Here is a 57,671-nt window from a genome sequence, read left to right on the forward strand (position 1 = left end):
CGTTGGTTTGGTTTATTGCAAAGCACGGCCGGTCTGATGACAGCAGTGTGTCAGGAGACTCTGAATGTTATTGAAGATTTTCTGAAATCTGGGTGATCAGATTTTTGACCGTTGTTTTCAAAGACTCCGGTTCCAGTATGGATGCATTAGGTGCGATCATCAGAAACCATCTCGCAAAACCTTCCAGTGAAGGGCTGAGAAAAGACATTTCAATGAATTCGCCTTTATCGATTTCCGACACGAAACCGTAGTAGGTACGTTGCTCGCGGATGTACCTGGTAACCCGCTTGTCTATTTTGATACGAACCAGCCGCATGTTTTCACCTTCCCAGGTATCCGTCATAAACTCTTTTAGTGGCGCATGCTTTTGTTTGAAAGGTTCATTGGTGAGCTCACAGTGCAGGATGCGGTCGGACCGGAAATTGCGGTAATCATTTCTCAAATGGCAGAAAGCGACGGTATACCAGTAATTATTTTCGTGGTAAACGCCCACGGGTTCGATGATCCTTTCCATCGGATCATTTGCATTCATGGCCGTGTAGTTGATCTTCGCGATCTTTTTTTCGGAAATGCTTTTAAGCAAAACATCGAGCGTATTATTGGCGGATTTGTGAAAAAGCCTGTTACTATGCCTGATCTCAATATGGTTTTCCAGGTTTTCCACCATCGACTTTTCCGTACTTCGCAGCACTGCTTTGATTTTGAACATGGCTGACTGGTACTGTGTCTGCGTGGAAAAATCTGTAAATTTTTCCATCAGTTTTTCAGCGGTGATGAAAGTACGTGCCTCTTCCTTGGTGAACATCACGGGAGGCAGGCGGTAGCCGTCCATGATGGAATAGCCCACACCTGCCTCCCCAATGATAGGCACACCTGCTTCCGCGAGGGAATTGATGTCCCGGTATACGGTCCGCAGGCTGATTTCGAAGCGTTCCGCCAGATCCTGGGCTTTTACAATTTTGCGGGATTGCAACTGGATCAGGATGGCAGTGATGCGGTCGAAACGGTTCATGTTTTGCAGGAAAGAGTCCGCTGCAAAAATAAACTTAAAGAACGGGTTCTCTCAAATTAAATGCCTCCGAAATCAATTGAAAAGACCTTACGCGGTTTTCAGCACTATCGGCCATCGTTGAAATGACGATTTCATCGACTTCGAACTCGTTTGAGAGCTTTGTAAGCTGTTCTTTTACAGCATCCTGGGTGCCTGAAATGATTCTTCCGCTGTTGTAACGGATACGCTCCAGCTCGCCGACAGTGAAGCGATAATTCCGGACGGTTTCGGCATCCGGGAAAGGCCCAAATTTCCCTTTTTCAAATTCTACCAGGATATAATCCATCATTTTCCGCATTTCCGCAGCTTTTTCCTCTGTTTCGCCGCATAGCACGAATATGGATAGCATCGCGCGTGGTCGGGAGAACTGGTCGGAAGGCCGGAAATTTTTGCGGTAGGTTTCCACGACATCCGGACGCACGAAACCATTGATGAATTTGGCCACAGCGAGGCCCATGCCAAATCGGGCGGCTATGTTGCTGCTTCCGCCGCTGGAACTGAGTATCCATTGGGCGGGGATAGTAGGCGATTGAGGTGTGGCGTAAATAAATCCTCGTTCAGTGCCTGCTGTGTCACGAAAAAAGTGCTGCAGGTGCTCCAGCTGACGGAGATAACTGCTTTCGCTAAAATCATTAGACGGATTCAGCAGGGATGATGTAATGCGGTCGGTACCTGGCGCACGGCCCATTCCAAGGTCAATCCGCCCGGGGAAAAGGGTCTCCAGCATACGGAAATTCTCAGCTACCTTCAGGGCACTATGATTTGGCAGCATAATTCCGCCGGAACCTATCCTGATATGCTTGGTTGCGTCTGCCAGCTTGACCATCAGGACCTCAGGGGTCGAGCCCGCAATGAAAGTAGAATTGTGATGCTCGGAGACCCAAAATCTGCTATAACCGAGTTCCTCCGCCAATTTAGCGGTCCTAATCGTTTCCTGGATGGCCTCCCGAACCGTGGAGCCCTGCCTTACAATCGATTGGTCCAATATGCCTAGCTTGATGTTGCTCATTGATCTGAATGCATGTTTAAACGGTAACAACCGGCAGACAGAATGTATTCACTTTCATTTGCAAAAAGCGCTTTCCCCTGGGATAGTCGCAGGGTTATTGGTGAGAAACAGCAGTAGGGGAGGGGAATTACAATTGCTCTTTGGGTGACCTTCGCCAATAGGTTGACCGACCGAATAACGGGATACCGATATAGCTTCTGATTTCCAGGAGTTTATCGCGTAATTTTAAAACGCAATTGTAAGTCTTGCCGCTTTTGCGGTCATACATTTTGCCGTTGTCCCAGCTATTTTCATCATATACGAAATCATGTAGGATGTTAACATGCATCAGGTTGCGGCCGCGCAATTTCTCGTTCGTATTTTGAACATCCTTTTTCGATGTAATACCGTCTGCCTCAAACATATCCTCTGACCATATCAGCTTGCCAAAATACTCGTTGCCTACTTTGTAAATCTCAATTTTGTTATCTCTTTCTTCACTTGTCCATTCACCTAAAATTTCGTCAGCAGGCATGTTTTGCGCATTGCAGCGGGGAATAATAAAAGTAAAAAGTATGGTGAAAATAATTTTATACATTCGGTGTATGGTAGGAATTGATTGTTTTTTGGATTCTTGTGTCTCGGAAATGTTCAAATTGAAAATCTGTTCCTAAAATCAGCAAAATAAATATCTGATCATAAAAAACGCCTTATTTGTATGTAAGTCAAGTATTTTAACAGTGAAATTTAATCTAACAACGTTAAATTTTAAATTTAACGTTGTTAGATTGATTTGAGTAAGGGTGTTCACTATGATAAGTACTAAAATGATTTTCAATGAAAGCTACAATATACAATTTCTTATCAGAGAAGAAAACAGAATTATTCCAAGAACGGCGCATATTCCTTGTTATTGGTATTTCAATCACTTAATCCATTCTATTCAAAAGGCCGATTCAGATATGCTCATTTTTCGATCTATGGCTAATTTAATAGTTAAATTAAGATTATTTTGCGCTGCCTGAATTTCGTTACCAGCCCTAATTGTGAATAGTACCCCCCCGATTCCGAAAAATGAAATGGAAAGACTGGTCAGCCTTTCCGAATTAGATATCGATTACTCCGAGCATCAGGAAGCTTTTAAGCACCTCGCCAAGCTGGCAGCCAAGGTGACGGGCACCCAGATTTCCCAGGTCAATCTGATTGACTCGCTTACCCAGTGGACCATTGCCAGTTATGGGCTGGATACGGAGCAGATGCTCCGGGAGGACACAGTCTGTCAGTATACAATCATGGAAAGTGATCACTTCGAAGTCACGGACCTTCGTGACGATGAGCGTTTTCGAAACAAAGAATACGTGACTGGCGTGCCAAAGGTGCGTTATTATTATGGAATCCCGCTTAGAACCAATAGTGGCCTGAACATCGGCGCATTGTGTGTACTGGACCAGGAGCGTGTGGTACTGGATCCTGAAAAAGTTGAGTTGATGAAGATCATTGCTGACGAAATTGTGAGCAGGCTTAAAACACATCACATCATGCAAAAGCTCAGATCGCGGCTAATGGAGGAAAGGCAGACTCAGAAAAAGCTTGCACATGATATCAGGGGACCTTTGGGAGGAATTATCGGCCTGGCGCAAATCATCCGCGACCAGGGGGAGAACAATCAGATGGACGAGGTGCTGGAATTCGTCAACTTGATCCATAAGAGCGGAAAATCGATACTTGATCTCGCTGAGGAAATACTGGGGTCGCATAAGGGGGATAGGAGCAATCCTGAATTACCTGCGCAAGGGAGTGGTTTTAACCTTGAAATTTTTAAGGACAAACTGGAAAGGCTGTATGGACCGCAAGCATTGAACAAGCGAATTGATTTTCAGGTACATGTGAGCGAGCAAACGGATAAAATCAGCTTTTCCAGGAACAAGCTGCTGCAGGTTACGGGCAACCTCATTTCCAACGCGATGAAGTTTACCCCGGAAAATGGGCATGTAACCGTCGATCTCGACCTGTTATTGAGGCCCGAAGGGCCAAATCTCAGAATTGCGGTACAAGACAGCGGTGTTGGAATGAATGAGGCAGCTATTAACGCGATTTTGTCCGGAACAGCAGCGTCCACAGATGGGACCGGAGGGGAATATGGCTATGGCTTTGGCCTGGCACTGGTAAAACATCTTGTAACCAATCTGAACGGCAAAATGGCTATTACCTCTGAGCCTGGGAAAGGCGCGAAATTTGAGATAGATTTGCCCCAGCAAATTCATTAGAAAATCTGAAATATTGAAACTTTATAGAGGGCTTGTAGCAGCCACAGTTGAGGCGCTTCAGCATATTTTCCTCAAAAACCGGCAAGCCGACCGGGTGGTGGAACAAATTCTGAAATCCAATAAAAAGTGGGGGGCCAGGGACAGGGCTTTTATTGCCGAAAATACCTATGAAATGGTAAGGTGGTGGAGGCTGGCCAAGTTTACTGCCGAAATAGGTAAAGCTTCGGAAACGGCTGACTTTTGGCGTTTAGTAGGCGTTTGGCAGATTATTAAACCAGTGCTGTTACATGCTGGTGCAGGTGAGGCGCTCCCAGATTGGCCAGAATTTGATGGTATTGACCGCAAGAGAACACTCGAGAGATACCAGGAATCTACGGTTACTAGAAAGATTGCCCAATCCATCCCTGACTGGCTGGACGAAACGGGTGAGAAGGAACTGGGAACAAATTGGGATGAGGAATTAAAGGCATTGAACCTCCCCGCGCCGGTCGTGCTGCGGGTTAACACCTTAAAAAGTAACCTCGAAGAGGTGAAATCGATCCTGGGCGCTGAAAACGTGTATGAGATTCCGCGGCTGGCTGATACGCTGGTTTTGAGAAAAAGACAGAACCTGCAAAATTCAGAAGCGTTTAAAGCAGGTCTTTTTGAAATTCAGGACGCTGGGTCTCAATTAATTGCTCCTTATCTGGATTTAAAGCCCGGAATGAGTGTCATCGATGCCTGCGCGGGAGCGGGCGGGAAGACGCTGCATATCGCTGCATTGCTGCAAAACAGCGGAAGTATCCTGGCTATGGACATTGAAGAACCAAAGCTGACAGAACTCAAGAAGCGGGCGCAAAGAAATGGTGTAACCAATCTTGAAACGATGCTGATCGAGTCGGATGAACAAATTAGGGGCCTGGGGGAAACTGCCGATAGGCTTCTCTTAGATGTTCCTTGCTCCGGATTGGGCGTATTGCGGCGAAATCCGGATTCGAAATGGAAGTTGAAACCAGAGTTTCTTGAAAATATAAAACAGGTACAATGGAAAATCCTGACGTCTTATTCAGGTATGGTCAAAAAAGGAGGGAAAATGGTGTATGCCACTTGCAGCATTCTCCCTTCGGAATCTGAGGACCAGGTTAAAAGATTTATCAAAACACGCAAAAAAGAATGGTATCTGGTTTCTGAACGCCGAACTTCCGTGGCCAAAGAGGGATTTGACGGTTTTTACATGGCTTTACTGGAGCGCAGACATTGAAGAGCTGTATATTGAAAAATACCAGACCCAGGAGATCAATACCATTTGAAGTGGAATGCGGAACCATAAGTAATGAAGGCCTTTGCCATCAAACGTACCTTTTTGGTAATCAAGATTTCGCATAGCGGCGTAAATATTGGCAGGAAGCAAAAGCATGAAGAATACAATCAGGAAGATTCCTGTGACGAACCTGTAAGTGGGGAGAAGCAGCGCGCCACCGGCCAGTACCTCCATAAAGCCCGTAATTGTAACCAGACCCTTCTTGAAGGGGACAAATGGAGGAATCATCATTGCCATGCCATTTGGAAATTTGAAATGCCCAAAGGCTGTGAACAATAGCATAAGGCACATGGCCAGGTTCCCGCTGAATTGATAATCCCAAGTTCCGGATATCAGCCAGCTAACGCCCAGGCTTCCCAAAAACGAAACAAAAAGTACAATTGGAACGGCCATGATTCAGCGGGATTGGTTTTTCGCGGATTTTTGATCGCTTAAATTACAAAAGGATATACCCAACAGCAATGCAGGGCATGGTTTTTTCCGTTTTGTTCCCGTATCAAACTTTCAGAAAATGGAATTCCGCGTTATTGATTTTTTCGGTGATATCGTAAGTGAAATGCCTGATAAGCAACCTCCTGCACCAAGTTACCCAGAGCCCGGACAAACTGCCCCTCTAAATCCCAACCCCGCTGTTCCGGGTACGGATGCGCCTGAAGTAAATACAGGGTCCAGAATGGACGAGGATATCCCTGCTGAGGACATACAGGAGGAAGTTGGCGAAATAGAGTCTGGAAATCCCTGATAGATTATTCTGCTTCTACCAGCTTTTTAATCTCAATCAGGATCGGGTTCCAGCCTTCGCCGTTGTTATAGGAATCCTGATATCTTTGCGCTCCGTTGGCCACGGTGCTGTAATCGCCCTGTGAAACGTTCAGAATGGTTTGATTTCCCTCTGGAATCAGCTCATAAGTCACGCGCAGATAGTTTTCAGAAGTATCGTCGATGTTTGAATTGGGATCGATCGTGGTGTAGATCAACCACTTTTCAGGGTCTATTTCCACGATCTCACCTTTCACGAAAACCATTTCCTGGCCCTCGTAAAAGCCTTTCCAAAGTAACTCGCTGCCCGGTTTCCAGTCGGAAACCGTTTCGCAACCAAACATGTATTTCTTGGTTTGTTCGGGGTTTACCAACGCATCCCAGACTTTACCGACGGGCGCATGGATGGTAATACTATTCCTGATCATAAGAGGCTCAGCCATTGTTTTGAAGTGTTTTAGATTTGAACGATCGGTTTCGAGACAATATTAACCTGATGCGGCCCTATGATGATTGCGTTTTACGGATTATTTCTAACTGAATAGGGTGTGATCCCAAATTTCTTTTTGAACGCATTGTTGAAATGCTGAGGTGTGGCATATCCCAACTGCAATGCAATTTCTGCAGCTGTATGTTGCGTATCGAGAAGGTATTGGCGTGCCAGTATCAGACGCTGATCCGTCAGATAGCCGAAAACTGTGGTATTGAAGGTTTCTTTAAAGCCTTTTTTGAGTTTGTACTCGTTGAGGCCTACCTCCCGCGAGATTTCGGAAAGGTTAGGCGGGCAGTGCACCCTTTCATTGATCAGGTCTCTGACGGCGATCAGTTTTTCTTTATCGGCCTTCGTTTTTATAAAGGTGTCTTTTTTGCTGTCGGCGTATCCGCAACGATCTGCGCAGAGCACCAATAGTTCAATGCTTTTGGATAAAAGAAAAAGCTTTTTGAGGTCCTCTGAAAATTTGCAATGGATGATTTGGCTGAGTGTCTGTTGCATCGGCGAATCGATGGCTCCCCAATTGGGCGACAGCATAGCGCTTTTACCGTCAATGACCTGTTGACAAAATCTCTTCAGTGAATCACTGGCGTTTTGTGTAAACTGGATAAACAATTCCTTCTGAAACTGTATCCCAAAGGTTTCGAGCTGCAATGTTTTGTTGTGAACCACCATATCGAAATCTGGCGAATACATGATGTTGTGATGTCCCCCGACAAGATCATATGAGGCATTTAGCTGCTTATAAGAGAACATATAGTCGCCCTTCATGCCAAAATGCATCCTGACCACATCATTACTGCTGCTGGCAGCAAAACTGGTCAACTCGCTGAATTTAGACACGCTATGTCCCATACGAATGCCATCGATCTGCCACACAATTCCGGTCATCCTGCCGTTGCCAAATTCCCGCGAGATCTTTTCTTCCATAGCTGCTCTCACTGTTTTTTTTCGGATCCAAGCCAAAGTAATGTATTGGCTACCAACTTATTCTGTGTTTCATTGTCAAAGGTGAAGGACAGTTCTTTGTTGGTTTTGTTGTCATAGTCGATGTCATTGTGCCCCATATTCATGTAAACCATCTTGTATTTTTTATTAGTCCATACTACGGGATAATAACCGCTGTGCCAGATCTCATGATGTTTCGGGCCATTTCCAAGCGGAAAACTGGACGGGTCTATGGAGAGCAGTATCTCGATATCGGGATTTGTCGTCAGGTCTTTTTCCCAGCGGTACCATTCATTGGGTGCAGTTTTAAACGTCGCGGGCAGGTTTTGGGTGACCGGATTATTTTTAGCCTCCACTTTTAAAATCGCCGGAGTAGGGTGCCAGGTGTTGCTTTTATACTGCCCCGAACCCAGAAATTGATCATGGTACCAGTCCCAGTTCTGAGGATAGGCGGAGGGCGTCAGTGCGAAGGCAGCAAAGTGAAAGCCCAGCCAGGCGCCCCCATTTTCCATATACTTTTGAAATGCCTCCCGCTGCTCTGGCTTCTCTGGCCTTGTATCCAGAAATAATACGACCTGGTATTTAGAAAGAAAGTCCCTGTTAAGATTTTCCCAATTGCTGGTCGAATCATAGGTGAACCCATATTTTTTACCCATTTCAGGAAATCGCTTGTGTGCTTCGCCGACAAAACTGATATGGGCGCGGTCACTTTTGCCTGTAAAAAAAGCAATCACGTGAAACTGAGGCGTTTTCTGAGCTAAAGACAGACTATTGAAAACTAACGCGGCAAGGAATGACAAGAACAACTTCTTCATGGTGATACGGATTTCGGAATATTACAGAATGCCGGATTTTAGGTCCGGATGGCAATAAGAGGGGAATATTTGTTTTAAAACTACAAAAACCACTTTATTTGTCGTCATGAATATCTCTATTACCCCTATGAATTATTTGCTTATTGCCCAGCAGACCGGTATTACTGAGAAGCAAGTCAGAAATACCATTCAATTGTTTGAAGAAGGTGCTACGCTTCCATTCATTTCGCGTTACCGTAAAGAGGCAACTGGCGGGTTGGACGAAGTGCAGATAGGTGCAATCAAAGAAACTTGGCAGAGGCAGCTGGAAGTCGAAAAAAGAAGGGAAGCCATCTTGAAAAGTATCGAGGACCAGGGTAAGCTGACACCTGAATTGAAAAAGAAAATTGAAGGGGTATTTTCCTTGACGGAGCTGGAAGATATTTATTTACCTTATAAACAAAAGCGGAAAACACGCGCCAGTATCGCCATCGAAAAAGGCCTGGAACCACTCGCGCAGCTGATCTTTGCCGGACGTGAAACAGACCCGGAGGGAAGGGCTTCGGCTTATCTGACAGACCAGGTGGGCACTGTAGCGGAAGCCTTGCAGGGGGCGAGGGACATCATTGCAGAATGGATCAATGAGAACCAGGATGCCCGCAGCCGTATTCGTAACACATTTCAGCGTGGCGCGATTATCACAGCGAAAGTTAAAAAAAAGAAGGAGGAAGAAGCGAGCAAGTACCGGGACTATTTTGATTTTTCCGAACCTCTTTCGAGAATTCCCTCGCACCGTTTGCTGGCCATAAGGCGCGGCGAAGAGGAGGGATTTTTGAGTGTGGATATTTCGCCTGACGAAGACCAGGCACTGGAAGCGCTGGACAGGCTATTCCTCAAAGGCACGCCGGGTTGTAAAGACCAGATGGAAGAGGCCATTGGCGATGCCTATAAGCGATTGCTGAAACCTTCCATTGAAACCGAATTTTCGAATCTCTCTAAAGAAAAGGCGGACATTGCTGCCATCCAGGTGTTCACTGAAAACCTTCGGCAGTTGTTACTGGCATCGCCTTTGGGGCAGAAGAATGTGCTTGCGATTGACCCAGGATACCGTACCGGTTGCAAGGTTGTGGTGCTCGACAGTCAGGGAAACTTGCTATCCGACCATGTTATTTACCCTTTCGATAAAGCCAACGAAGCACAAGCGAGGATATCTGACTTGATCAGGAAGTTCAGGATAGAAGCAGTAGCAGTGGGAAACGGAACCGCTGGCAGAGAAACTGAGGATTTCGTAAAAAAGGTTTTGGAAACTTTGGGGGGATCGGCAAGCATCGGTTTGTTTATGGTGAGTGAGCAAGGCGCATCCATTTACTCGGCTTCCGATGTGGCGCGTGAAGAGTTTCCTGATAAGGATGTGACCGTACGCGGATCGGTTTCTATTGGGCGCCGCCTGATGGATCCGCTTGCGGAACTGGTTAAGATCGACCCGAAATCCATTGGTGTTGGGCAATACCAGCACGATGTGGACCAGAATTCATTGCGAAATGCTTTGGATACAGTCGTAGAAAGCTGCGTAAATTCCGTAGGCGTAAACCTCAACACGGCGAGCAAGCACTTATTACGCTATGTTTCAGGCCTTGGTCCCGCGTTGGCGCAAAATATCGTGGATTTCAGGGCCAAAAACGGCAACTTCAAAACCCGTCAGCAATTATTGAAAGTTCCGCGGCTGGGTTCCAAGGCTTTTGAGCAGGCAGCCGGTTTCCTCCGTATCGAAAATGGATCTAATCCTTTGGATAACAGTGCAGTACACCCTGAGAGATATGATTTGGTCGAAAAAATGGCGAAAGACACCGGCGCCGGTATCAAAGATCTGATGCAAAAACCGGAGCTGAGAAAATTGATCAGACCAGAAAAGTATATTTCCGAAACAGTCGGCCTGCCTACATTGAAGGATATTCTGGCTGAACTCGAAAAGCCATCACGAGATCCGCGTGCTGAAATGAAAAGATTTGAATTCGATAGTTCCGTGAGGAAGCCTGAGGATCTCAAAGTGGGAATGGTGCTACCAGGATTAGTAACGAACATTACCGCATTTGGAGCATTTGTAGATATTGGTGTAAAACAAGACGGACTGGTGCATGTATCTCAGCTGGCCGACAAGTTTGTCAAAGACCCCAATGAAGTGGTAAAGCTTCAGCAGCAAGTTCAGGTAAGGGTAACGGAAGTGGATCTCACAAGAAAAAGAATTGCTTTAAGCATGAAATTGTAATTTGTGCCCGACCCCAGCAATATTGAATTCAATAAGCAATGCCTGGTATACTCACGTCGTCAGCCCGAACTTGGCGACGTGAGCGCTGTCAAGTTCGGGGAAGTCGTAGGCGTTGCTCCGTATGCGCGGAAATGGTGGATTGAAGCGGATGCACCTGACCGCCAAATTGACGGCATAGATATTTGTTAGCGTGTTAGAATGACATCATAACACATGCTTTGCATCTTCTTCCAAGATACTTTTAATGTTCCTTCCCACCTTCATCCAGTTTTCCTCGGCTTTCACAACGTCTTCGTCTGTTTCCAGGTTGTCCTGTGTAATGATGAGAGTCGTTTCGTGATCATATTCAGAAACGTGGTAGGTGACGTGTACATAATTATCTTCAAAATCCTCGCTACCGGACAGCGGGCTCCAGAAACTGAATCCTAGGACACGTTCAGGGATGATTTCCAGGATCGTCCCCTTGTCCTGATAAGGCTTCCCTTCCCATTCTCCCGTAAAGGTGATTGGGCTCCCGATTTCCCAATCAGAGCTGACGACCGCGCCGTGCATATATTTTTTAACAATTTCGGGATCTATCAGGGCTTTCCAAACATCAGATGCACTTGCGTGAATAGATATTGTTGTCGTTGCAATTTGTTTTCGGTTCATGATTTTAAGAATTAGTCTGTAAGAAAAAACAAGAAAATCATGCCAGTCTGGCTACTTTGAAACGTTTGGCGCGGATATTTAATGCATGGTTCAAACGATCTTCTTTCATGCAGGAATTATATTTTACACAACAACTTCCGATTTCCCTTGGTGAAGCTTGGGACTTCTTTTCGAACCCCGCCAATCTCAAAGAGATTACACCTCCGCACATGGATTTCGTAGTCACTTCCGCTCATCACGGCGACGAGATGTATGCCGGGCAAATCATTACTTATATCGTAAAACCTGTTTTGGGCATACCATTGCGTTGGTGCACGGAAATTACACAGGTTGTCGACGGAAAATATTTTGTGGATGAACAGCGGTTTGGCCCGTATGCTTTCTGGCACCATCAGCACCGGTTTACAGAAAGAAACGGGGGCACGCTAATGGAAGACATTCTCCACTACAAGGTACCCGGCTGGTTTATTGGGGACTTGGTTGATGCGTTATTCGTACGACACGAGGTGGAACGAATCTTTGATTACAGGAAAAAGATATTAGCCGAGCGATTTCCGCATTAAAATCTCTGCTGCACCAGGCAGGCGGAATCACTCTTCATATACAAAATTCTCGAATGCGCACAGACCAAATAATGCTTCTACAGGGTGATTTGTTAAGTTAACTATTTGATAATCAATTGATACTTACTGTATTTTCAATATTATCAATATTTTGTGACTTTATTAATGTATTATACTTTTAATATTTTTATTAATTTCTAAATTATTAAAAGTTTTATACTTATGCTATATATCAATCATATCAGAAGTATAAAATGCGAGGTAATAAACATAAGGCTTATATAAATACATTCTTTTTATAAGCCTTATGTTTATTTAACTTTTAATACTTATTAGAAGTTAAACACACATTGATTGATATTCACCTTTTCAATAGTATAATTAATATGCCGCGGTGAATTGTTGACGAACGTGGTTTGCCTGTTCGATTTCGTCTACAATAGCAACTGCTGCGTCTTCAACACCAATGATGCTTCTTCCTGCCTCATTGAAAACGGGATTATTGAGGGCTGTTCTGTACTGGCCTGTCCTGTGGCCCGATGTACCAGGATGCATTTCAATGGCTGGGCTAAAAAACGTCCAGTCCAGTTCTTCATCCTGTTTCAGGATTTTGAGATAATCGCGTGAAGCGCCTGCTCCCCCTTTGTATTCTTCGGGAAAAGAGGGGGTGTCGATCAGCTGTAAGCCGGGCGCTACTTCCAGGCTTCCTGCGCCGCCTACAACCAGGATTCTTTTTACCCCTGCTTGCTTCACGCCTTGCTCAATCGCCTTCGCGCCTTCCATGAATTCGTTATAGATATTTGGATTGGTCCAGCCGGGGTTATATGCACTAATAACCGCGTCATGCCCGGCTACCGCGCGCGCAACTTCGGCAGTATCCAGTACGTTTGCGGATAATGGTGTTACCAAACCGCTTTCCGAAGATATTTTTTCGATGCTGCGGGCAATGGCTGTCACCTGATGGCCGCGAGAAACGAGTTCCCGGAGTAGCGCAGTACCTACAAATCCTGTTGCGCCAATTAATGCTATTTTCATTTTCGTAATGGTTGATGGATAAAGAATTGTTCTTATAAGGATTAGTAAGGTTATGCTTACTTGGTTTGGTTTGAGTGTCAGCAAAGTTGTAGTGATTTTTATCCAGAGTGGCTGGGTTTGCTGGATATATTTTTAATTGGCTGACTATAAGTTTATTGAGGACACATTAGTAATATACTTTTTATACTTACTTTATTATTTTAATATAAAAAGTATTGATATTATAAAATGATAATTAAATGTTTAATGTATAAAAAGTATTATATTTTTAATATTAATAAAAAGGGTTATTAGTATTAGACTATTTGTTAGTTTTAAAAGACTGCTGGTAGCTTGAAAGTAGTTGCAGGCGTGTACTTTTCTTATCAATGAAAAAGCTCATAAAGTATTGAATGTATGCAACATTCAATACTTTATGAATGGAGGTTGAAATTGATCCTTTTAATATGAGGAATACTATTTGAGAACCGTTAAGCCCCCTTTGTAGGACCGTTTTGTGTACTGGATCACGTAGTAATAATAGCCTCCGGAAATGTTACTGGGGCACCAGTCATTGGGACGGATCTTAGAATAATAGATTTGTTTGCCCCACCTGTTGAAGATCGTGATGTCTTTGAATCTGTCATCGCATTGGTCCTGCGGCAATTCCTGAAACACAAAACAATCATTTTTGCCATCACCGTTTGGAGTGATAACATTGGGAAATTCCGGGAACGGTTGTTGGCCGTTGTCCTTCACAGTTACCTTGACCGTGGTGGTGTCGCTCGCTGATGCACAACTTTTGTCCTGCGTTACAAAATCAATCAAAAACGTGCGCTCGGCTTCCCCATCCAGCATGGCACATTCCGGATTCCAGGAATAGGGCGAGGTAACCGATCTGACGCCGGATTTATTTTCGAAGATCATTCCAACATCGCCAAGACTAAACCCACGGCCGGAGGCAGTGAGTGAAATGGTGTTGGTATCGGGATCAGTCGCAAGTACGTCGAACGTAATAGGGGTGGGGCTTCCGATCGAGTAAGTTACTTCAGGAAGCGCCAGGGAAGTTTCAACAGTGGGTGGATTGTTGGGGGACTGGTCGACAATAAAATAGACGGGCTTGGAAGCGGGCAATGGATTTCCTTCGCAACGCATGTCCTCCACCTTAAAGTCAACCGTCAAGGTATCTCCTTTTTTGGCATTGCATGGAGGCGTCCATGTGAAGTTCTGTTGAACGGCCGCGTTACCGCTGGCCGTGGCGAAACCCATGCCCATATCGGTCATATTGAAATCCCTTCCGCGCCCCGACAGTGTGAGGTTGTCCTTATCGACGTCTTTTCCATAAACAATAAAAGTAACCGGAACACCCGCGCTCACGTGCACGTAATCGCCAGGCAGAGATGTGGAGATAATGGGCGCGGTATTGCCACTGTTTTCGCGCCTGATGTAGATATTTAACGTGTCCGTCAGTGGAATCGGGCAGCTTTCATCCTCGGCGACCAGCTGGATACGAATCGGCCGGTTATCGTAGGTTACAAAGCACTCGTCCAGACAGATCTCGAATTTCATCGTATCGTTTGCGATCGTGGTGCGGAATTCGGCAGGGAGAATGGCAAAATAATTTTTGGAATTATTGACTGCCCTGCCAGTGACCTTAACCAACTGGTTGATGGTGGGGTCGGTAACGATTACCTCAAAGCAATTGGGATCATCTTTTTTTAGTGTGATAATTTCATTTTCAGTGTAATAACTGGTTTTTCCTTTGGGTTTGAAGAGTAATTGAGGCGGTTCGCTTTTAGGGCAGTCTACTACTTTTAATTGAAAATCTCGCGTAAGGGAGCCTATTCTCACGCCATTCCGGTATTCGTCAACCTGCACGGCGAATACGTACAACCCAACGTTCCCCGGGGTGACCGAGAGCATTCCGGTGGAACGGTTCACTCTGAGTGGCTGCGGGCCTGGTATCACATTGTCAATAGAGATACCGTCAATCCACTCCAGCCTGGGATAGCTGGATGAGCCACGGCCGGGAATGCTTGGATTGTTCTTATCGGAGAAACCCTGCATCGGAGTAATCAGGGTGTACGTGAGGCTATCACCATCCGCATCGGTGCCTCCAAAATCGAAGAAGAACGGAGAGTTGACACAGGCATAATCTCCTTTAATGGCTGGAAAAACGGGAGAAGAGTTCTTGAAATTCGCATTGTTTTTGATGAGAGGCGGAAATTCAAGGTAAAAGAGACTGCCAGCGTCCCCCGGGGCTTTTATATTCGTAATAGTACCGTTCCGACAGCAACGGTCCCACACCATATAGTAGCCTTGGGAGTCGTCGAAACTGGCAACGTCGAGCCTGACGGAAGCGCTATAAGTGATCATGTAGGTCTGCAACGTCGATATTCCGCAAGAAGGATTTGCATAGGTGACCGATTTTCGTTCTATTTTTGGAGCTTCAAGCCAACCAATCGCGGCATTGTCCCGCTTTCTGAATACGTAAATGTTGACAGTAGGGTCTTCGGCGCCCGGATTACCATTGAGGGCGTCGAAATACATGGTGAGGCCAATGTTGTAATTATAAACGCTGTTGGGGTTTTCGGTGATGAAGAGCTGTCCGCCAACGATGTGTGTGGCTTGGGCTTGGCAGATCGTAAACAGCATCAAAACAAAGCAGATGAACCGTTTTTTCATGGGTTATGGAAGCGGTAAAAATAATCCGATAGGATATTGGAGTTAGTAAATTAAAAAGGAAATATGCCTAAGAATAACAAATACGAATACGTTGAAATTACCGATTTTGCGGCAGAAGGCAAATGTATTTTTAAATCGGAAGACGGCGTGATTTTCGTCGAGGGAAACGTAGCTCCTGGTGACATCGTTGACCTGCAGGTGGTAAAAACCAAGAAGAAACTGATGGAAGCGATTGTTACCAAAACCCATTCCCTATCCAGCTTACGTACTGACCCTTATTGCTTGCATCATACGGTTTGTGGCGGGTGCAAATGGCAGCACGTCGCTTACGAGCATCAGCTGAGATTCAAGAGGCAGCAGGTGATTGATCATTTTGAGAGAATAGGAAAGATCAGAAATGTTGAGATTAACCAGATTTTAGCTGCTCCCAGGACGGAATATTACCGCAATAAGTTGGAATTTACGTTTTCCAATTGGCGGTGGCTGACAAAGGAGCAAATGGATTCGGGGCAGCAATTTTCCAAGAATGCGCTTGGCTTTCATGTTCCAAAGCGCTTTGATAAGATTTTCACGGTGGACCACTGTCATTTGCAACCGGATCCATCCAATACCATCCGGAATTCGCTGCATCATTTCGGCGATCTAAAAGGTATACCGCACTATGACGTGAGGTTTAACGTCGGGGTTTTGAGGAACCTTGTAGTGCGTACTGCCAATACAGGGGACGTAATGGTGATCGTGCAATTCGGAGCACAGCATGACGAAGCCATTGGAGAGGTTATGGAATACCTGCACCATACCCACAAAGAGATAACATCATTGAATTATATCGTCAATCTGAAAGGAAACGATTCCTACCAGGACCAGGAGGTGATCAATTATGCTGGAGATGCATTCATTCGGGAGACGATGGAAGACCTGACTTTTCTGGTAGGGCCGAAATCATTTTACCAGACCAATTCGGAACAAGCGTATCAACTTTTCAGCGTAACCAGGGAATTCGCCGGGTTGACGGGAAATGAATCAGTATATGACCTTTATACGGGAACGGGCACCATTGCTAATTTCGTTGCGAGGCGCGCCAGAAACGTTGTGGGCGTGGAATATGTGGAAGCTGCGGTACAGGATGCGCGCAGAAACTCAGAACTCAATGGCATTACGAACACTTCCTTTTTCGCCGGGGATATGCGGAACATCATGAACGGAAATTTCCTGAAAACACATGGCCGGCCCGACGTGATCATCACGGACCCTCCCCGCGCAGGGATGGATCTGCCGGTTGTGGAGACAATCCTGAAAGCGTCGCCTGAGAGAATTGTATATGTGAGCTGCAATACAGCCACGCAGGCGCGCGATCTTGCTTTGATGTCGGAACATTACGAGGTGACAAGGGTGCAGCCGGTAGATATGTTTCCGAACACACACCATGTTGAAAATGTGGCGTTGCTGGTTAGGAAGCCTATCTTTGGAAACTCCTAAATTTCCTGGAATGGGCTTTGTAAGATGTAAAGTTTCCTTTGGGGGATCTAGGGGTTCAGCATCAAAACGGCGGTTCGCTGTCGGGGCCTTTGTAGTCGAAGCTGCTCAAATCATTGGCGCGACTTCTCAATGTGCCGCCGCCGGGGTTGGGTTTACTTTGGCTTTCGAAAGAAGATATCGGATTGGTCGAGGTGGGTATCGGACGATCGACGGAGAACGGGGCGGGAGTGAAGCCAGAATCGAGATCCATAAATTTTGTATACTTTCCGATAAACCTTAATTGTACGGTATCCAGCGAGCCCGCACGGTTTTTGGCTACAATAACTTCGCCGATGCCTGCTACGGAATTGCCGGCTTCGTCTTCAGTAATGCCATAATATTCGGGACGATAAAGGAAAAGAACCATATCTGCATCCTGCTCAATAGACCCGGATTCCCTCAAATCTGAGAGCTGTGGCCTTTTTTCACCGCCCCTTGTTTCCACAGCACGACTAAGCTGGGAAAGTGCGATAACGGGTACGTCCAGCTCTTTCGCCAGGTTTTTGAGTGACCGGGAGATCATGGCAATCTCCTGTTCACGGTTTCCTGCGCCTTTTCCACCGGTATCTCCGGTCATCAGCTGGAGATAGTCGATAACGATCATCTGAATGTCGTGCTGTGCTTTCAGACGACGGCATTTGGCCCGCAATTCAAGAATAGAGAGAGCCGGGGTATCGTCTATAAATATGGGCGCATTGGTGAGCCTGTGGATACGATGGTGCAACTGTTCCCATTCGTGCGGAGCAAGGCTTCCTTTTCTTATTTTTTCGCTGTCAATTTCGGCTTCGGCGGAAATCAGACGATTCACGAGCTGTACCGAAGACATTTCAAGCGAAAAGATCGCGACTGGCATATTGAAATCTACCGCGGCATTACGGAGAGAGGAAACCACGAATGCGGTTTTACCCATACCGGGCCTTGCAGCGAGGATCATCAACTCTGTCTTCTGCCAGCCAGAGGTCAGCCTGTCCAATGCGCTGAAACCTGAAGGGACGCCAGTCAACCCATCCTTATTATTCTTTTTGAGATCAAGTTCTGCGAGGGCCTGGCGCATGAGTGCGCCCATATCAGAATAGTTTTTCTTGATATTCGATTCAGAGATCTCAAAAAGCGCCTGTTCGGTTTTATCCAAAAGCCTGAAAACATCTGTAGTATCCTCAAATGCTTCACGCTGGATCTCAGAGGAAATCTTGATCAGCTCTCTTTTGATGAAAGCCTGAGACAGGATACGGGCATGGAATTCGATGTTTGCCGCGGAGTTGACTTTGCTGGTCAATTCCATGATGTAGGTTGCCCCGCCGATCAGTTCCAGTTCTCCGGTACTGCGCAGTTTGGAGGTGACAGTGAGCATGTCAATGGGCTCCGAATCAGCGAAAAGTGTGATGATGGCCGTGTATATCCGGACATGCGCTTCCTTGTAAAAAGTATCAGGCCGGAGAATGTCCGCCACCGCGGTAAGGGCATCCTTTTCAATCATTAAAGCACCCAGAACAGCCTCCTCAAGGTCGATGGCCTGAGGGGGTAACTTGCTGAATGACTGCTCGATAGCAGGTGTTCTGGTGCCGTAAGGCTTCTTGAAATTGTTGCCAGATTTTGATCCTGTCCTTGAGGAGTAATTAGGTGCCTTTTCGTTTTCCATGTTATTACAAAGTTAAGCACTGGGCGGCTTCGAGGAAAGGAAGACAGGGCTTATGAAGGCAATAAATTTTTTTGAAAAATAAGGCTGTGAGTTGTAAGTCTGATAATGAAACAGTTGATTGGAGGACGCTTATTTTTCACCGATAGATTTGGCGGTATTATTGTAAAATCTAAATCCATGTTTTATATATGTTCGTTATTATTACTAAATTTTAGAACAAATAGACAAACACTAAAACTTTCATTCATTTGCTGGAAAAAATCATCACACTCGAGGACGTATCAATGGTTGATTTTTTGGGTATTCACAATTCGAATATTAAAGAGGTCGCCGCCGCTTTCCCGGAAAGCAAAATCATTTCACGCGGTAACGAGATCCGCATCCAGGGGACTGCACCCGAAATCATCCGCATCACAGACATCATGGATTCACTTCTGGCACACTACCAGAGGTATGGTAAGATAACCAACGACAATGTGAAGGGTTATCTGAATGGCTTGGCCAAAACCTCGGTCGCCAATGGCGAGAGTGACGACGACGTCATTTTGTATGGCAATAAGGGACTGGTAGTGAAGGCGAAGACTACGAATCAGAAACTTTTAGTTGAGCAAGCCTCGAAATATGACCTTGTGTTTGCCGTCGGACCGGCAGGAACAGGAAAGACCTATACCGCCGTGGCGATCGCCGTCAGGGCATTGAAAAATAAAGAAGTACGAAAGATTATTATCACACGACCCGCGGTGGAGGCAGGAGAGAACCTCGGCTTTTTACCGGGCGATTTAAAGGAAAAAATAGATCCGTATTTGCGTCCGATCTATGACGCGCTGGATGATATGATTGCGCCGGAAAAGCTTAAATTGTATCTGGAGACCCGGGTTATTGAGATTGCACCCCTGGCCTATATGCGGGGAAGGACACTCAATAATGCATTTATCTTGCTGGATGAAGCCCAGAATACGACTCCCATGCAAATGAAAATGTTCCTGACCAGGATGGGGCCGAGCTCCAAGGCGATTATTACCGGTGACAAGTCTCAGATTGACTTACCCAAAAATTTAAGATCGGGTTTGATTGACTCGCTGCACGTATTGAAAGGTATTAAGGGGATTAGTTTTGTGGAGCTGGATGGGTCTGACGTGGTAAGGCACCGTTTGGTGCGGGACATATTGGCAGCATATGAAAAATCTGAACAGTAGGGTTTTACTGATATTGGCTCTGGCCCTAAGCGTGGCAATGCTTGCAAAAGCACAGGATCCTGATGCGCTGTTGATTCGTTGCGCGGAGCAGCAGCGTGATTCGGTACGGCTTTTGAAAAATCCAGCCCTGCTCAGCCACCGGTTGAAAACGGAGAATGCCATCAGGGAATATATTCAGCAAAACCGTTCCAACTTGCGGACATCTGCCGGTGAAGTAGTCACCATTCCGGTTGTAGTACATGTGGTACATGACAAAAAAGATGGTGCCATAGGGGGGGCGGGCAATCCCAATATCGCAGATGCACAGATCCAAAGCCAGATTGATGTCCTGAATGAAGATTATGGCAACACATCCGGCTACAAGGGGTTTTATACTGATTCACTTGCCGTGGATACCGGGATCAGGTTCAAACTGGTTACAGTTGTGCGTACTTACGACGCTACCACCCAGTTTAGTCCTGTTGTGGACGCGGAAAAACTGGCAACTATCGCTCCGGCATGGTTTACAAATCGTTACCTCAACATATGGGTTTGCAGACTGACAGACCGTTATCTCGGAACTTCCCAATTTCCCGTGGTCACCGAGATCACGAGTCGGACAACAGGGCTGGCAACCACTGAAGACGAAGAGAAAGATGCTTTGACCGATGGGGTTATAATAGATTATCGTTATTTTGGAAGAGATGCGGAAGTTATCACAACCAAGATTTACAATTTAGGGAGGACTACCACCCACGAAGTTGGTCATTGGCTTGGCCTGATCCATATTTGGGGAGACCGTACTTGTGGCACGGATTACTGTGACGACACCCCTACGGCCAATACAAAGAACGAAACGACGGATATTTCCTGCACGCCCGTTTTCTCTGATTGCAAGGGAGTCAGGTCCCGGAATATGATCGAGAATTATATGGACTATTCGCCTGACCTTTGCATGAGCATATTCACCAATGACCAGAAAGAACGGATGCACGCCGTGCTGGCATTAAGTCCGCGCAGGGCCAAACTTGTCGAATTTTCGAAGATTACCCGCGATGACTTGTTGGTGGAGGTTTATCCTAATCCGGTTCGCGGGACTCTTTTTTCTAATGTTTTTACTCCCAATTTCGAAATATTTACGGTCAGCGTTTTTAACCAACGCGGACAGAAAGTTACCGAAGATGCGATTAACCGCACCTCACTCGACGTTAAGAATTTCCCAAGCGGCTTATACTACTACAAAGTAACTGCCGGCAGTCAGACTTTAACGAAGCGTTTTCTAGTCAGGTAATTTTATGCTTTCACGCGCCCCGTTCGTCGGAGTCGCCTTGTGTTATATTTTAGGGATCTTAGCAGGCGACTGGCTTCTTTCATGGTTTTCAGTTTCTACAAATGTATTTGCGGGATTACTCTTCGCGGGCTTTTTAGCCTGTCTCATCCTTTACCTCTTGGGGCGTAAAATCGGTTTTGGGATCGGCTTTACGCTTTTCATGGTTTCTCTTGGGGTATATAACAAAATTTCCGTTGAGTATGCCAGGAATGCGGAAATAGCTTTTTTGAGCAACCAGCAATATGCTTACTACCATGCGGTCGTAACGGGTCTGCCTGAAAAACGCCAGAATTCCGTGCGATTGGAAGTCATGGTCGACAGAATTAGGCCTGCCAGTGGATTATGGACGGGTACCAAACTCAAAGCATTGGTGAATATAGAAGCACAGGCTAAGCGAATGCCAGGGCCGGGAGACCAATTCCTCGCCAAGAGCAAACTGGATTTGCCTCTTACTGCTACCAATCCCAATCAATTCGATTACCGCGACTATTTGAGAAATAAAGGAATTCTCTGGACAGATTATCTGCGCGAAGAAGACTTTGAGGTGATCTCTGGTCAGGAAACTGCCAATCGTGCTGCAATGTTGGGTATTGAGGTCTCGAAATGGGCCGATCAGGTCTTCAGGAAAGAGATTAGAAATGATCAATCTTACGGGTTGGTAAAAGCAATGCTTCTGGGCCGACGCGACGGCCTGATAGATGAGCAGGTCGACAATTACGTGGCATCCGGTACCGTCCATATTTTGTCTGTTTCGGGAATGCATGTGGCCATTATCTTTCTAGTTATCAGTCACTTGCTGGGTTGGATGAAACGCTATAGCGCGCCTTCATTTTTAATCAGCGTGGCGGTACTTTTAGGTTTCTATGCCGCTGTAACCGGCCTTTCTCCTTCGGTCCAGCGGGCAACCCTGATGTGCATTGTTTTTGTGGTTGCGGAATGCTTCGGGAGAGAGAACAATGCAATGAACACACTTGCGATTTCGGCGTTGCTAATCTTGCTGCTCGATCCATCCGCTGCTTACGACGTCGGCTTTCAGCTTTCTTATCTTGCTATGGCGGGTATCTTCCTTTTCTACGAGCCGATTTCGCGCATTTTCAGTCCTGAAAACCGTATTTTGAAGTTTATCTGGCAAATAACTGCATTAGCATTTGCGGCACAGCTCTCTACTTTTCCATTAAGCCTGTACTATTTTCACCAGTTCCCGACTTACTTCTGGCTCGTTAACCCGTTTGTCATTGCATTTACGAATGTGCTCCTGCCGGCTTCGATGGCGATGCTATTGGTAAGTACAGTTAACGTGAGTTGGTTGCATTCGTTTGTCAGCGCAATAGTGGACTGGTCTGCCAGGTTGACAGATATGTCGGTTACAATACCCGAAAAGTTGCCGGCTTATCTCGTTGAAAATCTGCATCTCGGAATGGCCGAAATCTTGTTGCTGTATCTTTTACTGTTTATGGTTTGGTGTGCGTATACCTTTCGGAGTTATGGTCATCTTAAACGTGTCTTCGTGATCGCATTGATTTTTGCAAGTGTCTCTATTTCCGAAAGTATCCGTATTTTCCTGACCGCTGAACATCACGTTCACGACATACCCGGGCATGCGGTAGAAAGCTTTAAAAGAGGGAACGCTCTGTTTCTCGTTTCCGAGAGAAATTTCGGTTCCGATCAGAAAGCGTATGACTTTTATCTGAAAAACTATTCCGTGGCCAGCGAGATTGCTCATACAATCTTTGTCACGGGCAAAGAAAGGGCCGAATAGTTACTGAACCTCATATACGGCCGCGATCTGCGCGGACACTTTTTTGTCCCATGCGGCCTGTGCGGCGTCGTTCAATCCGTGACCTGTCTCCCCGTCGTATCGTTCCTGATCGTCGTTCATCTCGCGGAATGCTTCCAAAAACTGGTATTGGATCTCGCTGTCATAGTCTTCTATGGTGAGTCCGGCCTTTTGCAAACGCTGCTTGAATTTTTCAACAACCAGTCTTGTGATGTCGAAATGGATTTGCTCGTGGCGCAAAGTACCGGCATTACGGGACTCGGGTCGTCCCCAGGACATACTTTTGACCATGAATATTTTTAAACCGATTTCGACTACCAGGTCGTTGTCTTTCGGGTAAGATCTTCCTTCATAACCAAAACTGGTAAACACCGCTGCCGCATAGCGACTGCCGGGCTTGCCGCTTCGTACTTTGAAATCATCCCAGATCAGCGGCCTTTTTGGAGAGTAGAATACAGTATCTTCCCGATTGGCGGTTATTTCTTTGAAAACAAGTACAAGCCCTCTTGCAAGCGCTGGGTTTTTTCCTGTGTTGGAAACCATCCATTTTTGAAAATGGGCCAGCGACTGATCCAGCAGTTGTTTGACGAGCCTTTCGTAATCATAATCTTTTTCCGGTCTGGTGTAGGTAGCAGAAGTTTGGTAATTGGTCAGCTCTACCGGCAGCATGTCGCGATACCAGCGAAAGCGCACATTCAATTTCACTTCGCCCGTGACTTTATTGGGAGCAACTCTTTTTTCGTTGAGCGAAAGATCCTTAATGGTAATATAAAGCGGCAAATAGGCCTGTTCTTTCTTTGGCGCCTCAAAGGACCAATAGTTATATAGTTCGTTGTCAGCACGACCGGGCAGCACAGCCGGAATTTCTTTTCCAAAAGCGATGACTTTTCCGAGCACTGCGCCCGGTAACATTCTCTTATCCTCCACTTCCTGGACAAAAAACTTATAAGTCCTGAAAAGCGATGCCGGTTCTTTCGTCAGGTTCAATACGACTTTTTCCTGTTGCGAAAAAACTGGAAAAGCGGGCAAACAAAGTAACAATTGTATAAAGATACCTTTGATCATACTTTCCAATCCGCTGTTGAATAAAGCGGCATTTATCTAAGTTTGCAGTAAATTCTTTTCAAATCACGAATGACATTACCTACAACGAATTTGCGACCCGAATTTGATGCTATTTTTATGGACCTGGCAAAAAACCTTGCTTTGCGTTCCCATTGTATAAAAGCGCAGGTCGGCGCTGTGCTTACTAAAGATACCCGGATTATTTCGATTGGTTATAACGGCCCTCCGGCCGGAACACACAACTGCGACGAGGAATTTCCAGAAACCGGATGTCCGAGAGATGCGAAAGGAAGCTGCTCGCTCGCTTTGCATGCCGAGCAGAATGCGATTCTTTTTGCAGTCAAAAATGGCTCCAATATCGAAGGAGCGACGCTTTTCGTGACTTTGGCTCCGTGCATTGCCTGTGCGCGGGTGATATACACGATGAAAATCAAAAAGGTGATTTTTCTGAACTCCTATGCTGCTTATAAAGGAATTGCCGTGGAGGAGGGAGTGGAGTTTTTGCGGCGGTTTGGTGTGGAGGTCGAGCAGTACGTTTCAGCGACTTGAAGTGAATGAGTAAATATAGCAAAGCTGATTTGCAATAATTACTCATTCAGTCATCCAATCAGTTAAAATTAATGGTGATGCACGCCACCCGCTCCGTGAACGTGGCCATGACTGATTTCCTCAGCCGTCGCAGGGCGAACTGAAATGATCTGCCCGGAGAAATGCATCTCTTTTCCTGCCAGGGGATGGTTGAAGTTCATGATAACCACGTCGTCCCTTACTTCGACAACCTGGCCATGCATTCTTTCGCCGTCTTCGTTGGTCATGGGGATAATATTTCCAATTTGAAGCAACTCGTCCTGATCAACGTCTTCCATCTGGAAAACAGCCTTTGGCAGATCAACCACAGCTTCTTCATCGTATTCGCCATAGCCATCTTCCGGGGCGACGGTAAAATCGAACGTATCTCCTGCCGATAACCCTTCGATCTGGTTTTCGAATCCCTCGGGAAGGCCGCTGATGCCCTGGATGAAGTACATGGGATCTTCTTCTGTTACCACTTCGACCACGTCTGTTTCCCCTTCGGAATCGGGGATTGTCAGACTATATGTTAACGCGATCACGTTATTTTTTTCGACTTTCATTTGCTCGCTTGATTAAAATAATGATTGTTGTAAAATAATTGTTCCATGAAAAGTAAGGTAAACAAACCTACGGGAATTTTGTCAAAATGTTATTCAAATGAATTTTTTAGCCCATATTTTACTGTCAGGGGATAATGAGGAGGTGCTCATGGGAAATTATGTGGGAGACTTTGTGAAAGGACGGTTGACTGAGGAAAAAACTTCGACCTGGAATCAGGATTATGTTTTAGGTCTGAAACTGCACCGTTTTATCGATTTCTTCACCGACACGCACCCGGAAGTTCAGGAAGCCAAAGAGGTAGCCTCACGATCGCAGGGGAAGCTCGCGGGAATTGTCATGGATATTTACTTTGATTATTTCATTGCCAGCCATTTCGGGGATTTTGCCAGTAAACCTTTGTTCGCATATGCCCATGAAAAGTATTCAGTCATAGAAAGGAACAAGTACCTGATCCCCGAAGAAATGATTCCCATGGTACGCTCCATGGTCCGGCAGGATTGGCTCAGCACATACGGAACTCTCGAGGGTATTGACCTGACCTTTCAGAGGCTTTCGGGACGGGCGGCTTTTTTGGCCCCGATCAGAGGAGCCGTTGATGATTTAAAGCTTCACGAAGCACTTTATTATGAACGGTTTCTTAAATTTTTCCCGGACCTCAGGAGAAACGCGGATCTTTTTATTACCGAAAATGCGCTTTAGAAGATCAGGAAAGTCAACAGGCAACATTACTTTTGGTATCTTAAATGATTGGCAGCAATGCCCGCAACCGTGAAATTTTGCAATGGCCCAAACACCGGACAGCATACTAAAAGAAATCAAAACGAAAACTTTCTGGCCGATTTATTTTCTGCATGGGGATGAACCTTATTACATTGACCTGATTACCGATGAACTGGAGAAAAGAGTTGTTCCTGAGTCGGAAAAGGGTTTTAACCAGTTCGTTCTGTATGGCAAAGATACTGATCTCACAGGTGTGCTGGGTTATGCCAGGCGCTTTCCTTTTATGTCCGAGCGCCAGCTCATCATTGTTAAAGATGCCAATAAACTGGGGGGGATTGAGCAGAAGGACCACCAGGCCCGATTGGAGGATTACGCACTCAATCCACTGAAAAGCACGGTTCTGGTGTTTTGTTTTCACGCCAATGCCGACGAAAGGAAGTCTTACATCAAAGCGATTAATACCAAGGGCGTTACGGTGCAATCGAAAAAAATGTACGACAATAAACTGCCAGAGTGGGTGTCTTCTTTTTGTCAGCATGAAGGTGTTAAGATCAGTCCCAAAGCGGTGCAAATGCTGGTCGATAACATCGGTAACGATCTCAAGAGGCTTTCTAATGAAATAAGGAAGATCATGGTTAACCTTCGTGTAGACGAGGGCATTGATGCAGGAGCCGTGGAGCGTTTTGTAGGTATCAGCAAGGAATACAATGTTTTTGAATTTCAGAAAGCGTTAATGACCCGGGATATCCTGAAAGCCAACCAGATTGCCAATTACTTCTCTGCTAATTCGAAGGATAACCCGCTTTCGCCTATTCTGATTATTCTATATGGATTCTTTTCAAAACTGCTGCTGACACATGCCAGCAAGGACAAAAGCGAACGAAACCTTGCCTCGGAACTGGGTGTCAATCCCTATTTTGTAAAAGACTATTTGCTGGCTTGCAGAAATTACCCGCTACCCAAGGTAACACACATCATTCATTATCTCCGTGAATGCGACGGCCGCCTAAAAGGATTGGACGGTGTCAGTATCGCGGAGGGGGAATTGCTGAGAGAATTGGTTTTTAAAATTCTGCACTAGCCTTAACCCAGCAAGATCCGGGTTTTTGGGTTGGGGGTAGCAGTCTTATTTTTAATAATGGAAGATGATCGATTGATTTTGATAGCGGTACCTGCACTTTTCAGTTTTGATGAGTGCCTCTGGTTCTTGAACAGAAATTATGACGACTGCTTACACATTATCCGTGGGAACACGATTTTCAAATCTGTCCAGGTAGGGGAGGAAATCCTGCTGATGTCGATCCGGGAGAAGGGTACATTCCTGGCCATTCATCTATTGGAAGGTGAGGCTTCGAGGGAAAACAAACGATTTTTATCGGAGTATGTCAAGGAGTGGTTTGATATGGACAGAAATATCCAGCCATTTTATGATCTTCTGAACATCGACAGTCGTTTCGCGTATATGGCAGAAGCTTACAAAGGGCTTCGTTTGATTGGCATTTCAAACCTATTTGAAGCGATTTGTTGGTGTATAATCGGCCAGCAGATCAATTTGTCGTTTGCTTATACGCTGAAGAGGCGGCTGGTGGAGCGGTTTGGAGCTGCCACGGAATATGAAAATGAGGTATACTATGTTTTCCCATCTCCTGAAACCCTTTATAGCGCCAGTGTCGATGAATTGAGAGCCATGCAGTTTTCCGGAAAGAAAGCTGAGTACATCATAGGCATTGCCAGGGCTTTTACCGACGGCACTCTGAGCAGGGACAGATTGCTGCAGTTACCGGATTTCGAGGCCCGGAAAAAGGAACTGGTAAGTCATAAGGGGATTGGTGCCTGGACTGCCAACTATGCGCTTATGAAGTCGCTGAAAGAGCTGCAAGGCATTCCGCACGGGGACGTCGGTCTACTCAATGCGCTCACAAGCCACGGCATTATTGACGGAAGAAATGAAACCGATAAAATAGAAGCCATGTTCGCCCAGTACAAGGGCTGGGAGAGCTATCTTGTATTTTATCTGTGGAGGAGTCTGGCGGTCAAAGAATTAATGTGAAGAGCCTGCCATTGTTCGAATTCGCCCCGCATGCAATGGCCGCAAGGCCGGTAACCGTTATCCTCTGCTTCTTTTTGGTCTGCGAAGAAAACCCTGTTCTCAAATTTCATCCGCTTGCCGGAGCGACAAGTGAGCCTTCCGTAAATTTTAAGGTTCTTGTTTCCGCCCAGCCCGATCAATCCCTGGGCGACCATTTTTTTGAGTTTCCGGCTTGTCTGAAAAGACTTCGGTCCGATTTCTGAATGGCGGATCACTGCATTAATTTAAAGCATCGTGAAAAATAATGCCCAGGGTGTAGCGGTTGCCGCTATGAACCTCGCTCACCCCATGCTTCATGTTAACGCGGTAGTAACCTTTACTGCCCTTTACCGGTCTGAAATTCGTACTGAATAAAAGTATATCGCCTTTATGGGGTTTTAAAACAATCGCTTTCGATTGAGCTCTGGGCGTCTGCTGAACGAGAACAAATTCGCCCCCATCATAGTCTGCTCCGGGCTGATTTAGAAAAACGACCATCTGAATAGGAAAGTAAACATCACCGTAGAGATCTTGGTGCAAAGTGTTGTGACCGCCAGTCCCATATTTCAAAATCAGCACCGTAGGTTTTGTTTGCCCCTGAGACTTGCAAGCGGATTGAAATGCATCAAAAGTCTCGGGATAGCGAACGGCAGACCGCAGCATCTCCATCCATTGATTGGCCACGGGTGCTAAGTTCGGGTAGAAGCTTTCCCTAAGGTTTTGAATCATAGGTGGCAGGGGATAATCCATATACTTATACTGCCCTAGTCCAAAACGGTAACGCTCCATGACAATCGTTTTACGATAAAGTGAGGGATCGTAATACTGGTCAATCAGCTGATTACATTCGGCTGCCGATAGAATTTTCCTCGCCAATGCGTAACCTTTATCATTCAGATTTTCATGTATTGCAGGCCAGTCGAGATTTTCCGCAGCTTTCATAGAAAAGATTTATCCTGTTCGTAGTCCAATGATTTTCGAGCAAAATAAATCTTCTCCGGGGCAATGGAAAACCTGATTCTTGCTAAGAATTAGTGGGACATAACCGACTCGTCCTTGCGTTCTCCGATCTGTTGACGCCACATTGCGTAATAAAGTCCCTTTTCATCGAGAAGTGAGTGGTGACTTCCGGTTTCGACAATCTTTCCTTTCTCCAATACGTAGATCCGGTCAGCATGCATAATGGTTGATAACCGGTGAGCGATCATGACCGTAATATGCTGGCGCTGGTCGGTAATATGGCGGATTGTATTGGAGATTTCCTCCTCAGTAAGCGAATCCAGTGCAGAAGTAGCCTCGTCGAAAATGATGAGGTTTGGATTGCGGAGTAGCGCGCGTGCAATAGAAAGACGCTGGCGTTCACCACCTGACAATTTCAAACCACCCTCTCCGATAACCGTTTCGATGCCATTTTCCGCTCTTGAAAGCAAATTGTAGCACGCAGCTTTCAAGAGCACATCGTTGATCATTTCATCGGTAGCATCAGGATTGACAAAAAGGAGATTTTCCTTGATCGTTCCGGAGAAGAGTTGCGTATCCTGCGTCACAAAACCAATTTTATTCCTGATTTCATCAAAATCGATGTCGCTTCCATTGATACCGTTGTAGAAAACATGGCCTTCAATTGGATTGTACAGGCCTACTAAAAGCTTCACCAAAGTTGTTTTCCCCGATCCTGACGGACCTACGAAGGCAATGGTTTCCCCTCTTTTTACCCCAAAAGATATATTTTCCAGAGCCGGCCGGTTGGCAGTCTGGTGCTGGAATTTAACGTGATCGAATTTCAATGCCTCAATCTCGTTAATCATTTGAGGTTTATCAGGCTTGCGTTCAACGGGTCTTGCAAGCAGCGTCTGCAAATTGTTGAGAGATGCCTCCGCCTCTCTATATGAGAGTATTACGTTGCCAAGTTCCTGTAGGGGTCCGAAAATAAAGAAGGAGTAGAATTGCATCATCATCATTTGTCCAACGGTAATCTTATCCCTGAAAACAAAAAAGATCAGCGCAAACATGATGCATTGCTGCAGGAAATTAACAAAAGTGCCTTGTATAAAACTGATGGAGCGGATGCTCTTTACCTTACGCAGTTCCAGTTTCAGGATTTTGAAAGTAGTGGTGTTCAAACGGCTGATTTCCTGCTGGGTTAACCCGAGGCTTTTAACAAGTTCGATATTTCTTAGCGATTCTGTGGTGGAACCAGCCAATGCGGTTGTTTCTTTAACAATATTCTTTTGAATGGCTTTGATCTTGCGGCTGAGAATGCTTGTTAGGACAGCGAGGACAACGGAACCGACCAGATATATGAGCGGAAGCATGGGGCTCAACTTAAAGGCAACAATAACCACAAATACAATACCCACCAATGTAGCAAAAAGCACGTTGACAAAATTGGTGATAAACTTCTCGCAATCAGCACGGACCTTTTGTAAAACGGATAATGTTTCGCCGCTGCGCTGATCCTCAAAATCCTGAAAAGGCAACCTCAGCGCATGCCGAAGCCCATCGGTATACAGGTTTGCCCCGAACTTCTGTATCACTACGTTTACCACATAATCCTGGAAAGCCTTGGCGATCCTGGATACCATGGCGGTTCCGATGATCATCAGCAAACCTAGCAGGACGCCATGGAAAAAAGCACTATCCATACCACTGTCACGAAATTCCTTTGCCTTGTTGGCATACGGGTCGATGAGGTAGTTACCTAGAATGTAGGGATTGAGGAGTGAAAAAATCTGATTAATGGCCGCCATTAACAGCGCCAGCAGTATCAGCCCTTTATACCGGCTGAGATATTGAAACAATAATTTCATACAGTTTTGGTGATCGGTGGTTACCCGGAAGAGTAAACCGAAAGTTTTGGAATTTAATTCTCAGAGAGGATACAAAGTGGGGCAAGAAAAAAGACATCCTTCGGGGGATGTCTGAATCAATGTAGCGGGGAGCAGGATCGAACTGCCGACCTTAGGGTTATGAATCCTACGCTCTAACCATCTGAGCTACCCCGCCGTAGTAATTGTGGTGCAAAAGTATGTTAAATAAAATTATCGCACAACCAGTTTTGTTATTTTTGGAGCCAAAAATATGATTCCGCAAAAAAAGCAAAATGAACTTTACAGACATATATTCTCGAATTATGCTATATTACAACTTTTAAATCAGCGCTTAAGGCGGGACTGATGGGTTAACCTTTTTAATTTTAGTTCATATGGAAAAATATAAGTTTATTACTGAATTTGAATTGCGTTCCTCTCCCAAAGTACTATTTCCATATATATCTACGCCTTCTGGTCTTGAACAATGGTTTGCTGAAAAGGTCACCGTATTACCTGATCATCGTTTTGACTTTCAGTGGGACGGTGACAGCCACATTGCCAAACAGACCTCCTTAAGGATTAACAAGGCAGTACGTTTTGATTTTGAAAATACAAGTGAAGACAATCTCGACAACAACCACCTGGAACTAAAACTTGAAGTAAGCGAGTTAACTCAGACAACCTTTCTGAGGGTGATCGATTACTCTTCCAACAAGGATCAGGACGAGCTTGCATCACTATGGGACGGATTTATGGATAATTTAAGAGAAATAGTAGGAAGTTGATGAAAAAGCTGGATAAGCTTATTTTGACCTCATTTTGGGGGCCTTTTATAATAACTATGTCGGTCGTGGTCTTCGTTTTTTTGATGAGAATCATGATATTCTACATTGATGATTTTGTTTCGAAGGATCTCGGAGTTACAGATTATGCCCAGTTATTCTTCTTTTTCAGCCTGATTACCGTTCCCACCGCGCTTCCACTTGCTACCTTGCTTTCCTCATTAATGGCTTTCGGGAACCTCGGAGAGTTTTTTGAGCTGACAGCCCTTAAAAGTGCTGGGATTTCTATCGTACGTGCTATGAGGCCGCTGTTTGTGGTTGCGATATTTATCAGCGTCTTCTCCTTCTTTTTTAACGACCGGATTTCCCCATGGGCCAATCTCAAAGGGTACAGTCTTCTGTATGACATCAAAACAACGAAGGCGACTTTGAAAATTAAGGAAGGTATTTTTTACAATGACCTGCCCGGGTACAGTATTAAAGTCGATCGGAAAGAGGAAAACGGGAAGTTGATCGGAATGGTGATTTACAAGCATAACAACCGGTCTTACGAACTGGGTAACACCGAGATTATCCTGGCGGACTCGGGCAGAATGTATTCGATTAACGAAAACCGTTACCTGGTAATTGAGCTGTACAACGGGACGAGATATACGGATGAATCCAACTCGGCGTCTTCTAGGCCGGTATACATTTCATCTCCGACTGGTACGACTCAAAGTTATTCTAATTTCAGCCGTAATTCATTCAATCATTACCGGTTAACCGAAAGCCTTTCTTCATTCGGTATGAAGAGGACGGATGAAGGGCAGTTCAAATACCATGAGTTTATGAAAAATATCACTGATCTGACCTCAACCGCTGACTCGCTGCGGAAGTCTTATCAGGAGACAAGGAAAAACCTGGTTTCGGGCAGCCAGCAATATTACTCTTACAATTATCGGGAAGGCACCGACAAGACGATCAAAAGTGGCAAGTGGATTGACTCCTTATTGGCGAAGCCAGTCTCCGACAGCTTAAAAAAAGAGATCATTCAGAATACAAAGAGCGCCTCTAACAGCATGCTCAGTTACACCAGGTCACAGACAGACTATCTGCAGACAAAGTTGAAGGATGCGAATAAATACGAGTTAGAAAAACACCACAAGTATACCCAGGCGTTATCTTGCCTGATCATGTTTTTGATTGGTGCTCCTTTGGGGGCGATCATCAAAAAAGGCGGATTCGGTGTGCCGGTTTTGGTGTCTATCCTGTTCTTTATTCTGCTATATGTCCTAACCAATCAGGGGGATAAATGGGTAAAGGAAGGACTGCTCGCCGTGCCAATAGGGGCTTGGATAGCCAATACTGTGTTGTTCCTGGCAGGGCTTTATTTTATAGATAAAGCAAGGAGCGATTCCAGATTATTCGAGAAGGATGTTTATCAGATGTACTTCAAGAGAATTAAGTCACAATGGGTAAGTAGATTTGGTAAATCGCGGCTTATCCAATCATAATAAAATTATATTTTTAAAATAATTATAAAAGTCCTAATTTTGCAGCCTTATTTACGGCAAGGTGCTGTAATTACTTCATATTAATTAATCTGTTGTTACAATCATGTATTTAACCGCGGAAAAGAAGAGCGAGATCTTCGAATCAAAAGGTTTTAAAAAGGAAAGCGGAGACACCGGATCTGCTGAATCACAAATTGCTTTATTTACGTACCGTATCAACTACCTGAACGAGCACCTAAAAACGCACAAGAAAGACAACGACACAAGACTTGGCCTTCTTAAAATGGTAGGAAAGCGCAGAAGATTGTTGGATTATCTTTACAAAAAGGACATTAACCGCTATCGCGCGATTATTGCTGAATTGAACATACGTAAGTAATTAGAAATCAGGGAACTTCACTTTTATGATAGTTCCCTGATTTTTTGCGGAAAATTAAAAGACGTCAGGATGGCGTTTCACAGCTACAAAAATCACATCATTTTATGCTCTTTAATATAGTTACAAAGACTATAACCCTACCTGATGGCAGGGAAATTACGATTGAAACAGGAAAATTAGCAAAGCAGGCCGATGGCTCGGTTGTAGTAAGAATGGGCAACACGATGTTGCTGGCTACTGTTGTTGCTAATAAAGATATCAAGGAAGGTCTTGATTTTTTGCCGTTATCGGTTGATTATCAGGAAAAATTTGCTTCCGCAGGACGCATCCCGGGGAGCTTTCAGCGCCGGGAAGGAAAACTATCTGATCATGAGGTTTTGATCAGCCGTTTGGTGGATCGCGTTCTTCGTCCATTGTTCCCTGACGATTATCATGCAGAAGTACAGGTCAACATACTTCTTATGTCTGCCGACGCTGCTGCTTTGCCTGACGCACTTGCAGCACTTGCAGCTTCTGCAGCACTGGCTGCTTCAGATATCCCATTTAACGGACCCGTCTCGGAAGTGAGGGTCGCTAAGATCGATGGCGCATATGTTATTAACCCGGGTACTGTGGAACTCGAACGCGCTACATTGGACCTGATGGTGGGTGCTACCTATAACGACATCGCTATGGTGGAGGGCGAAATGAGTGAGGTTTCGGAGGAAGAAGTGATTGAGGCGCTTAAAATTGCCCACACAGTGATTAAAGATCAATGTCTTGCCCTGAAAGAATTTGAGGCAGCTGTTGGTAAAACTGAAAAGAGGGAGTACGTAGGCGATGAGTCCGATCTGGAATTGGAGTCACGGGTAAGAGGGTTTGCCTACGACAGGATATATGCTGTTACCCAGCTTGGTTCTACCAATAAAACGGTAAGAAAAGATGGTTTCAAAGTCGTTTGGGAGGATTTTGTAGCTTCCATCGGAGAGGAAGAGGAGGTAAATAAGACGCTTGCAAAAAGATACTTCAATGACCTGGTATGGGAAGCTTCCCGTCGACTCGTATTGGACGAAAGAAAACGTCTGGACGGTCGCCGTTTGGATGAAGTAAGGCCGATTGCCTCGGAAGTTGATTTCCTGCCCAATGCACATGGATCAGCGCTGTTCACCAGAGGGGAGACGCAGTCTTTGACAACAGTAACCCTTGGTACAAAAAATGATGAACAGATCGTTGACTCTCCGTTGAAATACGGATACAGTAAATTTATGCTGCATTATAATTTTCCAGGCTTCTCAACCGGCGAGGTAAAGCCGAATCGTGGGCCTGGACGCCGCGAGGTGGGGCATGGAAACCTGGCACTTCGTGCTTTGAAAAAGGTATTGCCAGCTGTTGAAGACAATCCATATACAATTCGTATTGTTTCCGATATCCTGGAATCCAATGGTTCGTCGTCTATGGCGACTGTTTGCGCGGGCTCCCTTGCTTTGATGGACTCTGGTTTGAAAGTGAAAGCACCGGTTTCGGGTATTGCAATGGGACTTATTTCAGATGAAGCAACTGGCAAGTATGCCGTTCTTTCCGATATTCTCGGTGATGAAGATCACCTGGGAGATATGGATTTCAAAGTAACCGGTACAGAAGCTGGAATTACGGCCTGTCAAATGGACATGAAAGTGAACGGGCTTTCATTTGAAGTGCTGACAGAAGCGCTGATGCAGGCAAAAGCTGGTAGACTTCATATTCTGGGCGAAATGAATAAGACCATTCAGCAGAGCCGCCCGGATCTTAAGCCACATACTCCCCGTGCTGTTGTGATCAAAATTGACAGAGAAATGATAGGAGCAGTGATTGGACCAGGTGGAAAGGTTGTTCAGGATATACAAAAAGAGTCGGGTGCAACGGTTTCTATAGAGGAAAAAGATGGGGCCGGTTTTGTAAGTATATTTTCTGCTGATAAGACTTCAATGGATAAAGCGGTTGCAAGGATCAAGGGCATTATTCTGGTACCTGAAATTGGCGAGGTTTATTCTGGAAAGGTTAAATCCATTATGCCTTTCGGCGCGTTCGTTGAATTCCTTCCTGGAAAAGACGGACTATTGCATATTTCTGAGATTAAGTGGGAACGACTGGAAAAAATGGACGGTGTCCTGGAGGTTGGTGAAGAGGTTCAGGTAAAACTGGTTGAGATCGATAAAAAAACTGGAAAATATCGCTTGTCACGCAAAGTTTTGCTGCCGAAGCCGGAGAACAAAAATGAGTAAAACGGTGTTCCTTTAGGCAGTGACACTATGAACGTCAATAACATACTTAATACAGATAATAGATGAGACAGCTAAAGATCAGTAAGCAAATTACCAACCGTGAAAGTCAATCGTTAGACAAATATTTGCAGGAAATCGGTAAGGTAGATTTGCTAACGCCGGATGAGGAGGTGACCTTAGCTCAAAAAATCAGAGATGGTGATCAGCTTGCATTGGAAAGACTGACTAAGGCGAACCTTCGTTTTGTGGTCTCAGTTGCAAAGCAATACCAAAATCAGGGATTGTCCCTGGGAGACTTAATCAATGAGGGAAACCTGGGTTTGATTAAGGCTGCACAACGTTTTGATGAAACAAGGGGATTTAAATTTATTTCATACGCGGTTTGGTGGATTCGCCAGTCTATTTTACAGGCACTTGCCGAGCAGTCGCGTATTGTACGTCTGCCGCTCAACCGGGTAGGTTCACTGAATAAGATTTCAAAGACTTTTTCAGAATTGGAGCAGCGTTTTGAGCGTGAGCCGTCACCGGAGGAATTAGCCGAAGTACTTGAAATTTCGTCTTCTGAGGTAGTGGATACCATGAAGATTTCAGGCCGCCATGTATCTATGGATGCCCCCTTCGTACAAGGCGAAGAAAACAGCCTTTTGGATGTGCTGGAAAATGATTTGGAAGACAAGCCGGATTCAGGTCTGGTAAATGAATCTCTTCGTAAAGAAGTTCAAAGAGCGCTTTGTACTTTGACACAACGCGAAGCTGATGTGATTGCGTTGTATTTTGGCCTGAATGGCGAGCATGCGATGACTTTGGAAGAGATAGGGGAGAAGTTTAACCTGACCCGCGAACGTGTACGTCAGATCAAAGAAAAAGCTATCAGGCGCCTTCGTCATGTTTCGAGAAGCAAAGCTTTGAAAACCTATTTAGGTTAACTTACAAGACATTGAACCTACAACAGAGAATTTTGATTTAAAGATTATCGACAAATAGCCTCATGATGAGGCTATTTTCATTTTCAATATGGCCATTTTACAACCCATCATTGATATTGCCGCAATTTGCTATGCGCATGGCATCAGGCACGTTGTTATTTCCCCGGGATCCAGAAGTGCGGCCCTGACTTTGGCGTTCTCGCGTCATGGTGGTTTCCAGATGCACGTATGCATGGACGAACGTTGCGCAGGTTTTATCGGAATGGGTATCGCACAGCAAATTGGAATACCCGTTGTGCTGATTTGTACTTCAGGAAGTGCATCGTACAATTTCGCTCCGGCCGTGTCAGAGGCTTTTTTTCAGCAGGTTCCACTGTTAGTCCTTACGGCAGATAGGCCGAAGGAGTGGCTGCATCAATATGACGGTCAAACTATTTATCAGACGGAGATTTATGGTCGGCATGTTAAAAGATCCTTTGAATTTTCTTCAGATTATCAGCACAAAGACGTCCAATGGGCAATTAATCGTATCACGAACGAAGCAATAAACCTGGCTGCCTCTCAGCCTTGTGGGCCAGTTCATATCAATGTTCCGATTCGCGAACCCTTTTACCCTACAGATTCAGAGAATTTCCAGCAATCGGAAAACATCAGGATCGTGAAGCGCCAGGAGCCGGATGCAACCTTATCTATAGATTTCTGGAATGAATTGTTGGATGAATGGGAGGGTTCTAAAAGGATTCTGATTGCGGTCGGACAAGGGCGAGCCAATACCAGAGTGAACAATTCTCTTGCTCGTATTTCCCAGGAATGGGGACTACCAATAGTTGGGGATTGTATTTCAAATTTGAATGGTTTTCAAATTATACAATCTCATGACCTGTTTCTGAGTAAAGAGGCGACCTTTGACCTAAAGCCGGATCTGCTGATTACAGCTGGCTTATCATTCGTCTCTAAGGGTTTGAAGCAGTTTTTGAGAAAACATCCTCCATTAAATCACTGGCATATAGGAATCGACAATTTTTTAGCCGATCCAACACAGTCCCTGACCAGGCAAATCCAGGTTTCACCCGGATATTTCTTTGATACGCTTTTTGAAAAAATTGATTATCAGTTATTTGTACAAAATACCGATGCGGAATCCGACCTAGGATATATTGTAGAATGGGAGAAAAAAGAAGCGTTATCACGAAGGAAATTGTTCGATTATATGAACAATTTAACATCGTTAAATGATCTAACAGCGATTTATAGCCTTTTTAAGTATATCAATATTGAAATTCAGTTACATGTTGCAAACAGCATGGCCGTACGATATGTTAATGTTTTGGGGGTTCCAAAATACGTTTCGGAAGTTTTCGCTAACCGCGGGACCAGTGGCATCGATGGTTGCGTGAGCACCGCCATCGGCGCGGCAATTGTCAATAATAAGCCGACTCTTTTGATTGTGGGCGACGTGGCTTTTCTGTACGACCGTAACGGTTTGCTGCGGCACTCACTTCCTCCGAATCTGAAAATTGTTGTGCTAAATAATGCCGGAGGGAACATTTTTCGGATGATCGATGGCCCAACTGGACTGCCCGAATTGGAGGAATTTTTCGAGACCAGGCATTCCTTTTCGGCCAGGAGGACTTGCGAAGATTCAAACTTAGGTTATTTTTCGGTATCCGATATAAGCAAACTCGAAAGGGAGATACAGAAGTTTCTGAAAAGTGAAGGGACTGCTTTGCTTGAAGTCTTCACAGACCCTCAAGAAAACGAAAAGGTTTGGAAGGGGCTTCGCCAAATGAATTTTAATTAGGCGTATTAGTGGCAGTATTTAGACGCTTCTGCCATTGCCACCGAGTCTTTAAGAACAATACCTTTGCTCCATATTTTACAAGCCTCTGAAACTCGTTTTTGCAGAAAGTAAGTTTGCCCTGTTAGCCCGTACAACATTTCCACTGGATCTGCGAGGTCTATTGCTTTGAGAAACGATTGCAGGGCAAGGTCTAGTTGATTGGTTTCCTTGTAATAAATACCAAGATTTCGAAGTGCGTAACCGTTTTTCGGCATTTTTTCAAGCGATTTTTCAATCAGCTTTTTTGCTTCGGCCGCCGATCCTGTCTTCAGAAGGACGTACCCTTTGTTATTAAGCGCCAGGGCGTTTGCAGGGTCTACATTTAATATCTTATCGAAAAAGGCAATAGATTCGGCCAGGCGTCCTTCTTTTACATAAATCAATCCAAGGTTATTAAGGGCCTGTGGTTGGTCGGGGTCTAGCGCCAAAGCATTTTCAAAATCGCCACGCGCAGCCTGAAATGCCCTGAGGTTGTAGTAGGCTGCTCCCCGGTTTACATAGGCTTCTATATTTGTCTTATCCAATAACAGCGACGTATCGTATTCTGGAATAGCCTGAGCAGTGTTACTCTCAGCGGTCAGCAGATTTCCTTTTAGGAGGTGATAAGAGGCGGAATCCCGATAATCTTTTTCAATATGCGCAAGATCTTCCGCCGATTCGCTTAATTTACCTAGTGTGAGAGCAACCTCAGACCGCACCAGGTTGGCCTGTAGCAAACTTGGGTCAATCTCGATCGCCTTTGTTAAAATCTCGTAGGCATCCTCCAGGCGCTCCATTTTTAATAAAGTTATCCCTTTGTTAAGGTAGGCGTCCGAAAAATCTGCATTTTTGGTAATTGCTTCATCATAGAGACGCAGTGCTTCGGCATAGTTCTTTTGGCTGAGAGCTTGGTTTCCTTTTAAAAAGAAATCCGCAGCGTCCCTCTTGTCTTGGCTGGAACATGATGAACTTAGTACTAATATAGTTAGTACTAATATGGTATTGAAGAACATAGTCATTTTACACATAAACATAAATGAGATACATTAAGGATATACCCAATGCTCATTTCAAGATTGGTTTATATCAATGGAATAGCAAATATATCATCAAAGTGGAGTCGGGCATGTATGAGCAAACGTTTAAAATAGATGATTACGAGGTTCAAGACATAACAGAATTGGAAAGCTGCATGGACAATGAATTTCTGGCATTTATTTCCGTCCGTTTTAGTGAAATGCACGATGGTTTTCAGGATACCTTAAAACGCAATAATGTCCTTTTTTAACTGTTTCCAGGCGTTTCTGGGGAGGAAACGTATACGGTTTTGGTTTACAGTTCGTTAGATATCACAATCATTCAATAATAAAATCCACCAACTCAGTCTCTATGGTCCTTAAACACGGCGCCTCCACGTTCGGAATGCTTTTATATGTTGGCGCGTCTTCCGTTATCGCTCAGAATACACTAAGTATTACCGAACCGGAAGCCCATTTCCGAAATGGTCTGGAATATTATGAGAAATCGAATTATGTAGCCGCCAGGCAGGAATTCGGCGAGTTTCTCAATACCCAGGATAAATTACTCAGCACCAGCGACTATAATAAAGTGACAGCCGAATATTATGTGGCGGTTACAGGGCTTTATCTTAATTATCCAGAAGCCGAAGTCCAGGTAGACAGGTTCGTTAAAAATCACGCTGAACATCCGAAAGCGCAACAGATTTATGGTGACCTGGGTAGCTATTATTACGAGGACGGAAACTATGAAAAGGCCATTACGTATCTGGAAAAAGCAGTTCAAGTCAAAGGAACTCCAATAAGTACCTATCAGCTGGCGATGTCTTACTACAATACAAAGCAGCCTGAATTAGCGCTTCCTTTATTTAACCAAGTGAAAAACGAGGTATCTTTTCCAAATGCCGGAGATGCCTCGTTTTATGCAGGGGTAATCAACTATCAGAAGAATAATTTTGAAGCGGCTTATGAAGACTTCAAACGGATCGAGGATCATCCGTACTACAAGAATGAGGCGCCTAACTGGATTATATCTTCCCTTTATCAGCTAAAAAAATACGATGAGCTTTTGCAATATGGCGAGAAGATACTGACGCAGCAGAGAGGAAATACTAAATTGGATGACGTCGCTCTTTATGTTGCCGAAGTGTATTATGAGAAAGGTGATTATGCCGGAGCAGTAAAGGCCTATGAACGCTATAAGCGTATGAAACCAGGCGTTGTACCTCCTGCGGTGGCTTTGCACTATGGACATTCACAATTTAGGACTGGTAATTTTGAAGGTACAATCACAGCCTTAAAGCCAGTGGGATCTGGCAAGGATTCTGTTTCGCAATACGCATCTTATTTGCTGGGAGTCAGTTACTTAAAGACAAATAATTTAAGCAATGCTTTAACGTCTTTCGGCAACGCGTCAAAGCTAGACTTTAATACAACTGTGCAGGAGGAAGCTTATTATAACCACGCAAAAGTCCAACTTGAGACCGGCAATAATAGTGAGGCTGTGAAAGAGTTCACCAGTTTCATGACCAGATACCCGCAAAGCAAACACACCGAAGAAGCCACCGAACTGGTTGCGGAAGGATATGCCAGTTCAAGCAACAGTTCAGCTGCTATTAAATACATAGAGGGCTTAAAAACACGCAATGCTAAAATAAATGGTACCTATCAAAGGCTGACCTATAATCAGGGAGTAACAGATTTTAATCAGGAGAGATTTGATCAGGCCATTGTGATGTTTGATAAATCCTTGAAATTTCCCCTGGACGAGCAGCTATACAATTCTGCTTCGTATTATAAAGCTGAGTCGACTTATGGTCTTAAGAAAACCGATGAGGCTGCGGCGCTCTACTTGCAGATTTCAAAAAATCCTAAAGCAGGCATTTATGCAAGAAAGAGTTTATATGCACTCGGATACATTTATTATAACCAGAAAAAGTATGCTCAGGCGTTGACTTACTTCAAGGAATTCACTAATAACATTGAGGGGATGGACAGCCAGATGATCGAAGATGCCTATTCAAGGTTGGCGGATTGTTATCTGGCGGCGAAGAACTACAGTGAAGCGATACGTACTTACGAGCAGGTTGCTGCAAAGGGTAAAGTGGACAAGGATTATGCCTTATTTCAAAAAGCCCGGGCATATGTGTACATGAACCGGGAAGCGGAGGCGCGGAAGCAGTTTGATTTGTTGATCAGCCAGTATCCGTCGTCACGTTATCTCGACGATGCCTATTTCCAGATGGCAGATATTGATTTCCAAAACCAGAGCTATTCCGCGGCCGTAAAGGGTTTTACGCGCATGATCAACGAAAAGCCAAAGAGTTACCTTATCCCGGCTGCATTGCTCCGGCGAGCGCAGTCATACTATAATCTTCAGGTATATGAGCAGGCGATTGTGGATTTTCGCAAAATACTGACTGAATACGCTGATTCGCCATCGGCGAGCAGTGCGCTGGAAGGCATTCAGGAGAGTTATACGGCCGTAGGGCGTCCGGAGGAGTTTACGCAGGTGCTTGGAGTTGTCCGCAAGAATAATCCAGGTAACGAAAAACTGGAAGAAGTTGAGTTTGATAACGTACGTAACTTGTATTATGCCGAAAAATATGAGAATGCAATCAACTCTTTAAAGCAGTTCATCAGCAGTTATCCTGCCAGCAAGCACCAGTACGACGCCCATTATTTTATCGCTTCCTCTTATGATAAGCTAGGCAAGGTAAATGATGCTTTGCAGGCGTATAGCAAAGTCGTTCAGGAAAACAGGTCTACATTCGTAGCTGTTTCGGCACAGAGGTCTGCGGAGCTGGAAATTGGCCGCGGTAACTTTAACAATGCGGTAACCAACTTCAGGGTGCTGCTTCGCAATGCCGAGAGTAAAAAAGAGCAAACCCAGGCTTGGATAGGTCTCATGGACACCTATTACACTTTAAAGAGCTACGATTCCACGCTCTATTACGCGAAAGAGGTGGTCAACGTAGGAAACATTGTTCCCGGAGGAGTAGGCAAAGCTCAGCTTTATATGGGTAAAGTCCCGTATGAGCGTGGGGACCTTAAAAAAGCTGCGGATGAATTCAAGAAAATCATGTCCTCCTCAAAGGATGAATACGGTGCCGAGGCAAGTTACTGGAATGCAGTAATCTTAAATAAAGAGAAGAAATATAAGGAAGCGGAGACTGCTATTATCGAAATGGGAAAATCCTTCGAGGGGTATGACTATTGGCGCGCAAGGTCGTTTATTCTTCTTGCAGATGTGTATGTCGGGATGAATGAAGTAGGACAGGCGAAGGCGACATTGAACTCCATTATTGAAAATTCCGACGATAAAGAGGCGGTTGAACTTGCCAAAGAGAAATTGACTCAGATCGAAAAATTAAAATGATTCACCCCGGTTTAGGTAAACAGATAATCTTATTACTCATGATGAATTCCAGCTCAATACGTTTTTCGTTGTTTTTACTGACTATTGGGTTCTCAACCCAATTTGTGAAGGCGCAAAAGGGCGAGATAGAAAGTCAGACATACGAAATTGTAAAGGAAAAAAGCATTGAATTTGCCCCGGCTAACCGGGTTTTTGATAAAGTGCAGCCGGTGCAAGGCGAAACTGGCAAGAAGAAAGTGGCTTATGAAATCATTGATCCCAACATTAATGTGACCTCGCCCAAGCTCACACCGGCTGTGGGAGTTTCATCAGATGAGAAGGATCGCCAGGCCAAGCCCGATGTTTTGAACAATTATGTGAAACTTGGTGGAGGAAATTATGGCAGGCTGCTGGGTGAACTTTTTGTAGGTGGCCGTCCTTCCGAGGATCTTGCCTTTACTGCACAACTTAAACATTTGTCTGCAGCCAATGGCCCGGTGGATGGCAAGAACTCAGCTAATGCTGGCACGAATATCAAGATCGCCGGCAAGTACATCCGAAGCAAATACAAAGTGGAGGGCGGCGTCGATTACGACCGCAAAAACTACTACTTCTATGGGTACAAGCCACAGCCCGAAGGCGTAGCAGTGAACCGTGATACGATCCGGCAAACTATAAATCAGTTTGGTGTCAATCTGGGTTTTGAAAATACGGATGCCTCTGTTTTGGTCGACTATTCGGTAAAGACAAATTTCAGCAGTTTGAAAGACCGTTATAGTGCTTCGGAAATAGATTGGGGAACCAAATTGACTGCTTCCGTGCCTATTTCGGAAACATTTTATGCCTTACTCGATGCTGATGCTTTTGTATCGCAACGTGTGGACAGGCTGACTTATAACCGTAACCTGTTCCGGGTAAAACCTACGTTTAAGTATGTTACAGATGTATTTTCTGTTTCCGCAGGACTTAATGTCGTCAACGAAACAGACAGCGAGCTGGACATTAACAGAACCAAAGCATTCCCCGCCGTTAATTTGGACGTCACACCATTTACGGGCCTGCACATTTTTGCCGGATGGAATGGTGACATCGTCAGAAATACGCTAAAAAGTATGTTGAGCGAAAATCAGTGGCTCGGACCCAATGTGTTGATTGTGAATACTGATAAAACAGCTGAATTCAGCGGTGGAGTGAAGGGAGAGACAACAAGCGGCTTCAATTACGAAGGTAAGGTCGCTTATACCAGCTATCGGAATTTTTACAATTTCAACAATTCGCTGGTCGATACGTCGAGGTTTTCCATTATTTATGATTCAGGGAAAACGAAAGTACTTACGATTTCCGCTCAGGCAGGTTACAGTTTTAACGACTTATTCAAGACATCGCTTAAAGCGAACTTTTTCGATTATTCGGTGGAAAATGTAGAGGAAGCATGGCACCGGCCTGACCTGACGTTAAATTGGTTTAATGCACTATCTATTAGCAAAAAACTCTTTGTCACGGCTGATTTTTATATGTTAAGAGGAATAAAGGCAAAGAATTTTCAGACAGGCGTCGTGACCAAATTGCCGGTTATCACTGATCTGAATCTTAAGATAGACTACTTGTTAACCAGGAACTTCTCGGCCTTTGTGACCATCAATAACATACTTGGCAAGCAGTATCAGCGGTACCAATACTACCCTCAGCAGGGGCTAAACTTTATTGGCGGATTATCGTTTTCTTTTTAACTTCGCTGAGATAACTACAAAAAAATAAATGATAGCAGTTGAAACCGTAATCCGAAAACTCATTGGCGAATACGAATTCGTGATTATTCCAGGATTCGGTGCCCTGCTGTCACATCAGGTTCCTGCCTCATTCGACAGAAGCTCCGGATTTTTCACACCCCCTTTGAAACGGCTCGCTTTTAACGAATACCTCAAGTTGGACGATGGCTTGCTTGCCAATTACATTTCTAGGGAGGAAAAGTGGTCTCATAGCGAGGCGGTGGATTATGTAAGGCTATACACCGAAAAGCTCTGGGAGAGCCTGGAATCAAGAGGAACAGCTAATATTCCTGGAATCGGCGAGTTTAATAGGAACGTGGAAGGCAAGCTGGTTTTCGAACCTAACACTGGTAAATACTTTAAGGATGAGTGGTACGGTTTCGGCAAAGTTAAGGCCAGGGAATTGAGCAGAGAAACAGTATCGGCGACCTCTGCCCATGCCTACACCAGAGAAGATGAGGTAGAAATAGTCGAATTAGATGAAGCTACCAGGAAACCTGTAAAATGGCTGGGATGGGCAGCGGCGGCAGTGGTCGCAGGTCTTCTATGCGGGTTGAGCTTTTTCTTTGTCAACTCGTCGGAAAGTGAGATCAGAAGCACATTGAATCCATTTACTGAGCTTTTCAGAGGTAGCAAAGTAGTCCCAAAAGAAAAGAAGATTGTTGAGCAATCCGCTAAGGTGAGTTCTGTTGTGGAAAAAGTTCCTGCTGTGGAAACCCAACCTTTGGCCACCGATTCGCTTGTCAATAATCCAGTAAAAGTGAACAACGAAGTGGTACCCCCTGCTGCTACAGAAGCCTTGGTTTCCAAGCCGGCTGTGAAAGAAGCCAGATTCTACGTAATCGCGGGTGCATTTAAGGGTAACAGACAAGCAAAAGTGCTTTTGACAGAATTAAAGGCTAAAGGGTTTACAGAAGCAATGATTTTACCGGGTGATCCATTCAGCAAAAAGGTGAAGGTTGCAATAGATGGATACGATACCGAAACAGAGGCATACCGCGCCTCGGCCAAACTCAAACAGGTAATAGGCGAAGCCGGCTGGGTTTTCAAGAAAAAATAGCGACTGGTAGCCGGACAAAAAAGGAAGCACTTGGGCTTCCTTTTTTGTTGCATACGAATTTTTCTAAATTTACGTTTTCGAAAGAAATTACAGCACAATCACAATGATGACATTACAAGCAGAAGATAGACAAAGAATAGCTATTTCATGGGCTTGCTCCTTCGGCATTACTGCAGCTATGCTCGGCTTGTTTTTCTTTATCAAACTGAGCAGCTCTTTGCCAAAAGTGGAACCTATGGAGCTGTTTGTAGAGGTGAACTATGGAACGAGCAAGGCCGGGAAGGGTGATATCCAGACGTTTAACAAACCCAGCAACAGCAAGGTTGCCCAGAATATGAAGGCGGATGCTGACGAGGTCAGGAAGGTGAAATCAGTGTCAACACCAAAGCCAACACCACCTACACCGCCGAAAATAGAATCCCCAAAACCCACAAAAACGGTTGCTGAGAAGCCGGTAATTACAACAAAAGCGGAAAGCCCTGTTGAAGCTCCGGAAAAAACAGACGTGAAAAAATCGACCGGCGTGGAAAGTTCCTCGGCTCCTGTTACCAAGCCGGCACCTGAAAAGGCCGTCAATAAGGATGCGCTTTTTACTAAATCTGCGGGCAGCAAGTCGGGTAGCAACGGAACAAATGGTACGCAGAGTGGAGTTGGCGGGAATAATAATGGGGACGATGCAGAAGGCGTGGGCGACAAAGGTTCAAAAAGTGGTAGCTTATTCGCTAAAACCTATAAAGGCGAAGGCGGTGGCGGCGGAACTGCTGTGGGCCTGAGTTTATCTGGTTGGAGCTGGTCAAGAAGGCCTGTTGTGGACGATAATTCGGACGCTACCGGAGATATTACATTTAAGATTACGGTTGACCGCAACGGAAGGGTTAAAAGCATTGTGACGCAAAGTACGACAGTTACCGATTATGCTGTGGTAAACAAATACAAAAGTGCTGTCCGCGATCTGACTTTTATTCCAAAATCTTCCAACGTTCCCGACGAATCAATTGGGACAATTACCTTTAAAATACGCTCTCGGTAACCAGAAATGAATTATCAGGAAACGATCGATTACCTTTACCGTAGATTGCCAGTGTTTCAAAATATCGGGGCCCGAGCTTTTAAGCCGGGCCTTCATACTACACGTGAGCTTTGCAAGTCATTAGGCAATCCACAGGACCAATACCCGACCGTTCATGTTGCAGGAACTAATGGGAAGGGGAGTACTTCTCATATGCTCGCCGCTATATTGCAAGAGGCAGGCTACAAAGTTGGGCTCTATACGTCCCCTCATTTAAAGGATTTTCGGGAACGTATAAGGGTAAACGGTAACTTTGTCGATGAAGAGTTTATTATAGATTTTACAGCAAGTCAACGATCTAACATTGATAACCTTAACCCGTCTTTTTTCGAAGTGACCGTGGCAATGGCATTTTCATACTTTCAGAAGAGCCAGGTAGATGTAGCCGTGATAGAAGTTGGTATGGGTGGCAGGTTGGACTCAACCAATATCATTATTCCGGAAGTCTCGGTGATAACGAATATCAGCTTCGACCACACCCAGTTTTTAGGGGAAACTTTGTCTGAAATTGCTGGCGAGAAGGCAGGTATTATCAAACAAAATGTTCCGGTTGTCGTAAGTGAATATCAGGGCGAAGAAATAGCCGGGGTCATGCGCGATAAGGCGAAGGCTTTGAATGCACCTTTAACATTTGGCTCACAGCAGTTTCAGATTAATCCAAAAGGTTTCGATAACGGCGCAATGGTAGTAGATGTATTGGAAAGATCATCGGGCGAAAATAGACTGTCTTCATTAAAGCTAGACCTGGCTGGTTCTTACCAGACTAAAAATCTTGCTGGCGTGTTGAGCGCGGTAAGTGTACTGGTGTCTAAAGGGTGGCAAATAACTGATGATATGGTATATAATGCATTGCAATCAGTTGTGCGGATTACCGGGCTGAAGGGACGCTGGCAGAGGCTCATGGAAAAGCCGCTTGTATATTGCGATACTGCCCATAATTCAGCCGGGCTGAGTGCTACAATAAGCCAGTTTGTGCAATTGGCCCACAAGGAAAGGCGGTTTGTGATCGGTTTTGTAGGAGACAAGGATATTTCGGGGATGCTGGGGCTATTTCCCAAGGATGCGATTTATTATTTCTGCCAACCTTCTAATATGCGCGCCTTAAATGTGTCAGAATTGAGCGCTGCTGCGTCCAAGCGCGGACTGCATGGTAAGAGTTATGAAAATGTAAATGAAGCCTTAAAACAGGCAATATTTGATTCGAGCGAGGAGGACGCGATCTATGTCGGCGGAAGTACCTTTGTAGTCGCGGACCTTGAACAATTATAGAAAAATTAGAATGGCGCGAAGAAAGTTGCATCATTACAAGTTTAATGAAGATGCAGAAAATGTAATTCAGGCTGGAAAGCCATTGTATACCGAGATAAAGGGGAATTGGAATAAGTTTTACTTTAACAATATCAATCCGATTGTGGTAGAACTAGCATGTGGAAAAGGAGAGTATACCGTGGGGTTGGGCAGCATGTTTCCCAATAAAAATTTCATTGGAATGGACATCAAGGGCGATCGTATTGCGCGTGGTAGTGTCTTAGCTAGCGAGCAAAAGTTGTCTAATGTTGCGTTTCTTCGGGCGGGGATCCAATATGCCCACGAGTTTTTTGAAGAGAATGAGCTCGACGAAATCTGGTTGGTTCATCCAGACCCGCAGGTAAGGGACAGGGATGAAAACAAAAGGCTGACAAATCCCGGTTTTCTGAAAAAATACGCGGAATTTCTGCGTAGCGGTGGAATGTTCTATTTAAAAACAGACAGCGATTTTCTCTATGGATATAGTTTGGATACGTTGAGCCGGTCGGATCAATATACTATCCTAGAGCATACGGAAGATCTTTATCAGTCGCCGCTCCTCGACGAGCACTACGGAGTTAAGACGCATTACGAGGGGATTTTCGTGGCGAAGGGCTATTCTATCAAATATATCAAAGCTAGGGTGGCCTGAAAAGCAAAACGCCCGCATTCGAAGAACACGGGCGTTTCTGCAAAGTCGGATATACTATTTTGCAATCAGGCTTGCGAAGTAGTAAACTGTTCTCACAAGTTGTGAAACATATGACATTTCGTTATCGTACCAGCTTACAGTTCTTACAAGTTGCGTATCTCCAACTTTCTGAACTCGTGTTTGCGTTGCATCAAAAAGGGAACCATAGCTAATTCCGATAATATCGCTGCTCACGATTTCATCTTCAGTATATCCATAACTCTCGTTAGAAGCAGCTTTCATCGCGGCGTTAATTTCATCAACCGATGTTTCTTTTGCTAGAATAACGGTTAATTCTGTCAGTGAACCTGTCAGAGTAGGTACACGTTGTGCAGAACCGTCCAGTTTTCCTTTCAGCGATGGCAGCACAAGGCCAATTGCTTTTGCGGCGCCGGTGCTGTTTGGCACTATATTCTGCGCAGCAGCTCTTGCTCTTCTCAAATCGCCTTTGGGGTGTGGGGCATCCTGAGTGTTCTGGTCATTGGTGTACGCGTGGATCGTTGTCATTAAACCGTTCACAATGCCAAATTTTTCTTCCAATACCTGAGCCATAGGAGCAAGGCAGTTGGTTGTACATGAAGCACCGCTGATAATGGTTTCCGAACCATCAAGGATATTGTGGTTCACGTTGAACACAATTGTTTTGAGATCGCCAGTGGCGGGAGCAGAGATTACTACCTTTTTGGCGCCTGCTTTGATATGTGCGCTTGCGGACTCCTGACTTGTGAAAAATCCGGTGCATTCAAGGACAACATCCACATCGTGTGCCGCCCACGGAATTTGTGAAGGATCACGTTGGGCGTAGATGATGATATTTTCTCCATTTACTATTACCGAGTTTTCTGTTGATTTAACATCAGCATCAAACCGGCCCTGAGCGGTATCGTATTTAAGTAAGTGTGCTAAGACTTTTGGACTTGTCAGGTCATTTATGGCAACGATATCGATACCTTCCATGTTGTAAATCTGACGATAGACGAGGCGACCGATACGGCCAAATCCATTGATTGCTACTTTAACTTTAGACATATCTCTTGTGATTGGTTATTTATGGGCAATATTAATAAAAATGGCGGCGGATAGAAAGAAAACGCATTTAAAAAAGAAGTTGGCATTTAATACTATCTTAATTAGTAAATTCAGAGAATTGCGATTTTGCTAATTAATAATTTACTAATGAAATTAGCTAATGTCGTTCTAGTTAGTTTACGCGAAACATATTCTTATCTTTTCCTTATTCGGAGTGCTGTTATATCTTTGCTGTTAAAATCTTTTACTTCTTCTCTAAGAACTAAATCATCGTTTAAATACATCCATGTTTTATACTCTTAGAATAAAAAATTCTTATAATTCGTAACTACTTAAAAAACAATAGTTTAAACCATTTTAATTAATCAAATACTTAAACATGACTTTTACCGAAGAAATAGAATCTTACTGGTTCAACAGGGAACTTTTAAAGGAGGAGGCCGCTAAAAATTACATCAGAGAAATTATCGAGGAGCTTGACAAAGGAAGAATACGCGTTGCCGAGCCCAAAGATGATGGGACCTGGCAGGTTAATGAAGCACTTAAGAAAGCAATTATTCTTTATTTTCCCATTCAACAAATGCAGGTAACCGAGGCGGGCATCTTCGAATACCACGACAAGATGAAATTGAAAACCGGCTATGACAAACTTGGCGTACGTGTAGTCCCACCAGCGGTTGCCCGGTACGGAGCTTACATCTCAAAAGGAGTTGTTCTTATGCCGTCATACGTCAACATTGGCGCATATATAGACGAAGGAACAATGGTAGATACGTGGGCAACCGTCGGCAGTTGCGCGCAAATTGGAAAAAATGTACATCTGAGCGGCGGGGTGGGTATCGGTGGCGTGCTCGAACCGGTTCAAGCGTCGCCGGTAATTGTTGAAGATGGGGCATTTATTGGTTCGCGATGCATTGTTGTGGAGGGCGCCCACATCGGGAAAAGAGCCGTATTAGGCGCTGGTGTTACCATTACCGGCAGCTCAAAGATCATTGATGTTACAGGTGCCGAACCAATTGAATATAAGGGATTTGTGCCAGAAGATTCTGTTGTTATACCAGGAACGCTCCCGAAACAATTTGCAGCGGGTGTTTATCATGTGCCTTGTGCCCTTATTATCGGCAAAAGAAAACCCAGCACAGATTTGAAAACTTCGCTGAACGATGCGTTAAGAGAAAATCACGTCGCGGTTTAATTCAGAAGATATTACAAATGTAAAGTGCGGCAGTATGTGCCGCACTTTTTTTGTGCACTATAATTAACATATGCACATGTGAATTACATTTATACACTATACATATATTTAAACTATTCGCTTTGTTTAATATATTAAATTGCAAAGGAAATTCCAATTAGTTACATTTGTGTATTGATTAACCTTACAACATATGGATCTAAGTGACAAGATTAAACAGATACTGGCAGATAAGCATATAACTCCCTCTATTTTTGCAGACGAAATAGGGATACAGCGATCAAGCATGTCGCATATTCTGGCAGGCAGAAATAAACCAAGCCTGGATATCATTCAAAAAATCGTGAAGAGGTTCCCCGAGCTCGGCTTGAACTGGATTTTGGACGAAGGCGAACTTCCGGAAACAATTACCGCGGTCCAGCCAGAATTGCGTAGAAAAAGTACTCCGCCTAGTCAACCTGTACAAAGCATTGTCAGCAAGGAGCAGAAAAGGGTAGTAGTTACACAGGAAAAAGTGATTGATCGTATCCTGATTTTTTATACGGACGGGACGTATAAAGAATTTAAAGAGGCTAGGTAATTTAATGCCCTTTAGTAAAGGAGGATTATTTCAAAAGCAGGATGGTACCATTTAATTCCTGTTCGGCGGTTTTAATCACGTAAGGGTAATTACCTGCAGGCGCTGGCTCATTTTTGTATGTCCCATCCCAAGGCCTTTCGTAACCTTCTGAGAAGAATATTAATTCGCCCCATCTGTTGAAAATGCGCATCTCCTGAATTTGTTCCTTGGCATTGTAGATCTGAAAAGTGTCGTTATGCCCGTCATTGTTGGGAGAAAATGAATTTGGGATATGCATTTTATCTATCACAAAAACCAGCGTTGAGGCTTCGGCGGTGCATCCGCTGGCAGATGTTACTAATAAATGATATTCTGTTTCCTGGGTCGGCGAAACAATTGCAACCTTATCAGCAGGTGCAGAGACCAGACCTTCCGGCGGAGACCACAAATAAGTATAGGCAGCATTTGATGGATCGATCGTTGGGACAAGGGAGGTCCTGGACGACTCGATCACTCCTTTTTTGGCAGGTAATGTCAGGGTAAAATTGCCCTGACCTATGCGCAAAGTGTCCCGGCCAGCACAACCAAGCGTCCCATTACTGATCTTAATCGAATACGTCCCGGCGGCATCAACGGCAAGTACAGCCTTTTTTTCAGTCAATTGTACGTTGTCCTTGCTCCATTCGATCACCTCGCCGCTGTTCAGACTTCCGTTGTTAGCTAGTAAACTAATGGATTCTCCCTCGCACAAAGTATCCTTCGGTGCGGAAATTTTAGCCAGAACCGGATCTGCATAACGGGCATGAACCATTTGGGAGGTCGTATCCCGGGAGCATTTCTTTGTATAGCTTTTCACAACAGAATAATTACCAGAGTCCTTGACCATTATGGTGGAGCTAACTTCCCCTGGAATATTCAGACCGTTTAGCTGCCATTGGTAGGACCAATCAGGCGAACTTGCAGTTTCCAGCTGGACGGGACTTTCCGGGCAAAACGAGATTTCAGTAACCGGCTGCGATTGCATGGTAATGACCGGCTGCTCAGGCTGGTCGTCATTACAGTCAATCACCAATAGTTGAAAATCTCTTCGAACGGCCCCTATCTTTCGCCCATTTCTGTATTCCTCGCACTGAACTGAAAAGACATACAAGCCGAGCTGGTTGGCAGTAACTGAGATAATGCCGGCGCTATTGATTTTCAACGGACTGGTTCCCGGTATTACATTAGAAAGCGAAATGCCGGCTACCCAAGTAATCGTAGGGTAGCCACGCTTGGACGTGCTATCCCCGAAAGGCTGCTGGGCGTCAGTGTTTCCTCTGAGAGGCGTCACTAGGGAGTACCTCAATTCATCTCCATCCTCGTCAGTTGCGCTCATAGTCATGGAGAACGGTCGATTGCTGCAAATATACTGCCCGTTGGGCGCTACGAACTCGGGTGACGAATTCTGAACAGAAACGGGAGGGAACTCAAGATAAAACACCATGCCGTTATCACCAGGTGAAGTTATGTTATTGATATCGGCATTGCGGCAGCAACGCTCCCAAACAATATAGTAACCACTCATGTCGCTGTACTTCTGTGCATTCAAAGTAACCTGCCCCTGATAAATCCCCATTAAAGTATTCAGGGACCTGACCACCGCACAAGCTTTATTTTGGTAAGCAATCGTTTCTGAGTTGATGTAGCCTACCCTTACCGTTTCCATAAAAGCATTGTCGCTTTTCCGGTAAATATATAGATCTGCCCACAGGTCCCTGTTTCCTGTCGACAGTGGTGTCGACTCAACCAAATGATTTTTGTCCCAAAACTGTATAAGCGTGATCTGAAAGCTATTGGGGCCGCCACTGCGCTTCATTCGGAGTTCCCCGCCCACGATATGATTAGCCAAAACACCCGTCGTAAAGACATTTAACAGTGTTAATGTAAGAAGAGTGCACAGTACACCTCTGGCCATATTGATTCGCTAACAATTGCACATGCCATAAAATTAATCAATCACCTCCAAAATGATCATTTTAACGACCAAAATTTTGGAATACAAAAAATTATATTAATTGTTTCTTTCATACACTTTTTGGCTTTTTACCGGACAGAACAGGATAGTAAGGCCTTGTATTACCGATACTATTGCAAAAACAAGTACAATTCAAATCATTAATTGTACTTATTGAATATCCGTTTCCTATGTTTCACCAAATCTATTGCCATGAAAAAGAGCCATGCCCCGTACAAGTACCCGTGAATTACTCAAATCTCAATTTTAACTCATCAATTCCTAAGCTTATGAATGTACCTCGACCACTAAATTTCCTCACGTGCAGGCGATCGTTCAAGAAAATGATTCTCGCCCACGTACTTTTTGGCGCATTGTCCACGGGTTTTGCGCATGCCGCCATAAATAATTCTGCAGCTCGCCTTCCGGTAACGGTAACGGTCGACAGACCGGTGAAAGGAAAAGTAACTGACGACAAAGGACTTGGCCTTCCCGGTGTGAGCGTAATCCTGAAAGGAACCAGCACCGGTACTGTCACGGACGCTGAAGGAGCTTATAGCATTAATATCCCCGAATCCGGCACCAATGTGCTGGTTTTTTCTTTCGTAGGATATTTGACCAAAGAGGCAACTATAGGCAATCAAACCACCATAGACCAGCAGCTTGCTGTTGATACCAAGGCTCTGGAAGAAGTGGTCGTCGTGGGTTATGGTACCCAGCGTAAACGCGACATCACCTCGGCGCTTTCCGTCATCAACATCGACGACATTGGGGAAGTACCCAAGTCCAACGTGACCAGAATGATCCAAGGACAGGCTCCCGGCGTTATTATCAAGCAAAAAAGCGGAACGCCCGGACAACAATTTGAAGTAAAAGTCCGTGGTATCAGCTCCCTCGGAGCAGGCAGTGACCCTCTGTATGTCATCGATGGCTTCCCGGTGGGGACTTCCGTGGGGCAAAACCTGAACCCCAATGATATCGAGACGATCTCTGTATTGAAGGATGCTGCCTCAACTGCAATTTATGGTGCGAGGGGATCCAACGGGGTTGTGCTGATCACGACTAAATCGGCAAAAGAAGGTAAGACAAGCCTGAATGTTTCTATCGACTACGGTTTCCAGAACGTTCCAGAGGCGAGAAGAACCAAAGTTTTAAATGGTAAGGATTTTGCCCAGTTTAAGAAAGAAGTTTTTATAGGAAGGTATGTACTTGCCAACAAGCGGCAACCCACCAATGAAGAGATCCCTATCGATTTCAGAAATCCTGAGAACACCAAGTATTCTACCAACTGGTTTGATCTGATCCTGCATAATAATGCCCCTTATAAAGACATTAACGTGACTTTGTCTTCCGGGAAAGGCCCAATCAAATCAGTCGTTTCCGTCGGGTATTACAAAGAAGACGGTGCCTTGAAATACACTGATTACGATCGTGCTTCTTTGCGCACCAACCTATCTGGCGATATCAACAAGTTCATCACAATGGGTGCGAACATTGCGGGAAGTTATTCCCGCTCAAGCCTCGCCAGTACAGACGGTCGTAATGCCCAGGTAGGTTTAACGCTCATCGCCGATCCGCGCTATCCGGCTTATGACGAGAAAGGTGAGCTAATCCCTTACTATAATGGAGTTGGAGATATCTTCGGATTTCCTAACCCTTTATATATGCTAAAGAACATCAGCAGAAAACGTAACATCGCCGACGTACTTGCAAATGGTTATATCGAGCTGAACCTGGCCCCCGGACTGAAGTTCAGATCTTCGGTAAACGCCAAAATCAATTACAACACTTATAAGGAATATGTCCCTTCAACGATCGGTTTGCCGGTAGCAACAGGGAGCAGTGGCGCTCCTCCTCGAATTGCAACAGAACGTGACGATGCCGAAGAACTGCGAAACTATGCAGCTGACCAACTGCTGACATATAGCAAGAACTTCGGAGAAGACCATCACTTTGATGCGCTGCTTGGTTACACAGCTCAGCAAGAAACCGTAAAAGGACTTTATGGAGACGGTAACACGTTCCCGGACGATTTGTCCCCATTCCTTGGAAATGCAACCATCCGCTCGTCCAACTCCATGGAAAGAAGGTGGACCATGGTCGCTTACATGGCCAGGTTGAACTATTCATTTAAAGATAAGTATTTGCTATCTGCATCGTTCCGCCGTGAAGGAAGTTCCCGTTTCAGCGAAGGCCACCAGTTTGGCAACTTCCCGGCGGCATCTGTGGGCTGGAGAATTTCGGAAGAACAGTTTATGCCGAAAGTCTCCTGGCTGACTGACCTTAAATTACGGGGAAGCTGGGGTATGACTGGTAACAACACCTATAATGTGACAGCCAATAATAACTTTGGAACAGGCCGCAACATTGCTGACGACGGAAACTATGCGAGTTTGGCTTTCCTTGGCCTCAACAACTACGTGCTCGGGAACACGCTTTCTCCTGGTAAAACAGTAACGCGGTTTGCTAACTCGGAGCTAACCTGGGAAAAATCAAACCAGTTAGACATCGGTATGGACCTGGCTACATTTAACAACAGGCTGGTATTCACTGTTGAATATTACAAAAAAATCACCGACGATATGCTGCTTGGCTACAATATCCCGGCTGTGTCTGGCTTTACCACAACTTTGAAAAACCTGGGTAAGGTTCAGAACAAGGGCGTGGAAGTCGCTGCAACTTATCGCATGAAAATCGGTCAAGTTAACTTTCGCACCAATGCCAACATTACATTCAACCGTAATAAGGTGCTTGCGATCAGGGGTCAGAACGATTTCATTCTTCAGGGAAGCCAGTACGGCGGATACAATATTCAGCAGGTTGGACGTCCGATCGGTATGATCTTTGGGTACAAAAAACTAGGTATATTCAATACCCAGGCTGAGATCGACGCGGCCCCGTTACAGGAAGGTGCCGTACCAGGTGCGATGAAATTCGCAGATTTGCACGGCGCACCAGATGGAGGACCGGACGGGATCGTTTCTTATGATACCAAGGATATGACCGAGATCGGTAACCCTAACCCTAAGTTCAACTGGGGATGGACTTTAGCGGCCGATTACAAAGGCTTTGATTTCAGCGTGTTGTTGATGGGTGCTTACAAATATGATATCTACCGTAACATCGAAGCCTCTACCATGAATATGGACGGCGTTTTCAATGTATTGGAAAAAGCCAAAGACCGTTGGAGATCGCCTGAAAATCCAGGCCCTAACCCGCTGGACAAACATTCGCAAGGCGGTACCGACTATTTCAAATGGTCACGCGAGAGCAGCGAGCGTTACGTGTACGACGGCACACATATGTGGGTTAAGAACGTAACAATTGGTTATACACTTCCAAAAATCGACGGCATCCTGTCTAACGCGAGGATTTTTGTTAACGCGGCTAACCTGCTGCTTGTAACCAAATACCCTGGAAATAACCCTGATGCCGGTGTAAGAGGGGGAACGGAACTTAACAATGACGATGAGTCATATCCCGTTCCTAGAACTTTTTCCGCTGGCCTTAAAGTAAACTTCTAACATCGATAGAAATGAAAAAAATAACCATACTAGGTATCACGCTGAGCCTCTTTCTATCTTCATGCGGCGACGGTTTCCTGACCGAGACCGACCCGACGAAAGTAGGTGTTGATGTATTCTACAAAAACGAGGCGCAGGTAAAGCAGGCTCTGAACGGCGTTTACAGCCAGGTTCAGGCGTTGAACAATACGGCCTATCTCTTCGGGGAATTTTATACAGACAATACGACCATTGACCTCAACCCTTCCGATCGCGGGGGAGCCGGCGGCTGGGAAGCATTTGAATTTGGAACGGTCAACTCAGGAAACGGAGAAATCGCAAACTTGTGGAACGGCTACTATGCAGCCCTTTACAATTGCAACCTCACGCTCGAAAAAATGGTAGACGCCACCATTGACGATGCGCCCAGAAAGGAGATCGAAGGACAATTGAAATTCCTCAGGGCTTATATGTACTTCAAT

The 57,671-nt window shown here is 45.0% G+C and carries 50 protein-coding genes and 1 tRNA gene (1 of these 51 cut by a window edge); 31 read left to right on the plus strand and 20 right to left on the minus strand.

Annotated elements, in window-relative coordinates; genetic code table 11:
* Positions 1-67 precede the first annotated feature (67 nt).
* The 3 genes from AC1XUF_RS05000 to AC1XUF_RS05010 all read right to left on the minus strand — a co-directional run bounded on the left by AC1XUF_RS05000 (position 68) and on the right by AC1XUF_RS05010 (position 2,574).
* Entirely contained in the window at positions 68-1,012 is a 945-nt protein-coding gene (locus AC1XUF_RS05000; protein ID WP_483340562.1) for a helix-turn-helix transcriptional regulator, read from the minus strand.
* Positions 1,013-1,046: 34 nt separating this feature from the next.
* Positions 1,047-2,060 carry an LLM class flavin-dependent oxidoreductase gene (locus tag AC1XUF_RS05005; protein ID WP_483340563.1) on the minus strand — a complete coding sequence of 338 codons (1,014 nt, stop codon included), beginning with the start codon at positions 2,058-2,060 and terminating at the stop codon, positions 1,047-1,049.
* Between the two features lie 127 nt (positions 2,061-2,187).
* Complete coding sequence (locus AC1XUF_RS05010; RefSeq protein WP_483340564.1) at positions 2,188-2,574, minus strand: DUF2147 domain-containing protein; 387 nt, start codon at positions 2,572-2,574, stop codon at positions 2,188-2,190.
* Between the two features lie 544 nt (positions 2,575-3,118).
* On the opposite strand from AC1XUF_RS05010, the gene AC1XUF_RS05015 reads away from it, so the two are divergent.
* Together AC1XUF_RS05015 and AC1XUF_RS05020 are read left to right on the plus strand one after the other, a co-directional pair.
* A complete protein-coding gene (locus AC1XUF_RS05015) occupies positions 3,119-4,306 on the plus strand; it encodes a GAF domain-containing sensor histidine kinase (RefSeq protein WP_483340565.1) in 1,188 nt (395 codons plus the stop codon).
* A gap of 13 nt (positions 4,307-4,319) precedes the next feature.
* Positions 4,320-5,546 carry an RsmB/NOP family class I SAM-dependent RNA methyltransferase gene (locus AC1XUF_RS05020; RefSeq protein ID WP_483340566.1) on the plus strand — a complete coding sequence of 409 codons (1,227 nt, stop codon included), beginning with the start codon at positions 4,320-4,322 and terminating at the stop codon, positions 5,544-5,546.
* On the opposite strand, the gene AC1XUF_RS05025 is transcribed toward AC1XUF_RS05020, so the two are convergent.
* The gene (locus tag AC1XUF_RS05025; RefSeq protein WP_483340567.1) at positions 5,526-5,999 is read right to left on the minus strand and encodes a DoxX family protein; all 474 of its coding nucleotides are present in this window, start codon (positions 5,997-5,999) and stop codon (positions 5,526-5,528) included. The genes AC1XUF_RS05020 and AC1XUF_RS05025 overlap by 21 nt on opposite strands.
* 118 nt (positions 6,000-6,117) lie before the next feature.
* On the opposite strand from AC1XUF_RS05025, the gene AC1XUF_RS05030 reads away from it, so the two are divergent.
* Positions 6,118-6,348 carry a hypothetical protein gene (locus AC1XUF_RS05030; protein WP_483340568.1) on the plus strand — a complete coding sequence of 77 codons (231 nt, stop codon included), beginning with the start codon at positions 6,118-6,120 and terminating at the stop codon, positions 6,346-6,348.
* 4 nt (positions 6,349-6,352) lie between these two features.
* On the opposite strand, the gene AC1XUF_RS05035 is transcribed toward AC1XUF_RS05030, so the two are convergent.
* The 3 genes from AC1XUF_RS05035 to AC1XUF_RS05045 all read right to left on the minus strand — a co-directional run bounded on the left by AC1XUF_RS05035 (position 6,353) and on the right by AC1XUF_RS05045 (position 8,621).
* Positions 6,353-6,808, minus strand: a complete 456-nt coding sequence (locus AC1XUF_RS05035) for an SRPBCC domain-containing protein (protein ID WP_483340569.1) — start codon at positions 6,806-6,808, stop codon at positions 6,353-6,355.
* 77 nt (positions 6,809-6,885) lie between these two features.
* The gene (locus AC1XUF_RS05040; RefSeq protein WP_483340570.1) at positions 6,886-7,788 is read right to left on the minus strand and encodes a helix-turn-helix transcriptional regulator; all 903 of its coding nucleotides are present in this window, start codon (positions 7,786-7,788) and stop codon (positions 6,886-6,888) included.
* A gap of 8 nt (positions 7,789-7,796) precedes the next feature.
* A complete protein-coding gene (locus tag AC1XUF_RS05045; RefSeq protein ID WP_483340571.1) occupies positions 7,797-8,621 on the minus strand; it encodes a ThuA domain-containing protein in 825 nt (274 codons plus the stop codon).
* Positions 8,622-8,748: 127 nt separating this feature from the next.
* Here AC1XUF_RS05045 and AC1XUF_RS05050 point away from each other — a divergent pair, with 127 nt between their 5' ends.
* Entirely contained in the window at positions 8,749-10,866 is a 2,118-nt protein-coding gene (locus tag AC1XUF_RS05050; RefSeq protein ID WP_483340637.1) for a Tex family protein, read from the plus strand.
* Positions 10,867-10,869: 3 nt separating this feature from the next.
* Positions 10,870-11,055, plus strand: coding sequence for a hypothetical protein (locus tag AC1XUF_RS05055; RefSeq protein WP_483340572.1), 186 nt, complete (start codon positions 10,870-10,872; stop codon positions 11,053-11,055).
* 15 nt (positions 11,056-11,070) lie between these two features.
* Here the strand turns inward: AC1XUF_RS05055 and AC1XUF_RS05060 are convergent, their stop codons facing one another.
* The gene (locus AC1XUF_RS05060) at positions 11,071-11,517 is read right to left on the minus strand and encodes an SRPBCC domain-containing protein (protein WP_483340573.1); all 447 of its coding nucleotides are present in this window, start codon (positions 11,515-11,517) and stop codon (positions 11,071-11,073) included.
* 107 nt (positions 11,518-11,624) lie between these two features.
* Here AC1XUF_RS05060 and AC1XUF_RS05065 point away from each other — a divergent pair, with 107 nt between their 5' ends.
* The gene (locus tag AC1XUF_RS05065) at positions 11,625-12,080 is read left to right on the plus strand and encodes an SRPBCC family protein (RefSeq protein ID WP_483340574.1); all 456 of its coding nucleotides are present in this window, start codon (positions 11,625-11,627) and stop codon (positions 12,078-12,080) included.
* 381 nt (positions 12,081-12,461) lie between these two features.
* Here AC1XUF_RS05065 and AC1XUF_RS05070 read toward each other — a convergent pair whose 3' ends face one another.
* Together AC1XUF_RS05070 and AC1XUF_RS05075 are read right to left on the minus strand one after the other, a co-directional pair.
* Positions 12,462-13,115, minus strand: coding sequence for an NAD(P)-dependent oxidoreductase (locus tag AC1XUF_RS05070; RefSeq protein ID WP_483340575.1), 654 nt, complete (start codon positions 13,113-13,115; stop codon positions 12,462-12,464).
* Positions 13,116-13,571: 456 nt separating this feature from the next.
* Positions 13,572-15,779, minus strand: coding sequence for a T9SS type B sorting domain-containing protein (locus tag AC1XUF_RS05075; protein ID WP_483340576.1), 2,208 nt, complete (start codon positions 15,777-15,779; stop codon positions 13,572-13,574).
* Between the two features lie 63 nt (positions 15,780-15,842).
* On the opposite strand from AC1XUF_RS05075, the gene rlmD reads away from it, so the two are divergent.
* Complete coding sequence (rlmD, locus tag AC1XUF_RS05080) at positions 15,843-17,258, plus strand: 23S rRNA (uracil(1939)-C(5))-methyltransferase RlmD (RefSeq protein ID WP_483340577.1); 1,416 nt, start codon at positions 15,843-15,845, stop codon at positions 17,256-17,258.
* A gap of 61 nt (positions 17,259-17,319) precedes the next feature.
* Here rlmD and dnaB read toward each other — a convergent pair whose 3' ends face one another.
* Positions 17,320-18,936 (minus strand): replicative DNA helicase, encoded by a 1,617-nt coding sequence (gene dnaB / locus AC1XUF_RS05085; protein ID WP_483340578.1) that lies wholly within the window; start codon positions 18,934-18,936, stop codon positions 17,320-17,322.
* A gap of 248 nt (positions 18,937-19,184) precedes the next feature.
* Here dnaB and AC1XUF_RS05090 point away from each other — a divergent pair, with 248 nt between their 5' ends.
* From AC1XUF_RS05090 to AC1XUF_RS05100, 3 genes are read left to right on the plus strand one after another with little or no spacing between them, the layout of a single operon-like run.
* Positions 19,185-20,132, plus strand: coding sequence for a PhoH family protein (locus tag AC1XUF_RS05090; RefSeq protein WP_483340579.1), 948 nt, complete (start codon positions 19,185-19,187; stop codon positions 20,130-20,132).
* Complete coding sequence (locus tag AC1XUF_RS05095) at positions 20,113-21,402, plus strand: T9SS type A sorting domain-containing protein (RefSeq protein WP_483340580.1); 1,290 nt, start codon at positions 20,113-20,115, stop codon at positions 21,400-21,402. Before AC1XUF_RS05090 ends, AC1XUF_RS05095 begins: the two co-directional genes overlap by 20 nt.
* A gap of 4 nt (positions 21,403-21,406) precedes the next feature.
* Entirely contained in the window at positions 21,407-23,200 is a 1,794-nt protein-coding gene (locus AC1XUF_RS05100) for a ComEC/Rec2 family competence protein (RefSeq protein WP_483340581.1), read from the plus strand.
* On the opposite strand, the gene AC1XUF_RS05105 is transcribed toward AC1XUF_RS05100, so the two are convergent.
* Entirely contained in the window at positions 23,201-24,283 is a 1,083-nt protein-coding gene (locus AC1XUF_RS05105) for a DUF922 domain-containing protein (protein ID WP_483340582.1), read from the minus strand.
* A gap of 69 nt (positions 24,284-24,352) precedes the next feature.
* On the opposite strand from AC1XUF_RS05105, the gene AC1XUF_RS05110 reads away from it, so the two are divergent.
* The gene (locus tag AC1XUF_RS05110; protein ID WP_483340583.1) at positions 24,353-24,832 is read left to right on the plus strand and encodes a deoxycytidylate deaminase; all 480 of its coding nucleotides are present in this window, start codon (positions 24,353-24,355) and stop codon (positions 24,830-24,832) included.
* A gap of 68 nt (positions 24,833-24,900) precedes the next feature.
* Here the strand turns inward: AC1XUF_RS05110 and AC1XUF_RS05115 are convergent, their stop codons facing one another.
* The gene (locus AC1XUF_RS05115; RefSeq protein ID WP_483340584.1) at positions 24,901-25,416 is read right to left on the minus strand and encodes an FKBP-type peptidyl-prolyl cis-trans isomerase; all 516 of its coding nucleotides are present in this window, start codon (positions 25,414-25,416) and stop codon (positions 24,901-24,903) included.
* A 97-nt stretch (positions 25,417-25,513) separates the two neighbouring features.
* Here AC1XUF_RS05115 and AC1XUF_RS05120 point away from each other — a divergent pair, with 97 nt between their 5' ends.
* The 3 genes from AC1XUF_RS05120 to AC1XUF_RS05130 all read left to right on the plus strand — a co-directional run bounded on the left by AC1XUF_RS05120 (position 25,514) and on the right by AC1XUF_RS05130 (position 28,187).
* Positions 25,514-26,116 (plus strand): acyl carrier protein phosphodiesterase, encoded by a 603-nt coding sequence (locus tag AC1XUF_RS05120; protein ID WP_483340585.1) that lies wholly within the window; start codon positions 25,514-25,516, stop codon positions 26,114-26,116.
* Positions 26,117-26,198: 82 nt separating this feature from the next.
* Entirely contained in the window at positions 26,199-27,218 is a 1,020-nt protein-coding gene (holA, locus tag AC1XUF_RS05125; protein WP_483340586.1) for a DNA polymerase III subunit delta, read from the plus strand.
* Positions 27,219-27,275: 57 nt separating this feature from the next.
* Positions 27,276-28,187 carry a DNA-3-methyladenine glycosylase family protein gene (locus AC1XUF_RS05130; protein ID WP_483340587.1) on the plus strand — a complete coding sequence of 304 codons (912 nt, stop codon included), beginning with the start codon at positions 27,276-27,278 and terminating at the stop codon, positions 28,185-28,187.
* Here AC1XUF_RS05130 and AC1XUF_RS05135 read toward each other — a convergent pair.
* From AC1XUF_RS05135 to AC1XUF_RS05150, 4 genes are all read right to left on the minus strand, one after another.
* A complete protein-coding gene (locus AC1XUF_RS05135; protein WP_483340638.1) occupies positions 28,148-28,381 on the minus strand; it encodes an Ada metal-binding domain-containing protein in 234 nt (77 codons plus the stop codon). The genes AC1XUF_RS05130 and AC1XUF_RS05135 overlap by 40 nt on opposite strands.
* 64 nt (positions 28,382-28,445) lie before the next feature.
* Positions 28,446-29,147: a 2OG-Fe(II) oxygenase gene (locus AC1XUF_RS05140; RefSeq protein ID WP_483340588.1), complete on the minus strand. Its 702-nt coding sequence runs from the start codon at positions 29,145-29,147 to the stop codon at positions 28,446-28,448.
* An 89-nt stretch (positions 29,148-29,236) separates the two neighbouring features.
* Complete coding sequence (locus AC1XUF_RS05145; protein ID WP_483340589.1) at positions 29,237-31,015, minus strand: ABC transporter ATP-binding protein; 1,779 nt, start codon at positions 31,013-31,015, stop codon at positions 29,237-29,239.
* A gap of 122 nt (positions 31,016-31,137) precedes the next feature.
* Positions 31,138-31,211: transfer RNA gene (locus AC1XUF_RS05150), tRNA-Met, on the minus strand.
* Positions 31,212-31,410: 199 nt separating this feature from the next.
* Here AC1XUF_RS05150 and AC1XUF_RS05155 point away from each other — a divergent pair.
* From AC1XUF_RS05155 to menD, 6 genes are all read left to right on the plus strand, one after another.
* On the plus strand, positions 31,411-31,803 hold the full coding sequence (locus AC1XUF_RS05155) for an START-like domain-containing protein (protein WP_483340590.1): 393 nt from the start codon (positions 31,411-31,413) through the stop codon (positions 31,801-31,803).
* Complete coding sequence (locus AC1XUF_RS05160) at positions 31,803-33,296, plus strand: LptF/LptG family permease (protein ID WP_483340591.1); 1,494 nt, start codon at positions 31,803-31,805, stop codon at positions 33,294-33,296. The genes AC1XUF_RS05155 and AC1XUF_RS05160 overlap by 1 nt, the downstream gene beginning before the upstream one ends.
* A 103-nt stretch (positions 33,297-33,399) precedes the next feature.
* Positions 33,400-33,675 (plus strand): 30S ribosomal protein S15, encoded by a 276-nt coding sequence (gene rpsO, locus AC1XUF_RS05165; RefSeq protein ID WP_031527901.1) that lies wholly within the window; start codon positions 33,400-33,402, stop codon positions 33,673-33,675.
* A gap of 104 nt (positions 33,676-33,779) precedes the next feature.
* Positions 33,780-35,915, plus strand: a complete 2,136-nt coding sequence (gene pnp, locus AC1XUF_RS05170) for a polyribonucleotide nucleotidyltransferase (protein ID WP_483340592.1) — start codon at positions 33,780-33,782, stop codon at positions 35,913-35,915.
* A 62-nt stretch (positions 35,916-35,977) separates the two neighbouring features.
* Complete coding sequence (locus tag AC1XUF_RS05175) at positions 35,978-36,841, plus strand: sigma-70 family RNA polymerase sigma factor (protein ID WP_015810559.1); 864 nt, start codon at positions 35,978-35,980, stop codon at positions 36,839-36,841.
* Between the two features lie 88 nt (positions 36,842-36,929).
* The gene (menD, locus tag AC1XUF_RS05180; protein WP_483340593.1) at positions 36,930-38,642 is read left to right on the plus strand and encodes a 2-succinyl-5-enolpyruvyl-6-hydroxy-3-cyclohexene-1-carboxylic-acid synthase; all 1,713 of its coding nucleotides are present in this window, start codon (positions 36,930-36,932) and stop codon (positions 38,640-38,642) included.
* Positions 38,643-38,647: 5 nt separating this feature from the next.
* Here menD and AC1XUF_RS05185 read toward each other — a convergent pair whose 3' ends face one another.
* Positions 38,648-39,673 (minus strand): tetratricopeptide repeat protein, encoded by a 1,026-nt coding sequence (locus tag AC1XUF_RS05185; protein WP_483340594.1) that lies wholly within the window; start codon positions 39,671-39,673, stop codon positions 38,648-38,650.
* Between the two features lie 23 nt (positions 39,674-39,696).
* On the opposite strand from AC1XUF_RS05185, the gene AC1XUF_RS05190 reads away from it, so the two are divergent.
* The 7 genes from AC1XUF_RS05190 to trmB all read left to right on the plus strand — a co-directional run bounded on the left by AC1XUF_RS05190 (position 39,697) and on the right by trmB (position 48,871).
* Positions 39,697-39,948 (plus strand): hypothetical protein, encoded by a 252-nt coding sequence (locus AC1XUF_RS05190; protein WP_483340595.1) that lies wholly within the window; start codon positions 39,697-39,699, stop codon positions 39,946-39,948.
* Positions 39,949-40,049: 101 nt separating this feature from the next.
* Positions 40,050-43,055, plus strand: a complete 3,006-nt coding sequence (locus tag AC1XUF_RS05195) for a tetratricopeptide repeat protein (protein ID WP_483340596.1) — start codon at positions 40,050-40,052, stop codon at positions 43,053-43,055.
* A 38-nt stretch (positions 43,056-43,093) separates the two neighbouring features.
* Positions 43,094-44,764 (plus strand): TonB-dependent receptor, encoded by a 1,671-nt coding sequence (locus AC1XUF_RS05200; protein WP_483340597.1) that lies wholly within the window; start codon positions 43,094-43,096, stop codon positions 44,762-44,764.
* 28 nt (positions 44,765-44,792) lie between these two features.
* Entirely contained in the window at positions 44,793-45,863 is a 1,071-nt protein-coding gene (locus tag AC1XUF_RS05205) for an HU domain-containing protein (protein WP_483340598.1), read from the plus strand.
* 103 nt (positions 45,864-45,966) lie between these two features.
* The gene (locus tag AC1XUF_RS05210) at positions 45,967-46,893 is read left to right on the plus strand and encodes a hypothetical protein (RefSeq protein ID WP_483340599.1); all 927 of its coding nucleotides are present in this window, start codon (positions 45,967-45,969) and stop codon (positions 46,891-46,893) included.
* Between the two features lie 6 nt (positions 46,894-46,899).
* Positions 46,900-48,201, plus strand: a complete 1,302-nt coding sequence (locus AC1XUF_RS05215; RefSeq protein ID WP_483340600.1) for a bifunctional folylpolyglutamate synthase/dihydrofolate synthase — start codon at positions 46,900-46,902, stop codon at positions 48,199-48,201.
* 10 nt (positions 48,202-48,211) lie between these two features.
* Entirely contained in the window at positions 48,212-48,871 is a 660-nt protein-coding gene (gene trmB / locus AC1XUF_RS05220) for a tRNA (guanosine(46)-N7)-methyltransferase TrmB (protein WP_483340601.1), read from the plus strand.
* Positions 48,872-48,925: 54 nt separating this feature from the next.
* Here the strand turns inward: trmB and gap are convergent, their stop codons facing one another.
* A complete protein-coding gene (gene gap, locus AC1XUF_RS05225) occupies positions 48,926-49,939 on the minus strand; it encodes a type I glyceraldehyde-3-phosphate dehydrogenase (RefSeq protein ID WP_483340602.1) in 1,014 nt (337 codons plus the stop codon).
* A 379-nt stretch (positions 49,940-50,318) separates the two neighbouring features.
* Here gap and AC1XUF_RS05230 point away from each other — a divergent pair, with 379 nt between their 5' ends.
* Positions 50,319-51,134 carry a 2,3,4,5-tetrahydropyridine-2,6-dicarboxylate N-succinyltransferase gene (locus AC1XUF_RS05230; protein WP_483340603.1) on the plus strand — a complete coding sequence of 272 codons (816 nt, stop codon included), beginning with the start codon at positions 50,319-50,321 and terminating at the stop codon, positions 51,132-51,134.
* A 193-nt stretch (positions 51,135-51,327) separates the two neighbouring features.
* Entirely contained in the window at positions 51,328-51,714 is a 387-nt protein-coding gene (locus AC1XUF_RS05235) for a helix-turn-helix transcriptional regulator (RefSeq protein ID WP_483340604.1), read from the plus strand.
* A 25-nt stretch (positions 51,715-51,739) separates the two neighbouring features.
* Here the strand turns inward: AC1XUF_RS05235 and AC1XUF_RS05240 are convergent, their stop codons facing one another.
* Entirely contained in the window at positions 51,740-53,581 is a 1,842-nt protein-coding gene (locus AC1XUF_RS05240) for a T9SS type B sorting domain-containing protein (protein WP_483340605.1), read from the minus strand.
* A gap of 449 nt (positions 53,582-54,030) precedes the next feature.
* Here AC1XUF_RS05240 and AC1XUF_RS05245 point away from each other — a divergent pair, with 449 nt between their 5' ends.
* Entirely contained in the window at positions 54,031-57,210 is a 3,180-nt protein-coding gene (locus tag AC1XUF_RS05245; protein WP_483340606.1) for a SusC/RagA family TonB-linked outer membrane protein, read from the plus strand.
* An 11-nt stretch (positions 57,211-57,221) separates the two neighbouring features.
* Positions 57,222-57,671: the 5' end (the start) of a RagB/SusD family nutrient uptake outer membrane protein gene (locus AC1XUF_RS05250; RefSeq protein WP_483340607.1), read on the plus strand. 1,056 nt of this gene lie beyond the right edge of the window; only the first 450 of its 1,506 coding nucleotides appear in the window; it begins with the start codon at positions 57,222-57,224; its stop codon lies beyond the right edge, outside the window.

The sequence above is a fragment of the Dyadobacter sp. HNCC25DJ185 genome (assembly GCF_056895195.1).

Excerpts from the sequence above, each read along its gene's own strand:
- AC1XUF_RS05135 (WP_483340638.1), bottom strand. The coding sequence starts at position 28,381 with ATGGTCGCCCAGGGATTGATCGGGCTGGGCGGAAACAAGAACCTTAAA.
- AC1XUF_RS05205 (WP_483340598.1), top strand. The coding sequence starts at position 44,793 with ATGATAGCAGTTGAAACCGTAATCCGAAAACTCATTGGCGAATACGAA.
- AC1XUF_RS05175 (WP_015810559.1), top strand. The coding sequence starts at position 35,978 with ATGAGACAGCTAAAGATCAGTAAGCAAATTACCAACCGTGAAAGTCAA.
- AC1XUF_RS05110 (WP_483340583.1), top strand. The coding sequence starts at position 24,353 with ATGACATTACCTACAACGAATTTGCGACCCGAATTTGATGCTATTTTT.
- AC1XUF_RS05005 (WP_483340563.1), bottom strand. The coding sequence starts at position 2,060 with ATGAGCAACATCAAGCTAGGCATATTGGACCAATCGATTGTAAGGCAG.
- AC1XUF_RS05120 (WP_483340585.1), top strand. The coding sequence starts at position 25,514 with ATGAATTTTTTAGCCCATATTTTACTGTCAGGGGATAATGAGGAGGTG.
- AC1XUF_RS05210 (WP_483340599.1), top strand. The coding sequence starts at position 45,967 with ATGATGACATTACAAGCAGAAGATAGACAAAGAATAGCTATTTCATGG.
- menD (WP_483340593.1), top strand. The coding sequence starts at position 36,930 with ATGGCCATTTTACAACCCATCATTGATATTGCCGCAATTTGCTATGCG.
- AC1XUF_RS05070 (WP_483340575.1), bottom strand. The coding sequence starts at position 13,115 with ATGAAAATAGCATTAATTGGCGCAACAGGATTTGTAGGTACTGCGCTA.
- AC1XUF_RS05040 (WP_483340570.1), bottom strand. The coding sequence starts at position 7,788 with ATGGAAGAAAAGATCTCGCGGGAATTTGGCAACGGCAGGATGACCGGA.
- AC1XUF_RS05145 (WP_483340589.1), bottom strand. The coding sequence starts at position 31,015 with ATGAAATTATTGTTTCAATATCTCAGCCGGTATAAAGGGCTGATACTG.
- AC1XUF_RS05215 (WP_483340600.1), top strand. The coding sequence starts at position 46,900 with ATGAATTATCAGGAAACGATCGATTACCTTTACCGTAGATTGCCAGTG.
- dnaB (WP_483340578.1), bottom strand. The coding sequence starts at position 18,936 with ATGGAAAACGAAAAGGCACCTAATTACTCCTCAAGGACAGGATCAAAA.
- AC1XUF_RS05105 (WP_483340582.1), bottom strand. The coding sequence starts at position 24,283 with ATGATCAAAGGTATCTTTATACAATTGTTACTTTGTTTGCCCGCTTTT.
- AC1XUF_RS05045 (WP_483340571.1), bottom strand. The coding sequence starts at position 8,621 with ATGAAGAAGTTGTTCTTGTCATTCCTTGCCGCGTTAGTTTTCAATAGT.
- AC1XUF_RS05015 (WP_483340565.1), top strand. The coding sequence starts at position 3,119 with ATGGAAAGACTGGTCAGCCTTTCCGAATTAGATATCGATTACTCCGAG.
- AC1XUF_RS05200 (WP_483340597.1), top strand. The coding sequence starts at position 43,094 with ATGATGAATTCCAGCTCAATACGTTTTTCGTTGTTTTTACTGACTATT.
- AC1XUF_RS05100 (WP_483340581.1), top strand. The coding sequence starts at position 21,407 with ATGCTTTCACGCGCCCCGTTCGTCGGAGTCGCCTTGTGTTATATTTTA.
- holA (WP_483340586.1), top strand. The coding sequence starts at position 26,199 with ATGGCCCAAACACCGGACAGCATACTAAAAGAAATCAAAACGAAAACT.
- AC1XUF_RS05050 (WP_483340637.1), top strand. The coding sequence starts at position 8,749 with ATGAATTATTTGCTTATTGCCCAGCAGACCGGTATTACTGAGAAGCAA.
- AC1XUF_RS05190 (WP_483340595.1), top strand. The coding sequence starts at position 39,697 with ATGAGATACATTAAGGATATACCCAATGCTCATTTCAAGATTGGTTTA.
- AC1XUF_RS05160 (WP_483340591.1), top strand. The coding sequence starts at position 31,803 with ATGAAAAAGCTGGATAAGCTTATTTTGACCTCATTTTGGGGGCCTTTT.
- AC1XUF_RS05000 (WP_483340562.1), bottom strand. The coding sequence starts at position 1,012 with ATGAACCGTTTCGACCGCATCACTGCCATCCTGATCCAGTTGCAATCC.
- AC1XUF_RS05155 (WP_483340590.1), top strand. The coding sequence starts at position 31,411 with ATGGAAAAATATAAGTTTATTACTGAATTTGAATTGCGTTCCTCTCCC.
- AC1XUF_RS05060 (WP_483340573.1), bottom strand. The coding sequence starts at position 11,517 with ATGAACCGAAAACAAATTGCAACGACAACAATATCTATTCACGCAAGT.
- AC1XUF_RS05075 (WP_483340576.1), bottom strand. The coding sequence starts at position 15,779 with ATGAAAAAACGGTTCATCTGCTTTGTTTTGATGCTGTTTACGATCTGC.
- rpsO (WP_031527901.1), top strand. The coding sequence starts at position 33,400 with ATGTATTTAACCGCGGAAAAGAAGAGCGAGATCTTCGAATCAAAAGGT.
- AC1XUF_RS05035 (WP_483340569.1), bottom strand. The coding sequence starts at position 6,808 with ATGGCTGAGCCTCTTATGATCAGGAATAGTATTACCATCCATGCGCCC.
- AC1XUF_RS05010 (WP_483340564.1), bottom strand. The coding sequence starts at position 2,574 with ATGCCTGCTGACGAAATTTTAGGTGAATGGACAAGTGAAGAAAGAGAT.
- AC1XUF_RS05230 (WP_483340603.1), top strand. The coding sequence starts at position 50,319 with ATGACTTTTACCGAAGAAATAGAATCTTACTGGTTCAACAGGGAACTT.
- AC1XUF_RS05130 (WP_483340587.1), top strand. The coding sequence starts at position 27,276 with ATGGAAGATGATCGATTGATTTTGATAGCGGTACCTGCACTTTTCAGT.
- gap (WP_483340602.1), bottom strand. The coding sequence starts at position 49,939 with ATGTCTAAAGTTAAAGTAGCAATCAATGGATTTGGCCGTATCGGTCGC.
- pnp (WP_483340592.1), top strand. The coding sequence starts at position 33,780 with ATGCTCTTTAATATAGTTACAAAGACTATAACCCTACCTGATGGCAGG.
- AC1XUF_RS05235 (WP_483340604.1), top strand. The coding sequence starts at position 51,328 with ATGGATCTAAGTGACAAGATTAAACAGATACTGGCAGATAAGCATATA.
- AC1XUF_RS05245 (WP_483340606.1), top strand. The coding sequence starts at position 54,031 with ATGATTCTCGCCCACGTACTTTTTGGCGCATTGTCCACGGGTTTTGCG.
- AC1XUF_RS05185 (WP_483340594.1), bottom strand. The coding sequence starts at position 39,673 with ATGTTCTTCAATACCATATTAGTACTAACTATATTAGTACTAAGTTCA.
- AC1XUF_RS05030 (WP_483340568.1), top strand. The coding sequence starts at position 6,118 with ATGGAATTCCGCGTTATTGATTTTTTCGGTGATATCGTAAGTGAAATG.
- trmB (WP_483340601.1), top strand. The coding sequence starts at position 48,212 with ATGGCGCGAAGAAAGTTGCATCATTACAAGTTTAATGAAGATGCAGAA.
- AC1XUF_RS05140 (WP_483340588.1), bottom strand. The coding sequence starts at position 29,147 with ATGAAAGCTGCGGAAAATCTCGACTGGCCTGCAATACATGAAAATCTG.
- rlmD (WP_483340577.1), top strand. The coding sequence starts at position 15,843 with ATGCCTAAGAATAACAAATACGAATACGTTGAAATTACCGATTTTGCG.
- AC1XUF_RS05025 (WP_483340567.1), bottom strand. The coding sequence starts at position 5,999 with ATGGCCGTTCCAATTGTACTTTTTGTTTCGTTTTTGGGAAGCCTGGGC.
- AC1XUF_RS05195 (WP_483340596.1), top strand. The coding sequence starts at position 40,050 with ATGGTCCTTAAACACGGCGCCTCCACGTTCGGAATGCTTTTATATGTT.
- AC1XUF_RS05115 (WP_483340584.1), bottom strand. The coding sequence starts at position 25,416 with ATGAAAGTCGAAAAAAATAACGTGATCGCGTTAACATATAGTCTGACA.
- AC1XUF_RS05095 (WP_483340580.1), top strand. The coding sequence starts at position 20,113 with ATGAAAAATCTGAACAGTAGGGTTTTACTGATATTGGCTCTGGCCCTA.
- AC1XUF_RS05065 (WP_483340574.1), top strand. The coding sequence starts at position 11,625 with ATGCAGGAATTATATTTTACACAACAACTTCCGATTTCCCTTGGTGAA.